Raw genomic sequence first — 57,671 nt, 5'->3', positions numbered from 1 at the left:
TCGGCCGCAGCTCGGTGGTGGGCAAGCCGGCGGCGCTGCTGCTGCTCGCCGAGGACGCGACGGTGACGGTGTGCCATTCGCGGACGAAGGACCTGGCGACGGTGGCGCACGACGCCGACATCGTCGTGGCCGCGGTCGGCCGGCCGAAGATGGTCGGTGCCGGGCATGTCCGGCCCGGGGCGGTCGTCATCGACGTCGGCACGAACTGGACGGACGCCGGCCTGGTCGGTGACGTCGACGCCGACGCGGTGGCCCCGGTCGCGGGCGCGCTGACCCCGGTTCCCGGCGGGGTGGGGCCGGTGACGACGATGCTGCTGCTGCGCAACACGGTGCGCGCGGCCGGCGGCTGAGCAGGTAGACGGGTGAGCAGGTAGCCGCGGGAGTTCGGAAGCTGTTCGGAAGTGTGGGGAGTTCAGCGGGCGGGGCGCGGTGGCGCGCCGCCCGCTGTGGCCGTTCCGGCGGTGCGCACGCGGTTGCGGCCTTCGCGTTTCGCCTGGTAGAGCGCCGCGTCGGCGCGCTCGAGCAGGTCGGTCAGGATGGCGAGGTCGTCGGTGGCCGGCGCCGCGGCGCGTGAGCCGGGGAACGCCGGTTCCGCGGCGGTGCCGGGCGCGCCGCGACGGGCCGCGTCGGTCCCGTCCGCCGGGCCGGCCGGGCTTGCCTGGTGGGTGAGCGGGTCGGGGCGGGCGGGGCTGGTGCAGGCGACGCCGACCGACACCGTGACGGTCACCTCGGCGCGACCGAGGCGGGTGCTGGCCCCCGCGACCTGGTGGCGGACGCGTTCGGCGACGGCCGCCGCCGCGTCGAGGTCGACCTCGGCGAGCAGCACGACGAACTCCTCCCCACCGAACCGGCCGACGAGGTCCTGCGGCCGGGTGGCCAGGCGCAGCGCGTCGGCGACGGCGAGCAGCACCGCGTCACCGTTGAGATGCCCGTGCCGGTCGTTGACCTGTTTGAAGTGGTCGACGTCCACGAGCAGCACCGACAGTGGACGTCCCAGCCGGCGGGTCCGGGCGGTCTCGCGCTGGGCGACCTGCCGCCAGTAGGCCATGGTCGCCAGCCGGGTCTTGGGGTCGGTGCGGGCCGCGGTGAGCAGCTCGGCGTGGGCCAGCCCGCGGCGCAGCAGCAGGACGAGCGGGGCGGCGACGACGAGCAGCAGCGGGCTGGCCGCCCACAGGACGGCGAGGATCAGCGCGGCGCCGGTCTCCACCGCGACCGCGACCGCCTGCTCCCGCCCGCCGGACCAGTGACCGGGACGCAGCAGCCGGTCGACGAGCACGTAGACGCCGACCGCCGCGATCAGCGCGGCGAAGGTGTGCGACGAGCCGGCGAGCCGCTCCGCGGACCGCGGGTCCGTCGTGGGTGCGATCAGGTGGTGGACGGCGGCCGCGGCGGCGCCGGCGAGACCGAGCGCGGCGGTGTCGTGCAGCCGGATGCGCGCCGGCGGCGGGGAGCCGCCCCGGCCCGCCGGCCGGCCGAGCCGCCCCGCTCCCCCGGTCGCCAGCCAGAGCGGGACGTGCGCGAGCAGCGCGTACAGCGGGGGCAGCAGCAGCGCGACCGGCAGCGTCCAGGTGGAGGTCATGGGAGGGCCGCTGTCCTGGGGGGCGGCGGTGGCGCCTTCGGCACGTTGCCCGGCGCCGGCCGCGACGGGGCTGGTGAGCAGCACCCCGGTGACGACGGCCAGCGCGGTGAAGGCGGCGAAGGTCGCGAGCTCGGCGGGCCGTGGCGGGGAGCGGTCGGCGGCGGCGTTCGCGACGAGGACGACGGCGGCGAACAGGAACAGCGCCTCGACCGCGAGGATGCCGATCAGCTCGGCGGGCGGCCGCGGCAGGCCCGCGGCGCCGCCGGGCCGCCGCCACCGCGGCGGGCGCAGGCTCCCGCGCGGTGGCGGTGGCATGGGCAGGCGGGGCAGGAACCGGGGGCGGGCGCGCGGGCGTGGCTCGTTGCGGGAGCGGCGCCCGGCGCCGCCACGGCCGGGGGTACGGCCGGGGGTGTTGTCAGGTCCGGGCAGGGCGGAGGCCGGGCAGGTGGCGTCCCGTAGGAACAGCGAGGCACCATGGCCCGCGGAGGTGCCGTGACCCGGATCGGCGCGGGGGACGCCCGTCATCTCCGGGAACGGGGTGTCGCGGGGCACCGCGGCGGAGGCGATGGCTGTGGGCGGGCCCGCGGGGAGGCTGGGTAGGGCGGGGAAGGGGTGGACCAGGCCCTGGCGGGCCGCCCATCCGCGCGGCCCGGTCGTGGTCGTGGTCGGGGCCACCCGCCCGAAGGCGGGCATCGGCAGCGGCTCGGCCCGCGCGGGCGCGACCCGGGCCGGAGCGGGACGCGTCGGGATCGGGGCTGGAGCCGGGTGGGTGGCGGGAAGCTCGGCGGGGCGTCGGGTCCCGTCCGGAGACGTCCCGATCACCGCGACGAGCCCGGCCGGGCGGCGGGCCGCCGCCCGGCGGACCGCGCGCACCACCGCCCCGAGCCCGGGGGGGACGTGCCCGCGCCCGGGTCGCCATGGCGCCTGTCGTAACGGCATCCGCACGTGGCCCTTCTCGTTCACCGCCGGTGCTGGTGACGCACGCGGCGCCCACCTCGCGGTATCCAGGTCTGTCGGGGCATCCGTTCACGAACCGGGGCGACCCGTGCCCGGCGCCGGCCGGGGGCGGGACCGCCCTCGGTGGGACCGGCGCCGCCGGCGACCACAGCCGCCAGCTGCTACACACAGTGAAGCCCCGTGAACGAAGGGTATGAAGGCTCTTCGGGCATCCGCAACTAGTTCGTGGATGTCGGACATGCAGTACCGGCATCCGCACCAGCGGTCGACGCACCCCCCGGGGGTGTGCTCCCCCTACCTTCGCGCTTCTGACCTGCATCATCAGGCGGCGCACCGGTTCGGACGGCCGGGTCGCAGGCGCCGGAACGGCCGTCCGCACGGCACGGGAAGACCACAGGCGACCCACCTGATGGGGTGGGTCGCCAGGGCGCCGGACGGCCGCCGCGCCGGCCCGACGGCCCCGCGGCCACCGGCCGGCCGGTCAGCCGGTCAGCCGGTCAGCCGGTGGTGGCGGCGACGGCGTCGACCATGGCGGCGGTCAGGGTGGCGACGTCCGCCGGCTCCATCACGAACGGCGGCATCGCGTAGACGAGCCGTCCGAACGGGCGCACCCACACCCCCAGCTCGACGAGCAGCGGCTGGATGACGGCCATGTCGACCGGACGGTGGGTCTCGATCACGCCGATGGCGCCGAGAGTGCGGACGTCCGCGACGCCCGGCAGGTCGGCGGCGGGCGCGAGCCCGGCCGCCAGCGCGTCGTGCACGGCGCGGACCCGCTCCCGCCACGGGGAGGCGAGCAGCAGCTCGACGCTCGCCCGCGAGACCGCCGCGGCCAGCGGGTTGGCCATGAACGTGGGGCCGTGCATGAACGCGCCCGCCTCCGACGCGCAGACGCCGTCGGCCACCTCGGCGGTGCACAGGGTGGCGCCCATCGTCAGGTAGCCGCCGGTCATCGCCTTGCCGACGCACATGATGTCCGGGGTGATCCCGGCGTGATCGCAGCCGAACAGCTCCCCGGTGCGCCCGAAGCCGGTCGCGATCTCGTCGGCGACGAGCAGCACCCGGTGCCGGTCGCACAGCTCGCGGACCCGGGCCAGCCAGCCGGGGGCGTAGAAGCGCATCGCGCCGGCGCCCTGCACGACCGGCTCGAGAACGACCGCGGCGATCTCCCCCTCGTGGGCGGCGAGCAGGCGTTCGACGTCGGCGAGGTCGTCATCGGTGACCGGCTCGTCGAAGCCGGGAGCCGGGGCGGGGGCGAACAGATGCCGGGCCAGCAGGCCGGTGAACAGGTGGTGCATGCCGGTGTCGGGATCGCAGACCGACATCGCGCCGGAGGTGTCACCGTGGTAGCCGCGGCGGATCGTGAGCAGCCTCGTCCGCCCGGGCCGGCCGCGTCCGGCCTGGTACTGCAGCGCCATCTTGATCGCGACCTCGACGGCGACGGAGCCGGAGTCGCAGAAGAACACCCGCTCCAGGCCGGGTGGGGTGACCCGGACAAGCAGCTCGGCCAGCGCGACGGCGGGCTCGTGGGTGAGCCCGCCGAACATGACGTGCGACATCCGGTCCAGCTGGTCGCGGGCGGCCTGGTCCAGGACGGGATGGCGGTATCCGTGGATCGCCGCCCACCACGACGACATCCCGTCGAGCAGCTCGCGGCCGTCGGTGAGGGTCAGGCGCACCCCGGCGGCGGAGGCGACGGCGAACAGCGGCGCCTGGTCGCGCACGGAGGCGTACGGATGCCAGACGACCGCGCGGTCCCGGGTGACCAGGTCGGAGGCGTCCATGGCCCCAGCTTCTCCCACCGGCCGCCGGAGCGGGCCGGCGGCGGCGGGCGCGGGGCTGTGCCGCTGCTCACCCGGCTTCGGCCGGTGGGGCGTGCCACGGCCGAAGCCGGGGGTCGGGCGAGGCGGGGTGTGTCGGAAGGGCCACACGGGGCGCCCACCGGTCCCGGGTGCGGGCGGCGGCGTCGAAGATGGGACGGGCACTGTCCACCCGCTCACACTGTCCACCGCTCGCCGGCCGCCCGCCGGTGCCGGCTGCCCGCCGCCGTGTGGTCGGCCACAGGTCCAGGGAGGAGTCACCTCGCATGCCGCCCGAACCCACCGACCCCGCCGTGCTCGACGGGCCCACCGTGCCGGCCGCGCGTACCGCGGCCGCAGCGCTCGCCGAGCCGGCGGTGCCGGCCGAGCCGGCGGTGCTCGTGCGCCGCGAGGGTGCCCTCGGCCGGATCACGCTGAACCGGCCGAAGGCGATCAACGCGCTGACCACGGGCATGGTGCAGGCCATCGACGCGGCGCTGCGGACCTGGGCGGCCGACGACGGGATCGCCGCGGTGCTCGTCGACGGGGCGGGCGGGCGCGGCCTGTGCGCGGGCGGCGACATCCGCTTCTTCCATGACTGCGCGCGGCGCGGCGACCCGGCACCGAAGGCGTTCTGGGCCGCCGAGTACCGGCTCAACGCGCTGATCAGCACCTACCCGAAGCCGTATGTGGCGCTGATGGACGGGCTCGTCATGGGCGGCGGGATCGGGATCTCGGCGCACGGCGCCACCCGGATCGTCACCGAGCGCTCGGTGCTGTCGATGCCCGAGGTCGGGATCGGCTTCGTCCCCGACGTCGGCGGCACACACCTACTCGCGCGGATACCCGGGGAGATCGGGACGCATCTGGCCCTCACCGGCGCCCGGATCGGCGCCGCCGACGCCATCGCCTGCGGGCTGGCCGACCACCACCTGCCCAGCGACGCGCTGCCGGCGTTCGTCGCCGCGCTGCGCGAGGCCGCCGGGGCCGGCCTCGGCGCGGGCGGCGCGGGCCCACTGGCCCGCCGGTACGCGACGGTCGCCGCGGCGACCGGCCCGTCCTCTCTGGCGGCTGACCGGGCCTGGATCGACCCGTGCTACCGGCACGGCAGCGTCGAGGAGATTCTTGCCGCGCTGACGGCCAGCCCCGCCCCGGCGGCCCGCGCCGCCGCGGAGGAGATCGCCGCGAAGTCACCGACCTCGCTGAAGGTGACCCTGCGCGCGCTGCGTTCGGCGCGGGCGCTGCCCGGGCTGGGAGCCTGCCTGGACCAGGAGTACCGGATCGCCTGCGTGCTGCTGAGCACCCACGACCTCGTGGAGGGCATCCGCGCGGCCGTCGTCGACAAGGACCGCTCCCCCCGCTGGTCCCCGGACCGGCTCGACGACGTCACGGCCGAGGACGTCGACCGGTTCTTCGCCCCGCTGGGCGACGCCGAGCTCGGCCTGGGCGAGGCCGGCGGACTCGGTCCGGCCGACGACTCCGGTCCGGGCGGCGAGCTCGGTCTGCGCGAAAGAGAGGCAGCCCGATGACCGACAGCTGGGGCGCGGCGGCCGGGACGCCGGCAGCGGCCACAGGACCTGTCGAGTCGACCGAGCCGATTGGAGTCACCGCGCCGGTGACGGTGCCGGGTCCGCCCCGGCTCGCCGGCGGCGCGGTCCTGCTGGCCGCGGTGCTGCCGGCGCCCGGCACAGCCTGGTCCCCCGCCGCGGGCCCCGGGACCGGGCCGGCGCTCGCCGCGGTGGAGAAGTTCGACGACGACTTCGGCGGCGCCACGGACGCCCAGCTGTTCCCCGAGGAGGCCGCGACCCTCACCCGCGCGGTCGACAAGCGCCGCCGCGAGTTCACCACCGGACGGATCTGCGCCCACCGGGCGCTGGAGGCCCTCGGCGTGCCCGCGGTGCCCATCCTCCCCGGGGAGCGCCGTGAGCCGCTGTGGCCGACCGGGGTGGTCGGCAGCATCACCCACACCGCCGGTTACCGGGCGGCCGTCGTCGCCCGCGGCGCGGCAGGTTCGGCGGTGAGCGTCGGCATCGACGCCGAGCCGAACGAGCCGACGCCCGGCGGCGTGCTCCGCGAGATCTCGCTGCCCGCGGAGCGGGACATGCTCACCGCGCTGGGCCGGGAGCACCCGGCTGTCTGCTGGGACCGACTGCTGTTCAGCGCCAAGGAGTCGGTGTACAAGGCCTGGTTCCCACTGGCCCAACGCTGGCTGGGCTTCGACGACGCCGAGCTGACGATCACCGTCGACGCCGGGGCCGACGGCGGGGGCGGGGCCGGCAGCGGTCCCGGTGGGAGCAGCCTCAGTGGGGTCAGTCCCAGCTGGAGCCGGCCCGGTGCGAGTGGTGGGGACGGGCCGTCTGTCGAGGGAGCGCCCATCGCGGGGGCACCTGGGATGGATGCGCGGGGGGTGTTCCAGGCGCGTCTGCTGGTGGCGGGGCCTGCGCTGCCCGGCGGGGAGCTGACCGGTTTCAGCGGGCGCTGGGCGGTGGGCCGGGGCCTGATCGTCACCGCGATCGCCTTCACTCCCCCGACCTGAAACCTGCCGCACCCGCAGCGATCCGCCCGGTCGGGCGGCCAGGTCGGGAAGCGCGGTGCGGGTGAAGATTCGCCGGGGTCGGCCTACCGTGGGTGGGTGTGAGCGTGGTGTTCCTGGAGGCCTCCGGGCCTGCACCGCCCGACCTGTGCTGGGAGCGGTACGCCGTCCCGGCGGCCTGGCCGGGCTGGGCGCCGCAGATCCGGGCGGTCGAGATCGAGAGCGCGGGGCGCGCCCCCGCGGGCACCGCGGGCTTGGCGGGCCCGGCGGGTGCCGCGGCCGGAGCGTATGCCGGGCAGGGCCACGGCACCTTCCAAGGGCACAGCCGCGATCAGGATCATTACGGCTGGCGGCCCTGCGGCGAGGAGCCCCCTGGGGCGGACGCGGGCAGGTGGCAGCGGATCGTTCCCGGGCTGCGCGGGCAGGTGCATCCACTCGCCGGACCGGCGGCGCGGTTCCTTGTCACCGCCGTGGACGAGTTCGAGCGCACCTGGAGCTGGCGGGTCGGGATCGGCCCGCTGCGGCTGGACCTCGACCACGGCGTGGACGCCTGCCTCGACGGCGGCACGTCCACCTGGCTGCGGATCACCGGACCGGGCCCGCTGCCCCACGCCTACGCCCCCCTGGCCCGGGTCGCGTTACGCCGCATCGTCCGCTGACCCGGCACGAGGCGTCCCGCACTTCTCCGACGGGTCTCCGGGCACGGTCAGCGGGCGGGCCGATGCAGGAAGACCTCGATGCCGTCGAGGATGCGCGCCAGCCCGAACTCGTAGTCGGTGTCGCCGTAGCCCGGCGGGCTGTCGAGGGACCCGGTCGCGACGATCTCCATGAGCGCCGGGTAGCGCTCGCGGTCGATCAGCTGGCGCAGTAGCGACCCCCAGGACGGCGGCGGCTCGGCGTCCGCGGGCACGGCCTCGGCGGGCACGGCATTGCCTGCCGGCCCGGCCGCCGAGGCGGCGGCCTCCGCGGAGGCCGCGGAGGTTGCCGAGGCGGGAGCCGCGCCGGGGCGGCAGGCGCGGCGCAGCTGCACCCACAGCCGCGTCTCGGCGCGCACGTACCCGTCGAGGAGAAGCATCACGCTCAGCTTCTCCTCGGGGGTGGCCCGTGTCCCGGCGAGGGCCGCCAGCCCGGCGTCGAGCCAGCGCAACTGGTTGGGGCCCAGCGGCGGGCCGCTGATCGGGGCGTCGAGCGCCCACGGGTGGCGCTGGTAGAGCGAGCGGCACTCCCCCGCCCAGCGCTCGAGCACCGCACGCCAGCCCTCCCCCGGCGCGGGGCCCGGCGGCGGGCTGGCCATGACGGCGTCGAGCATGAGCATGAGCAGCTCGTCCTTGCCGGTCATGTACCGGTAGAGCGACATCGCGGTGAAGCCGAGCCGCTGGGCGAGCCGGCTCATCGACAGCGGGCCCAGCCCCTCCTCGTCGGCGATCTCCACCGCGGCGGTGACGATGCGGGCCAGACTCAGCCCGGGGCGCGGCCCGCGCCGGCCCCGCTCGCGCCGGCCCCACAGCAGGTCGACACCCGGCGGCAGGCCATCCCCCGGCCCTGGCGGCACCTGCGGCTGCGGCGACGGCGCGCCGGCCTCGGCCCCTGTGCCGGCCTCGATGTCCATTCAGCTCCCGCTCGGTCGGCGCGTCCCCGCCGCCATCGTAGTCGTGTACGCGCTACACAACTGTCTAGACCATAATCAGTTTCAGTGGTACACAGTAACCGCACACACTTCTGTGTGCGCCGTACACAGTTGGCGGCGCGCAGACGTGCCGACATCCCCGCCGACACCAGAGGACCGCCCGCCATGCCAAGGACGACCACATGACCACGCCAGCCGAGCAGCAGGCCACGCCCACTGTCCGGGTCCGCGGTCTCACCAGGAGCTACCGGCACACGACCGCCCTGGACGGCGTCGACCTCACCGTGGCGCGCGGCGACGTCCACGCGCTGCTGGGGCCGAACGGCGCCGGCAAGACAACCATGATCCGCATCCTGGCCACACTGCTGCGGCCGGATGCCGGGACGGTCCACATCGCCGGGTACGACGCCCTGCGGGCCGCGCGGCAGGTGCGCGGCGCGATCAGCCTGACCGGCCAGTACGCGGCCGTCGACGAGGTCCTCACCGGCGAGGAGAACCTGGTCATGATGGGCCGCCTCGCCCGGCTGGGGCGGGCCGGCGCCCGCGCGCGCGCCGCCGAACTGCTGGCGCGCTTCGACCTGACCGACGCCCGCACCCGGGCGGTGCGCACCTACTCCGGGGGGATGCGCCGCCGTCTGGACCTGGCCCTCGGCCTCGTGTCCCGACCGCAGGTGGTGTTCCTCGACGAGCCGACCACCGGGCTCGACCCGCGCAGCCGCGCCGAGCTGTGGACGGTCATCCGCGAGCTCGCCGTGGACGGCGTGAGCGTCCTGCTCACCACCCAGTACCTGGAGGAGGCCGACCGGCTCGCCGACCGGGTCACCGTGCTCGACCGCGGGCGGGTCGTGGCCGAGGGGACCCCCGAGGAGCTGAAGTCCCGGTTCGCCGGGCAGCGCCTCGAGCTCACGTTCACCGACGACGCCCACTTCGCCGCCGCGCTGCGGCTGCTCGGCCCCACCGCGGGCGAGCGCGACGCCCGGCGCCGGGCGGTGGACGTCCCCACCGACGGCACCGCCACCGACGTGCGCGCCGTCCTCGACCGGATGCGGCACGCCGGGCTGGAGGTCGGCCCGGTCGCGCTGCGCCGGCCGAACCTCGACGACGTGTTCCTCAGCCTCACCACCGCGAGCCGCACCACCGCGCCGTCCACTCGCCCCACGCCGGCGACGGTCACGCCGGCCGGCGCGTCCACCGCCGGGGTCGCCGCGCGCGGCGCCGGCCAGCCCGCGCCGTCCCGCCGTGAGGAGCCCGCGCGATGACCACCGAACCCCTCGCCCCCGCCGGCATCGCCCCGGCCGAGGGATGGGTGTCCACGCTGCGCTGGGCGGCGGCGGACGCCGCCGTGATGGTCGGCCGCGGCATCCGGCACCTGACCCGCGACCCGGAGACGCTGCTGCTGAGCGTGATCCTGCCGATCAACCTGATGCTGCTGTTCGTCTACGTGTTCGGCGGCGCGATCGACACCGAGGGCGACTACGTCGACTATGTCGTGCCGGGCATCATCCTGCTCTGCGCGGGTTACGGGGCGGCCGCGACCGCGGTCGGTGTCGCCCAGGACACCACGGCCGGTGTCATCGACCGGTTCCGCTCACTGCCGATCTCGGCCGGGGCGGTGCTGACCGGGCATGTCGTCGCCAGCGTCGCGCGTAACGCCGTCTCGACCGCGCTGGTCGTCACGGTGGCGCTGGCCACCGGGTTCCGCCCGAACGCCACCGCCGCGGAATGGTGCGCGACCGCCGCGGTGCTGCTGCTGTTCGTCCTCGCCATGACCTGGCTGTCGGTGGCGCTCGGCCTGCTGGCCGGCAGCCCGCAGGCCGCCAGCGGGTTCACCTTCTTCGTGCTGTTCCTGCCGTACCTGAGCAGCGCGTTCGTGCCGACGGGGACGATGCCGGCCCCGCTGCGGGCGGTCGCCGACCACCAGCCGGTCACCCCGGTGATCGAGACGCTGCGCGGCCTGCTGATGGGAACGCCGATCGGGACAGGCGGGTGGCTGGCGCTGGCCTGGTTCGGCCCGGTGCTGGCCGGGTCATACCTGGCGGCGAAGTTCCTGTTCGGACGGCGTGCGTTCACCGGGCGGGCGGGCTGACCGGTGGTCTCGACACACCAGGACGATGCCGCTCTGAGCTAAGCTGGAGCCGCCACAAGGGCGCGCAAAAGCGCGCTATACGCAGCCACAGACTAGCGGAAAGGGTTGGGGATTGTCAAACGAAGCGGTGCCCGCCGCGGCTGTGCCCCCCGCGCCCCCGGTGCCCTCTGAGAGCGCCCCGGCCCCGGCCGGAGACACCTCCGGGGGCGACGAGCACGCTCGGGAGCAGCAGTACCTGACCATGCTGCACGAGCGGCTGGACGGGCTGCGCGCCGCCGCCGCCGCCGGACTCGCCGAAGCCCTGCTGCGCGACGATCCCGAACCCGGCGCGCGCGCCGACCGCGACGCGCTCGCCGCCCGCCACGCCGACCAGGTCGCCCGCTCCGACGCGATGCGCGACCGGCTGCTGTTCGGCCGGCTCGACATGGCCGACGGCGAGCAGCGCTACATCGGCCGGATGGGTGTCCTCGACCCCGAAGCCGACTACCAGCCGCTGCTCATCGACTGGCGGGCCCCGGCCTCCCGCCCGTTCTACCTGGCCACCGGGGCCACCCCGCTGCACGTCGCCCGCCGCCGCCACATCCGCACCGTCGGGCGGCGGGTGACCCACCTCGACGACGAGGTGTTCGGCCCGACGACCCTCGGCGGCGGGGTCCTCGGCCTGCGGACCCTCGACGGGCTCGGCGCCGACGAGGGCGACCCCGACCTCACCGCCGGCCCGCCCACCGCGGCTGGTGAACCGGACGGCACACCGGCGCACGACAGCCTCGTCGGCGAGGCGGCGCTGCTGGCCACCCTCGGCGCGCACCGCACCGGCCGGATGCGCGACATCGTCGCGACCATCCAGGCCGAACAGGATCGGATCATCCGCTCCGAGCAGGACGGCATCCTCGTCGTCGAGGGCGGGCCGGGTACCGGCAAGACCACCGTCGCGCTGCACCGTGCCGCCTACCTGCTGTACTCCCGGCGCGAGCAGCTGTCCAAGCGCGGGGTGCTGATCGTCGGGCCGAACCCGGCCTTCCTGCGCTACATCGAGCAGGTGCTGCCCTCCCTCGGCGAGACCGGGGTGCTGCTGTCGACCGTCGGCGACCTCTTCCCCGGCGTGCGGGCCCGTCGCGCCGAGAGCACGACCGCCGCGGAGGTCAAGGGCCGGCCCGAGATGGTCGACGTTTTGGCCGCCGCCGTCCGCGACCGCCAGCGGCTCCCCGACACGCCCCTGGAGATCACCGTCGCGGACGGGGTCGCCCGCCTCGACGAGACGATCGTCGTGCCGGCCCGGGCCGCCGCCCGGCTCACCGGACGCGCACACAACCACGCCCGGTCGGTGTTCGTCCGCGAGGTGATCACCGCCCTGACCCGCCAGATCGCCGACCGGTACGAGTCGTCGATCGACGAGGTCGACATCCCGGACTTCGTCGACGACTTCATGCTCTGGCCCGACACCGACGCCGCGCGCGACGCCCTCGGCGACGGTACCGAAGGCGGCGAGCCGGGTGGGGGCAGCGCGGCGGCGGACGGCGGCGACTGGCCCAGCGCGGCCCTGGCCGCCGCGGCGGCGGACCGGCCGGTGCTCGACCCCTCCGACCTGGCCGATCTGCGCCGCGATCTGAGGTCCGACCCCAGGCTCGCCGAGGCGATCGACGGCCTGTGGCCGCTGCTGACCCCGCAGGCGCTGCTAAAGGACCTGTTCGCCTCCGCCGACGCACTGTCGCGCGCCGCCCCCGGGCTGACCGACGCCGAGCGGGCGGCGCTACGCCGCGACCCCGGCGGGGGCTGGGCCCCCGGCGACTGGACACCCGCCGACACCCCGCTGCTCGACGAGGCCGCCGAACTGCTCGGCGACGACCCCCGGGCGGCGATCGACGCGGCCGTCGCCGCGCACCTGGAGCGCCAGCAGCGGATCGACTACGCCGGCGGCGTGCTGGACATCCTCTCCCGCGGCGACACCGAGGACCCCGACGGCGAGCTGCTGATGGCCTCCGACCTCATCGACGCCGACCGGTTCGGCGAACGCCAGGAGGAGGTCGACACCCGCAGCACCGCCGAGCGCGCGGCCGCCGACCGCACCTGGGCGTTCGGCCACGTGATCGTCGACGAGGCGCAGGAGCTGTCCCCGATGGCCTGGCGGATGGTGATGCGCCGCTGCCCGACCCGGTCGATGACGCTGGTCGGCGACGTCGCGCAGACCGGCGACGCGGCGGGGAGCTCCTCGTGGGCGCAGGCGCTCGACCCGTTCGTCGGCCCGCGCTTCACCCTCGAGCGGCTCACGGTGAACTACCGCACCGGCGCGGAGATCATGGACATCGCCGGCGACGTGCTCGCCGCTCAGGAGCGTGGGCTGCGCGCGCCGCGGTCGGTGCGCCGGTCGGGCCGCGCGCCGTGGCGGCTCATGGTCGGCGCCCACGAGCTGGCCGAGCATCTGGAGCAGCTGGTACGTGCCGAGCGCGCGGCGGCCGGCGGCGGGCGGCTGGCTGTGATCGTGCCGCGCTCCCGCCGCGACGAGCTGGCGTCCCTCGCCGAAACCGGGTCCACCGGCCCGCGACCGGACCAGGACGTGGAGGTGGGGGCGCCCGCGCAGGCGGCACCGCACGGCCAGGCGGGCACGGCGGACAGCGCGGACGGGGATCCGGAGCGGCCGGTCGTCGTGCTGACGGTCCGTGAGTCCAAGGGGCTGGAGTTCGACGCGGTCATCGTGGTCGAGCCCGAGCGCATTCTGGCCGAGTCGCCGCGGGGCACCGGTGACCTGTACGTCGCGCTGACCCGGCCGACGAACCAGCTCGGGGTCGTGCACGTCGGCGAGCTGCCGGCGGTGCTGAGCCGGCTGCGACCGCGCGAGGCGACCGGTGGGACAGCCGGCGAGGCGACCGGCGGCGTTCCGGCGGCCGGTCCGGCGGCATCCGGTCGCTGAGGCGCCTCGCGCCGCGGCGCGAGGCGCGGCGGGCTGCGGCCCGGGCGGAGGTCGGTCCGTCCCCGGGACGGGGCACACAGCCCCGTCCCGGGGACGGAATGGAGGTTTCAAGATCGAATTTAGTAGCGAACGGTCGTCAACAGCGTTGACTATCTTGTGTCGGGGGTGCACCAGCCGGTAGTCGAACGATCAGCCCACCGCCGGTCACCCGCCCCGCGCGGTAGACGCGAGCAGCCGATGCCACCGGTCAGGCTCGAGGTTCAGCCACCGGTCGACATCCTCGCGCCACCAGATCCGGGTCCCGTTCCAGGCGGACGTCCGGTTCACGACCCCCGCGGCCGCGGGGGCCGCCGGATCACTGCGCAGCCGGTGATCGACAGCCTGCCGGGTGACGCCCAGCGCCCGGGCGATGTCACCAGACCCGACGAGCAGAGGGAGCTCATCCACCCCGCCGACGCTAACCGCAAAAAGGACGGACGGGATGCCCCGCCGCCCCGGTAGGTGGGGCAGCGCACCCCATCACAGGACCAACGGATGACATACGGGAGCACTCGACCCCTGCGTACGGTGCCACCCGGCCTACGGAGCGGTGCGCTGACGACTCCGTCACGGCGCACCGCGCGGCGGGGAGAACGGTCAGGCGGCCGATCAGGCGCCGATCAGGCGGCGCGCTTCGCCGCGATCCGCTCGCTGTCGGGCCAGCGCACGTCGTGGGCCCAGCCGAGGCGCTCGAACACCGCGATCAGCCCGGCGCTGAGGTCGATCTGGCCGCGCAGCACACCGTGCCGCGCGCTGGTGGGGTCCGCGTGGTGCAGGTTGTGCCACGCCTCCCCGAACGACGGGACGGCCAGCCACCACACGTTGCCCGAGTGGTCCCGGGTGGCGAACGGCGTGGCGCCCAGGACGTGGCAGATCGAGTTGATCGAGAAGGTCACGTGGTGCAACAGGAAGACCCGGACCAGCGACGCCCAGAAGAACGCGGTGAGCGCGCCCGTCCACGACCCCGCCCACAGGCCGCCGACCAGCGGCGGGAGAAGCATCGACACGGCGACGAGCCAGCCGAAGCGGTCCGAGATCCGCCGGATGTCCCGGTCGGCGAGCAGGTCCGGGCAGTACCGCTGGGCATTGGTCCGCCGCGGCGCGAACAGCCACCCGACGTGCGCGTGCAGCAGACCGCGCGCCAACGACCGGGTGCCGGGCCCGAAACGCCACGGGGAGTGCGGGTCGCCGTCACGGTCGGAGAAGCGGTGGTGGCGCCGGTGCGCGGCCACCCAGTCGATCACGCTCATCTCGATCGCCATGCTGCCGGCGAGAGCGAGCGCGATCCGCAGGCCCCGGCGCGCCTTGAACGCGCCGTGGGTGAAGTGCCGGTGGTAGCCGACGGTGATCCCGAGACCGCCGATGACGTACATCACCGCGCCGATGACGACGTCGTGCCAGCTCAGACCCCAGCCCCAGGCGAACGGGACGGCGAGGGCGACCGCCAACAGCGGCCCACCCAGGAAGAGCGCGAGCAGGATCTGCTCGGCGCGGGACTTCGGCCGCGGATCCAACTCGGGCGCGGCGCCCGCCGCCCGCGGCGACGCGGCGACGGCGCCCACGGCGACCGTGCCCATGGCAACGGCGGCGCCCGCGGCGCTCTCCTCCGCGGCGGCCGCGCCCACGGCGGCCTTGGCCGAGGTCCGCCTGCCCGCGGTGCTCACCGGCGGTGGGCACGCCGCCGCCGGGCCCGCCGGCGTGGGCGGCCGCACCGCGACGGCCGTCGCGACCGGCCGGGCCGACTCCACCGGCACGGCGGCGACGGCTGGCGGGGCCGGCTCCACCGGCACGGCCGGCAGTGATGCCCGGGACGTGGCTGTGGCCGGACCGACAGTCAGTAGCACGGGCGGACTCACGCCCGTACGGTCATGGGACATATGGACCCTCTCCAGGTGGCCGGCGACGACACCGCCGACTCTGCTGCGAATCATCGTCCTGGTCAGTGGAGGTGGCGCCCCGGCCTAGGGGGGTCTGACCCCACCCGTACCCGCGGGGGGTGAGCCGCGCCGGCGCCGGCCGGCCCTCGGCGAGGGTGCCCGGCGGGCGCCGGCGGACAGGTACTCGGCCCCGCCCGGCAAGGGCGGGGATACCCACGCCGCCGCGGGTCGATGCGCCGCCGCACCCCGGCCGGTGGCGGTTCACCCGGCGCGGTTCACCCGGGTTCACCCGGCGCGGCCGACGAGCCTGCGCGCCACGGACCGGACGGCGCGCGCCGCCACGGGGCGGCCCGTCGCCCGCGCCCGCCGTCCGTGGGGCACGATCGAGAGCACCATGACGCCGCACACCTCCACGCCCGAGAACACCTCACCCGACCTCGCCCCCGGCGGCAGCGCGCCCGGCGGCACACCCGGCAGCGCGCCGGGCCCGGCCGCCGGCTCGCCGTCGCTGGTCGACCGCCTGCCGGCCGGTCCCGAACCCGACGCGGACGCCCTGTTCGACGCGTTCGGCGCCTGGGTGACCGACCAGGGCCTGGAACTGTATCCGGCGCAGACCGAGGCGCTGATCGAGGTGGTGAGCGGAGCGCACGTCATCCTGGCGACACCGACCGGCAGCGGGAAGAGCCTGGTGGCCACCGGCGCCCACTTCGCCGCGCTCGGCTGGGGCCGGCGCACCTTCTACTCCGCGCCCATCAAGGCCCTGGTGTCGGAGAAGTTCTTCGCGCTGTGCGCGGTGTTCGGCCCGGCGCGGGTCGGCATGATGACCGGTGACGCCTCGGTCAACGAGAGCGCGCCGATCATCTGCTGCACCGCCGAGATCCTGGCGAACATCGCGCTGCGTGACGGTGCCACGGCCGACGTCGGCCAGGTCGTCATGGACGAGTTCCACTACTACGCCGACCCGGACCGGGGCTGGGCCTGGCAGGTGCCGCTCATCGAGCTGCCCGACACGCAGTTCCTGCTCATGTCGGCGACGCTGGGCGACGTCACCCGGTTCGAGGAGGACCTGACCCGGCGCACCGGGCGGCCCACGGCGGTGGTGCGCTCGGCGCAGCGGCCCGTCCCGCTGTTCCACCGGTATGTGACCACCCCGCTGCACGAGACGATCGAGGAGCTGCTCGAGACCCGCCAGGCGCCGGTCTACGTCGTGCACTTCACCCAGGCCTCCGCGCTGGAACGGGCCCAGGCGCTGATGAGCGTGAACGTCTCCACCCGGGCGGAGAAGGACGCCATCGCGGAGATGATCGGCGGCTTCCGGTTCACCGCCGGGTTCGGGAAGACGCTGTCCCGTCTGGTCCGGCACGGGATCGGCGTCCACCACGCGGGGATGCTGCCGAAGTACCGCCGGCTGGTCGAGCTGCTCGCGCAGGCCGGCCTGCTCAAGGTCATCTGCGGCACCGACACGCTCGGGGTGGGCATCAACGTCCCGATCCGCACCGTGGTGTTCACCGCGCTGTCGAAGTACGACGGCACCCGCACCCGGATCCTGACCGCGCGGGAGTTCCACCAGATCGCCGGGCGGGCCGGGCGGGCCGGCTACGACACCGTCGGCAACGTCGTCGTGCAGGCCCCCGAGCACGTCGTGGAGAACGAGAAGGCGCTGGCGAAGGCCGGGGACGACCCGAAGAAGCGGCGCAAGGTCGTGCGCCGCAAGCCCCCCGAGGGCTTCGTCTCCTGGGGCGTGCCGACCTTCGAGCGCCTCGTCGCCGCCGAACCCGAGCCGCTGACGTCGCACCTCGCCGTCAGCCACTCGATGCTGCTCAACGTGGTCAACCGGCCGGGGGACGCGTTCAGCGCGATGCGCCATCTACTCACCGACAACCACGAGTCGCCGGCCGCGCAGCGCCGGCTCATCCGCCGGGCGATCGCGATCTACCGGGCGCTGCTCGCCGCCGGGGTGGTGGAGAAGCTCGACACGCCGGACGAGACCGGGCGCACCGTGCGGCTCACCGTCGACCTGCAGCTCGACTTCGCGCTCAACCAGCCGCTGTCCCCGTTCGCGCTGGCCGCGATCGACCTGCTCGACCGCGAGTCCCCCGACTATCCGCTGGACGTCCTGAGCCTGCTCGAGTCGACGCTGGACAACCCGCGGCAGGTGCTGTCCGCGCAGCAGTTCCGCGCCCGCGGGGAGGCGGTGGCGGCGATGAAGGCCGAGGGCGTCGACTACGACCGGCGGATGGAGCTGCTCGACGAGGTCACCTGGCCCAAGCCACTCGACGAGCTGCTGCACGCCGCGCTCGCCACCTACCGGCGCGGCCACCCCTGGGTCGACGACTACGAGCTGTCGCCCAAGTCGGTCGCCCGGGACATGTACGAGCGGGCGATGACCTTCGCCGAGTACGTCGACTTCTACGGCCTGGCCCGCTCGGAGGGGCTGCTGCTGCGCTACCTGGCCGACGCGTTCAAGGCGCTGCGCCAGACGGTGCCCGAGGACGCGCGCACCGAGGAGCTCACCGACCTCACCGAGTGGCTGGGCGAGCTGGTCCGCCAGGTCGACTCCAGCCTGCTCGACGAGTGGGAGGCGCTGCGCGACCCCGCTCCCGAGAGCCACGCCCCGCCGAGCGGGCTGGTCGAGCGGACCTCGGCGGTCACCGCGAACACCCGCGCGTTCCGGGTGCTGGTGCGCAACGCGTTGTTCCGCCGGGTCGAGCTGGCCGCGCTGCGCCGCTACGACCTGCTCGGCGAGCTCGACGCGGCCGTGGGCTTCGACGCGCAGGCCTGGCGCGACGCCCTGGAGCCGTACTTCGACACGCACGCCGAGATCGGCACGGGGCCGAACGCCCGCGGCCCCGGGCTGCTCATCGTGGAGACCGCCGCGGACCGCTGGACGCTGCGCCAGATCTTCGACGACCCGGCCGGGGACCACGACTGGGGAATCAGCGCCGAGGTGGACCTCGCCGCCTCCGACGAGGCCGGCATCGCCATCCTGCGGGTGACGGCCGTCGACCAGCTCTGAGCGGCTTTCCCGCGGTCCGCTTTCCGGCGGTCGGTCGGGCGGCGTATCGGGCGGCGGGCGCGGCGGCGAACCGCCAATGGCACCGAGGTGTTCATACGCGCTCCGGGCGGTGTGCAACCGGCACCATCGGTCCAGCCCTCCCGCGTAGGTCCTGGAAATGCCGCAGGTGCGGTGCGGCGCGATGCGGTAACGGACGGACATGACGGCCGCCGCGGCCGGCCCGCGGCCTTTCCCGTAGCGGCCCGCGCCCGGCCGGGCCGGGCATCGCGCACCGGCGTCCACCCACGACCAGGGGTGACGGCGGCGACTGTGGACACGAGCCCGAAAGACGCCACCGGCCTGGTATTTACCCAACCCCAGCGGCAGACATTCTCATAAACCAACCACCGGATACACAACTGACACCATGCCGGGAATCGGCAAAGAACACCGGACGACGGATCCCGTCGATCCATGTCAACGGAGAACGAACGGTCGATCACCGCACCCCACGCGCCGCCGTGGCACGCCGGCGCGCTCCCCGCGGCGCCGCGCGGCGGTGCGCGGCGGCGGGATCCACGCGCCGCACACGGGGATCCGGCGGCGGTGGCGGGCCCACGCGACCGGGCCACCCCCATACACCTTCGCCGGATCCCAACCCTCACTGCGCGCGTTCGGCACCACAGTGCACAATGCGCTGATTGCCGGGACGAAGATCCCCTTGCTAGTCTCATTTCCCAGCAAGGCGTTTTGTCTGCCGTAAAGGACCGGGCGACCCGGCGACACTCCCCGCCGACCCGGCACCGCATCCGGCGCCGCACGACCTCCGTTTCCGCGACTGACCTCGTCTCACGCCGGCTTAGGCCCGGGAAATAAGTGGCGGGCCGGTGGCACCTTTGCTGAATTTTTCTGTTTTGTTTCGTTCTTAGTCCGCGAGACCCCCGGACGAGAGGAAGACGATGACATCGGGCACTTCCGATGACTGCTCGGTCGAGGCTTTGCTGCCTCGAGCCGTCACCCGGCTGCGCGCCCGTACCGGCGCCGATCTGGCCTATGGCGGATCGGTCGACCCCCGCTCGCGCTACCTGACCATCAGCGCGCTCGACGGGAACCGCACCAACGCGCTGCGCGGCATGTCGCTGCCGCCGGGCCACGGCGTGGGCGGGCGGGTCGTCGCGCTGGGACGGCCCGTCGTGATCGACGCCGGCACCCGCCCGCGCTACACCGAGGACCAGCGTGACTGGGCCGTCCTCGGCGAGGACATCTCCTCGGTGGTGGCCGTGCCGGTACGCACCGGCGGAACCGTCCACGCGGTGCTGTACTGCGGCGTGCGGGCCGACAACCCCGTCCCGCCGGCCGCCGTGGAGACCGCGCTCAGCGTCGCCCGCCGATTCGAGGCGTTCCTGGCCGAACGCACGATGACGGCGCGCGCCGACGCCGGCCCGACCCCGGGCGGCCCGGCGGGCGCGTCCCGGCTGCGGGTGCTGTGCCGGGTCGACGCCGAGCTGGAGGAGCTCAGCTACCAGGCCGGCGACCCGGCCCTGCGGGAACGGATCGTCGCGGTGCGCGACCTGCTCGAGGACCTCTTTCCCGACACCGCGCCGCCGACGCGGGCCCAGCCCTTCGGGCTGTCCCCCCGCGAGCTCGACGTCCTGCGGCTCGTCGCGGAGGGCATGTCCAACGCGGAGACCGCGCGCCGGCTCGCCGTCAGCCCCGAGACGGTGAAGGCGTACCTGCGCAGCATCATGAACAAACTGGGGGTGCACAACCGCACCGCGGCCGTGAACGTCGCGCGCCGTTCCAGCCTTTTGCCGTGAGGCCGGCGCGACGGCGCGCCACCAGAACCGCCGACGGGCGGTGACCCCCCGAGATTCTCGGGGCGGTCACCGCCCGTCGGCTTCGTCCGAGTCGTTCACCCGGCCGGCGGTGCACCCCACCGAAAGTGCTTCCCACCGACCACGCACCCGGCGAGCAGGGCGCCCGACCGGCGTTTCGCCCGCGGCCGGCCGGTGGGAAACATTCCGTTCACGCCCATCGGGAAATGCATTCCAGTCCTGGTGCCCGTAACCCACGGGCCACGAGCGGAACCGGCCGCGGGACGAATCTCACCGGCGCCGCGTCGGCCCGGGGCAGAATCGCCGCGCGCCGGGCGCCGGCGCCGGTCGGGTGGCCGCGGCGCCGGGCGCCGGCAGCGGGAGCGGGCCGGTGGACGCCGGGCCCGACGCGCCGCTCTGATCCCCCGCGGGCGGCTGTTCCGCCCCAGGTGGCGGCGCCGCGCCCGGGCCGCCCGACCGCGGCCGCGCCCCGGGCCGCTGCCCTGTCCCACCGGGCGCGGCGGGACGCTCGTCCCAACCGGAACCCTCCGGCCGGCCCGCGTTGTCAGCCGGAATACCCCCGTGCGGTTGAACCCCGTACCGCGGCCGGGGGCACCTCGCCAGATGCGGCGGTGTTCTGCCGTTGTTGTGCCCTTCGAACTTCTCCCCCACGACGAACTCCCCCTCCTCCGGATACCGACTGGCGCGAGTCACGACGTCATCGCGGTACTCACGCCAACGGCGTGAACATTAAAGAGGGATTCGCGCCTTTGGTACCCCTCTACGGGGGTATCGCCCAATCTTTGCTACTTCTACGTTGAACTCATGTCATTTCCCGTCGAAGTCACGCGGCGGTTCAGGGGCTCGACGGGGCGCCCCGCCAACCACCGGTCACCCGCCCACCCGGGCGCCGTGGCCGGGCCGGCAGAACCGCTCGAGCCGCACCCGCCGGCCCGCACGACGCCACCGCGGCCCGGCACCGTCCACCCAGCCGCGCCACCGCCACCGCCACCGGAGCAGGGGCCACGCCGGCGCCGCTGGCGCGGTCGCGCCGGGCGCTCGCCCGAGCCGCGAGCCGCACAGCCGCGAGCCGCGGCACCGGGAGCTGCCGAGCCGCGAGCCGTGGCACCGCAGCGGCCGGGCGGTCCGGGCCGTCCCGGGCAGCCGGGTGGGCCTGGGGGTTCGGCGGGCGCACCGGCCGGCGGGCGCGGCGGGTTGTTCGCCCTCCTCGCCCGGATCGCGATCACCCGGCCGGGGCGCGTACTGGCCGTCACCGGGCTGCTCGTGCTGCTCCTGCTGCCCTGGGCCGCCGGGGTGTTCGACCGGCTCGCCACCGGCGGCTTCTACGCCCCCGGCGACTCCGCCACCCGCGCCGAGGCGATGCTCGACGCCGAGTTCCCCGGCGCCCCGCCCAACGTCGCGATCATGATCACCGCACCCGGGGACATCGACGGCCCGACCGCCCGCCGGCTGGGCGAGAACCTCACCGAGGAACTTCACCGCGAGCCGGGCGTCAGCGGCGTCACGTCCTACTGGTCGACGGAGTCCCAGCGCGGGCTGCTGCGCTCCCAGGACGGGCGCAGCGCGCTCGTCCTGCTGCGGCTCACCGGCACCGAGGACGCGATCGCGCGCCACGTGGCCGCCCTGCATGACAGGTATGCCCACGACGGGCCCGGCGTCACCGTGCGCCTCGGCGGCGCGCCCGCGGTCATGCTGGACGTCACCGAACAGAGCCGCGCGGACCTCAAGCGCGCCGAGCTGATCACCGCGCCGCTGGTGCTCGGTGTCCTGCTGTATGCGTTCGGCGGAATGGCCGCGGCGCTGCTGCCCATCGTCGTCGGCGGCAGCGCGGTCATCGCCAGCCTCGCCTCGCTGCGGCTGCTCTCCGAGGTCACCCACATTTCGGTGTTCTCGCTGAATCTGACCACCGCGCTCGGTTTCGCCCTCGCCGTGGACTACTGCCTGTTCATCCTGCGGCGTTTCCGCGAGGAGCGGGAGAATGGCCTGGACCGGCCCGCCGCCCTGCACACCAGCCTGCGCACCGCCGGCCGCACGGTGCTTTTCTCCGGTCTGACGGTGGCGCTCTCCCTGACGGGCGCGCTGCTGTTCCCGCTGCCCTACCTGCAGTCGTACGCCTACGCGGGCATCGCGGTGGTGGTGACCTCCGAACTCGCGGCCCTGCTGGTGCTGCCGGCGGCGATCATGCTGCTGGGCGAGCGGGTGGAACGTGGACGTCGCCGCCGGGCCGGGGTGCCTGCGCCCGCCGGCACCGGGGTTGGTGGCGACCGCGAGTCCGGCGCGGTGTGGGGGGCGATCGCCCGCCGGGTGATGGCTCATCCGCTGCTGTTCGGCGGCGCGGCGGTCGCCCTGATGGTGGTGATGGCGCTGCCGCTGGGCAACCTGCGGGTCGCCCTCGCCGACGACACCGTCCTGCCGACCAGCGCGGACTCGCACATCGTCAACGACGCCATGCGTGAGGACTTCACCGTCTGCCTGCCCTGCCAGATCCCGGTCGTCGCGGCCGGGGTGGACGCCCGCGAGCCGCAGGTCGCCGCGCGCCTGGGCGGCTACGCGGCGCGGCTGTCCCAGGTGCCCGGCGTCGCGCGGGTGGAGACTGTGGCCGGCAGCTTCACCGACGGCCGTCTCATCGCCCCACCGCCACCGGACGGCGGGGCGTTCGTCGGCGTGCACGGCGGCGCCTGGCTCTCCCTGTGGCCGACCGAGCCCGACCCGCTCTCGGCGGGCACCCAGCGCACCGTCGACCTCGTCCGCGCCATCCCGGCGCCCTACCCGGTCGAGATCGGTGGCCTGGCCCCGCACCTGGTCGAGACCCGGGACACGGTGATGCGCGGCCTGCCCGGCGCCATCACCGTGGTGATCATAGCGACGTTCGTGCTGCTGTTCCTGTTCACCGGCAGCATCCTGCTGCCGGTGAAGGCGCTGCTGCTCAACGCGCTCAACCTGGCCGCGGTCATGGGCACGATGGTGCTCGTCTTCCAGGAGGGGCACCTCCAGCCCCTGGTCGGGCACTTCCAGGTCTCGGGCACCGTCGAGCTGACCAGCCCGGTGCTGATGTTCTGCGTCGCCTTCGGGCTCAGCATGGACTACGAGATCTTCCTGCTCGCCCGCATCCGCGAGGAGCACCAGCGCGGGGCGGGCAACCGGCGCGCGGTCACCCGTGGCCTGGCCGCGACCGGCCCGCTGCTGACCTGCGCCGCACTCGCCCTGATCGTCGTGATGATCGGCGTCGCGACGTCCCAGATCAGCATCATCAAGATGATCGGGGTCGGCCTGGCGCTGGCCGTGCTCCTGGACGTGACGGTCGTGCGCGCCGTGCTGGTGCCGGCCTTCATGGCCCTCGCCGGCCGGTACAACTGGTGGGCGCCCAGGCCGCTGCGGCTGCTGCACGAGCGGTTCGGCCTGCGTGAGGGCGGCGACGCGTTCGGCGAGGCGCTCACCGCCGCGGCGCTCACTCCCGCGGCCCCGCCGGCCGGCGCCGCGCCGGCCACCGGTCCGTCGGCGACCACCACTCGGGCCACGTCCCGGCCAGCCGGCAGCCCGCCGGCCGGCGCCGGGCCGGGCACGGCGAGCACCCGGCCGACCGCCGTCGCCCGCTCGTGGGCGCCCGCGGGGGCGCCGCGCCGGCGTCCCGGGCTCGGCATCTCCGAGCCGGCCCACCCGGCCCCGCCGAAGGTCCTCTTCTCCGCGAGCGCCTACGGCCGGGCCGAGGACGGCCTGTACGACCCCGACGACCAGGCCGACCACCAGTCCCCCGGCGGGAGCCGCGGCGGCCCTGCGGTCGGCCACGGCGGCGCCGACACCCGGGCGGACGGCACGCTGGCGGACAGCGCACGGCCGGACGGCGATGCCGAGCGTGCCCCGGCGGAGGCCGACCCGGACGAACCGGCACGGGACACCCACGTGCCCACCCTCGGCGAGCGGGAGACCACGGAGGGCTGCTGGTCGGCGGACGCCTGGTTCTCTCCGCACGGCGACGCGCCGGGCGAACCGCCACACGAGAGCTGACCGCCAGCCTCCCGACCAGCGCCCCTGACGGTGGGCTGCGGCACACCTCCTGGTGGTGGGGGTACCCGATGCAGTATCCCGGACTGACGGCACGCTCTCCCGGAGCGGCCCGTCAGCGCGACGTTCCGGCCACCGCGCGAAGGCGCCGCGGGCCGGGACGCCGCGGCGCCGGGGCCGGGACGTGCCGCGCCGACCGACCCAGAAGGTGGATCATGCGACCAGTGACCGTGAACGAGCCGGCGATCCTCGCCCCGACCGAGGGCACGGTCCTGGACCTGCTGGACCTCGAGGAGATCGACCGCGACCTGTTCCGGGTCCGCATGGTGTTCGACGACGTGTACGCGCTCTACGGCGGCCAGGTCGCCGCCCAGGCCCTGCTCGCCGCGGGCCGCACCGTGCCCGAGGGGCGGGTGCCGCATTCGCTGCACGGCTACTACCTGCGCCTGGGGGACGCGTCCCGGCCGACCATCTTCCGGGTCGACCGCGACCGCGACGGCCGCTCGTTCTCGGCCCGCCGGGTGGTCGCCGTGCAGGGCGGCGAGGTCATCTTCAACATGTCGGCGTCGTTCCACGTGCCGGAGAAGGGCACGGACATCGACGCCGAGCCGATGCCGGCGGCGGGCCCCCCGGAGACGATGATCGACTACGTGTTCCCGCGGCTGTTCTCCTTCGAGGGCCGCACCGAGAAGCCGGTCGAGCCCGGCGAGGACTTCCCGACCCGCTGCTGGGCGCGGTGCACCGCGGCGCTGCCGGACGACCCGCTGACCCACGCGGTCATCCTGACCTACCTCTCCGACAGCATGGCCGGCCTCGCCCCGTTCCACACGCCCACGGCCCGCTCCGGGTCAAGCCTGGACCACGCGGTCTGGTTCCACCGGCCGATCCGGCTCGACGAGTGGGTGCTGATGGACCACGTCCCGCGTACGATCGCCGGCGGCCGCGGCTGGTACACCGGCACCATCCACACCCGTGACGGCCGGCTCGGCGCGAGCCTGACCCAGGAGGCCCTCTTCCGCGCACCCCGGGAACGGCCCCGCCGGTAGCGCCGGCCCCCGTGCGGGGGCGGGCCCAGCTCGGCCGAGCCGGTCACTCCCGCACTGGACGCCGGCCGGCCGATCTCACCGTGCCCAGGCAGAACGCCGACCCGGTCTCCGCCCTCGGCCCCGTCCGCAACATACCCACAATTCCCGCCACCTGTCCGGTTGCCATCTTTTCCCGGCAGGCCGGGGATCAGCGTCAATGCCGACCAGCGGCGACCGAAAGACGGGTCGCACCAACAGGCGCGCCAGGCCCCGCACCAGTCCCACACATATAACGCCGCACCATCAGCCGCATGACCGTCACTCGAGGGACCATTGGACTCCGACCGGCAACCGGAAACACGACTCCAGTCATGCCAGGGTGTCACACGGCCCGGCCGTGATCCCGCAGTGCGCGATTTGTGACCGCATCGGAGCTAGAGTGGCATGATGGATCTAGCGGTGGCCCTCGACCTTGCCGTTCGGCTCTCACGCGAGGCCGGCGACCTCGCACGGAGTTCTTTTTCCGCCCGCTTCGCGTATGCCAGCAAAAGTCTGTCACTCGATGTGGTGACAGAGATCGATCGTGCCGCCGAGCGGCTCATAGTCGGCGAGGTACAGAGAACTTTTCCAGGCCATGTGATCATCGGCGAGGAGTCCGGGCTCCACCCCGGCCACGAGGACTGGACCTGGCTGGTCGATCCCCTGGACGGCACGACCAACTTCACCATCGGTCTACCCGTCTACGGAGTCGCCATCGCCATCACGCACCGGGATAACGTTGTGGCCGCCGTGGTCCGCGACTCGCACACCGGGAGGTATCTCGCGGGCAGCGAGGCAACCGGGCTCCTCGCCGGCGACGGCGCGGTGCTGGCCAAGCGGGGCGAGCCTGTCGCTCCGGCCGTTGCTTTGCAGCAGGGCTACGGCGTCGACCGGGACGACCCGGCACTGGACCGGGTTCGTTCGACGCTCGAGGCCCGTTATGGGCGGGTTTTCTACACCTGGTCACCGGCAATCGACACGATGTTGCTGCTCGCCGGCCATCTCTGTGCAACGGTCGCGGTCGACTGCGTCGGCCCGGAACACGTCGCCGCGCAGTTTCTGGCCCGGCAGGCCGGATGCACCGTGCGTGCACTGGGAAGATCCGGGGTGACATCGCCGGATATCGTCGTGACCGCCTGGCCCGAGGCTTTCGACGCGGTCCATAACCATGTGACGGATGCCGTGATCAGGCAGGTCCCATCAGCAAGGCGACAAGACGCCGACATTCCCGCGTGAGGCTTTCACGAGCATCGTCCTTGTGCGTGAAAGCGAATCGGAGAAGCTCGTCGACGGAGGCCCGGATATCCACGGCCCGGTCAAGGTAGGCACGTCGCCCCGGATCCGCGAGTAACACCCGGATAGTGTACAGGGACATCGGCCAGAGCTGCTCGTATGCACTACTCCGAAGCTGACGGAGCGAAGCCAGAAAAAGCCGATCGCAGGGGTCCGTGCCATCATCCCGCCAGCCGCTGTTACTCGCCTCCTGGTCACCGTAGTAGATCCTGTTGTATCCCAGGTGGAAGATCAGCGAGTCGGGGTCATCGTCAAAGTCCGAGACCAGGCGGTCGATCAACGATCCATCGTCCAGATGGAGGGCGAAACCGACCGCGATACCACGTCGGACGAACGGATGCGGCTCGTTGGCGTGGATCTCGCGAAGCCGGTCCTGGCTGCGCTGGTCGCCCCCGAGAACAAGCGGAAGCAGATTTGCCGCCTGCTGCCTTGCCATGATCGCCGAGTGACTACCGGCGGCTGTCGTGGCCGTGACCTCCAACACGTGGAAAAGGTTCCGGCACACCGATCTGGCCTCGATAGCGATCCCCGCGCAACGGTCGAGAAGCTGCCGGGTGAAGTCGATCATCTCGTCCGGCAGCGGCGAGAGCAGGACCGCGAGCAGGACGTCATCGGCGACCTGGTCGTTGATGAGCACCGACTGTATGTAACGCGCCGCAAAGAACTCAAAAAATGACTTGTGGACGAAGCGGTAGTAGTCGTCACCCTCCGAACGAACGAGAAAGGACCGCAGAGTCAGCTCCCGGAACGCCTCGTCCGGCGACTCGTCCGGCCGCCACTGGCGAACGACGTCGTTAAGCGTGCGCCCGCCGATGAGAAGGTCATGGACGTCGAACTGACCGAAGGCCTTACGTCCGTCGAACGCGAGTTGATATATTCGCCAGGCCACTCGCTCGGCCAGCTCCTGCATATCCTGCCAGTGCACTGACATGCCTCGACGCCGCTCCAGGTGGAGCCACTTGGAGACATAAAGGTCATAGACTTCCGCCGCGTTCCATTCATCCGGCTCCGGTGCTCGCCCGGCGTTCTCGGCCGGAACCCCGCCAAGCCGGTTCGCCAGCACGTCGGTTGCCATGAACAGCAACAACGGACGGGAGACCAGGTCGGTCAGTGCCGTCGAACTTTCGATGGTCGCGATGACCGTCTCAGCGGAGTCCAGACCGAACTTGGCACAGTACGCCCGGACGAACGACCGGCCGGCAACCTGGAAGTCGACCCCCCGCAGGTTCGCCCTGGTGACGAACCAGCGGCTCGGCTCGCTCGCGGCCATATAGAGATCGAAGAACGTCTGACGGCAGGTGAGGACGACCCGCCCGCGCAGGACTTCCGCAAGTTCCCGTGGAATCACGTCGCGTGCTGCGCCGCCATGGATGGCAAGCTCGTCGAGGCCATCCAGCAGGAGGATGATTCTGTCGGCGCGAAGCAGCTGATGGATCCGGTCGGCGGACAACGGAACCCCGTCGCCGTCTCCGTCCGCCGGGCGCCCGGCGAGCGCGGTCTCGATCAGCAGATGCGGCGACGTCTCGCTTCCGCTCCGGATCAACTCACCGACCTCGACCAGCCTCAGCAGCCACGGTATTCGCTCCCGTTTCGGGTCTGCTACGAACCGGCGGACGAGCTCGCGATGGGTAAGCTCGCAGACCAGAGTCTTCCCCACCCCCGGATCGCCGAGCAGGAGCACACTGCCGGACGCGGCGACCTCCCTGGCGAGCCAGTCGACGACACCTGCCGAGTTCGTTTCAGTCGCTCCGGTCTGCTCGATCTCAGGCTCAGCAAAAAGACCTCCGGACCCCACGAAATCACCAAGAGTGATCCCTCCATCACTCATGGGTGGAAGCCCGGCGGGAAGCTGCTCCTTCAGCACGACAAGCTGAGCGCGGAAGTAGCGCCGCAGGCGCCGCCGCTCCCATGGACCCAGCCGATCACGGGGGCTCAGAACCCGTCGCCCCAGGAGCAGCACGACCGCGACCACGAGCGCTCCGACGGCGAGGAACACGCGGCCGGACAGTAGACCGGCAAGGCTGATCACCAGGCCACCAAAAGCCGCGAGCTGGTTAAGCTCCTCGACGAGATCAACGAATGGGGCGCCACGGCGCCGACGAGCCATTGCGATTCCCCCGCCCGATCGTCAACGAAGAGCAAAAAGGCCTTCGATGATCTTGTAGACAGCAGGCTACCATCTGCAGAGCTGAACCGAAGGGGTACCCGGCCAGAATGCTCCGCGACCGGACAGGTTTGCCGGCGACATGCCTTGCGTGCTGGCATCCGGCCCGGCGGCCCAGGCAATCCTCCGAGGGCAAGGCGTGTCACCCTCGCTGGTCCGCGGGCATGTTCGGCGGTGGATGCCACCCCTCGCCGCAAGGCGCACCTGCACATGCACGGCGCCGGGCACCCTTATCCCCGCTTATGACGGGTTGCGACGAGACTTTCTGGGCTACCCTTGCCACGTGGGTACTGTTCTGCGGTGGATCGGCCGACTGTGACAACCCCGGGCTACGGGCATGGCCTGCTGCTTCAGCAGGAGCTGCGGCAGGCCGGACTACCCGCCTACCTTATGCGGATGGCTCTCGAGATCCTCCCGTCAGCGATCACGGTAACGACCGTCGATCTGCTTCTGAGCATCCTGCGGTCAAGGACGGGAACGGACGTAGGAGGTTCCGGTACCGGTCCCCCGTCCTCCCGAACGGCCGCCGAACGTTTTCTCGCGGGTGGTCACACAGACCGAACCCGGACCGGCGATCAACCGGAAGATGGGGACGCGCTGTCTTCGCTGTTCGAACTGTGGACAGCGGAAGGCGGCAGCGGTGCCGCCCTCGCCCGCCTCCTGGCCGTGGTCGAGTACCGTAGACGGGCGCTGCCGCTGGAACGGTCGAGAGAGTCCGGCGGGGCGCTGGTCGAGGCCCGCACCGAACTCACCACCTTCTGGATTTCGTCCGGGCATGACCTGAACGAGCTGGGAACATTTAAGCAACACGTTCACCGAGAAGCTTTCGGAGCCCTCCCGAAGTGAATGGTGCGGGCAGTTCGGCACTTGCGGATATTCTGGCCTTCGCGGCCACCACCGTCCCGTATTATCACGACCGTCTGACAGCGCGGGGTGTGTTCCCGGAGGTCGCCGAACAGGTGCTGTTCGATCTCCCGATCCTCGACCGGGAGGAGGTGCGCAGGCACCGGGTCCGGCTACGGTCCGAGGCCGGCGAGTCGTCCGGCTGGCGCACCGTGCGAACTACCGGGACCTCCGGCATACCGGTCGAGATTACGATCGACCAGGAGGCACAGCAGGCTGAGATGGATGCACTGACCCGGCAGATCACGGCGGTTCTTGATCCAGCCGAGTGGCTGGACGACGGGCTTGTTCACCTCACTCTGCATCTCGCCTCCACGACCCGCTCCCAGCGTTCACCGTGGTCGATCCACGGAACAATGACGAAGTGGAGCTTCAACAGGGTCTGGCATCTTCCGCCAGATCTCCTGGGACGCTCCCTGCACCATCTCGATCGGCGTGTCGTGACCGGCATGCCGTCCGTGCTCACGCTTGTGGCCGAACGCGCGAGGGATGTGGGAGCGATCCGCCCACACGCCCTGGTTCTTTCTGGCGAAACGGTACAGATGGCCACCCGCAGGCGCCTGGGCGAAATATTCGACTGTCCGGTGACGTCACTTTACACGCTCGCCGAGTTCGGGGTCGTCGGCAACGGTTGCCTCACCACGGACGACTATCACGTGAACGAGCGTGATGTGGTCGTGGAGATTCTCGAGCCGCGGCTGACCGTCGAACCGGCGGCTGGCCGCGGCGGGGAAATCCTCGTCACCGGTCTGGTCAATCGCGCCATGCCGCTGCTGCGGTACCGGACCGGAGACCGTGGAGTATGGTCGGCGGGCTCCTGCGGGTGCCCCGTGCCCGGCCGTCGATTCAGTATTACGACCGCCCGGTCGTTGCATGTCGTGGCCGACGGGGCGAACGGCCGTCGCATCACCGAGCTCGATCTCTGCAAGTTGTTCACCCAGCTCGATGTCCAGGGCGCCCGAATCGTGCAGACGACACCGACGGATGTGGTCGTCGCATATGAGGCTGATCGGCCGCTTCCCTCGGACGTCCGGGAGATGGCCGAGATGTCGGTGCGGCAGCTGGTCGGCCCGGGAATCACCGTCTCCGTCGCACGGGTCACCGAATCCGCCGTCAGCGGAGCCGCCCCGGTGCCGACCGGGGCCGGCCGGATGGCCGGCGGAGCGACCCCTCCGCGGCAGACGGAGGCCGACGAGGTGGTCGGCTGGGCCCGCCCGCGGCTCGCGCGGGTGCCCGGCCTGCTCGCCGCCGTTCTCACCGGCTCGATTCTCGACCCGGTCGCCCGTAGCAGGTTCAGCGACATAGACATGCACCTGCTCGTCGACGACGCCCGCCCGGAGCTCTGGCTCGACCTGACCCGGGAACTGCACGCGGAGCTTCCCGGCCTGCGCGTGAATGTCACGGACGGTGCGACCCTCGCGGCTTCACCACTGGTCCTGAGCCGGCTGCTCGCGGAGCGGCAGCCGGTCGTCGGAGATCTCTCCGAGCACGGGCTACGGCAGCCTGAGGCCGCCGCCCTCCGGGCGGAAGCCACCTTCTGGGCGCAGGACGCGCAGGCGGTGCTGTGGACCCAGGTCAGCTCTGTGGGCACGGACCGGGATCCGCTGCGCGACGCCTGGCTCGCCGGCCGTTACATGCTCGATGCCTTTCGCTATCACTTTCTCATCCGCGGCAGACGGGAAACGGCTGCCAGTCAGGTGGCGGCGGCCAGCGAAGCCGACCGCCTGCCGTATTACCGCCTGCTCTTCGAAGTCATGGAGGTCAGCCGGGAACACCGCCCACCCCCACCGGCGGAGTCGGACGAATGCCGTGGGTATCTTCTCGGCGCGCTGTCCTGCATCCGATGGTTCACGCAATCCCTGCGTGGCGATGCGGTCCCCGGTCCGGCGGACCGCCAGGAAGGGTCCCCTCCGTCGTAGGCGACCGGCAGAGCGTGAAGGTGCATCCCCGGGGATTCCGGCCCGGCCCGGCCGCGGGCTTCGCCTTCATGGCGGTTCCGACCGGTATACGGCCCGCTTCTCGGCGGCCCCCGCTGCCGGCTCCGGCCTCCCCACCACGTCTGCCGCACTGAATTCCGCGGTCGTTGGGGATCTCGACCACCTGCCGTGCACGGACGTTCGCATCCGAGTCGCTTACCGGTCATGTGCGGCTGCGAGCGTGCGGACCGTCCTTGTGAAGGAGGGTCTTCATGGCAGTCAACCGCCGTCAGGTGGTCGTGGGAACCGGCGCGGCCGGCCTGGGCTTCACCCTGTCGGGTGCGGTGAGCTCGGTGTTCGCCGGTACCGCGTCCGCTGCAACACCGAAGAAGTTCACCGGGTACGGCGAGCTGGTCCCGGATCCGAAGGGCCTGGTCGATCTTCCCCCCGGCTTCCGGTACACCGTGCTGTCCCGAGCCGGGGTCGACTCCCTGACCGGCGGGGGTGCGGTACCCGGCGCGCCCGACGGGACGTACGCGTTCCCGCTCGGCCCGGGCCGCAGCGTTCTCGTCCGCAACCACGAGCTCTCCCCCGGAGGCACGGACCTCGTCCCGCAGCGGCCGGGCATCACCTACGACCCGGCCGCCCCGGGCGGGACGACGACCGTCACCGTCGCCGGTGACCGGCTGCTGTCGGCCGTGCCCAGCCTGGCCGGCACCATCCGCAACTGCGCCGGTGGCAACACCCCGTGGCGCACCTGGCTGTCCTGCGAGGAGACCGAGGACACCCCGGCGACCAACCCCGCGCTCACCAAGCGGCACGGGTACGTCTTCGAGGTCGACCCGTTCGGTCGGCTGCGTGACCGCGAGGCGGTGCCGCTGACCGCGCTCGGCCGGTTCGCGCACGAGGCCGTCGCGGTCGACCCCCAGTCGGGCTGCCTCTACCTGACCGAGGACGCGTCCAAGCCGTACGGCCTGATCTACCGCTTCCTGCCCCGCCGGCCGCTCGGCGGGCCCGGCAGCCTGCGGGCCGGCGGCAAGCTGCAGGCTCTGCAGGTCCCCGGTGTCCCGGACCTGTCCGCCATCAGCGAGCTGCACACCACGGTGCAGCTGTCCTGGGTCGACGTCCCCGACCCGGACGCCGCCACGGTGTCGACCCGCAAGCAGTTCGCCGCCGGCCAGGTCACCCAGGTCCCGAAGGGCGAGGGCATCTTCTGGTCCGGGCGTTCCGCCTACGTGGTCTCCAGCTACGCCAGGACCGCGGACGGCGCCGCCCGTGACCACGCCGGCCAGGTCTGGAAGCTCGACCCGAAGAAGGGCACCCTCGAGCTGGTGCTGCTGATCGAGCCGGGCGGCCGGTTCGACGGCCCCGACAACATCACCGTGTCGCCCAACGGCGGCATCGTGCTGTGCGAGGACGGCGACGGCGAGCAGTACCTGATCGCGCCGTCGGCCGAGGGTGTCCCCTACCCGCTGGCCCGCAACGCCGCCGGCGAGAGCGAGTGGGCCGGCGCCACGTTCTCCGCGGACGGCCGCTGGCTCTACGCCAACATCCAGAGCGACGGCCTCACGGTGGCGATCACCGGCCCGTGGTGGCGCGGCTGAGCCGTCCGCCTCGCGACCGCGAGAACGCGAGCGCGAACGACCCCGGGACGTCGAACGCGGCGTCCTGACGCACCGGTGCGCTGACCGGTGCGCCGGCTACCCGGCCGCGATCGGCCGGGTAGCCGGACCGGGGACCCAGCTGCCGGCCGCCATGACCCGCGTGACCCGCAGATCGGCGTCGAGCACGACGAGGTCGGCGTCCAGCCCGGGGGCGATCGACCCGCAGCGGTGGGCGAGGCCCAGCACCCGGGCGGGGTTCGTCGCCGCGGCGGCGACCGCCACCTCGAGCGCAAGCCCGGCCGCGACGGCGCGGCGCACCGCCAGGTCCATCGTCAGGGTGCTGCCGGCGAGCGCGCCGGTGGCGGCCAGGCGGGCCTGCCCGTCCCGGACCCGGACCGGGTGGCCGCCGAGCAGGTAGTCGCCGTCGCCGACACCCGCCGCGTCGACCGCGTCGGTGACCAGCACCAGGCGCGCCGGCTCGGCGGCGACCAGGCGCAGCAGCGCCGGGTGCACGTGCACACCATCGTTGATCAGTTCGCAGGCCACACCGGCGTCGAGCGCCGCCCCGGCCGGGCCGGGCTCGCGGTGATGCAGCGGGCGCATGCCGTTGAACAGGTGGGTGGCGAGCGTCATGCCAGCCGCGAAACCGGAGGCGGCCTCGTCGTAGGTGGCGTCCGTGTGGCCGGCGGCGGCGATCACCCCCGCCGCGAGCGCGGCCTCGGTCACCGCGCCGGCCCCGGGCAGCTCCGGGGCGAGGGTGATCACCCGCAGCGTGCCCGCGCCCGCCGCGACGAGCTCGGCGAACACCCCGCGGTCAGGCGCGCGCAGATGCTCGCCCGGCTGGGCGCCACGGCGCGCGGGCGCGAGGAACGGCCCCTCCAGATGCGCGCCGACCACATGGCCATCCGGCCCCGGCCCGGCCGCGGTGAGCGCCGCCACCCAGGACAACTGCTCGGCCAGGCGCTCCACCGGCGCCGCCACCAGCGAGACCAGCGTGCGGGTCGTGCCGTGCGCCCGGTGGAAGGCCACCGCCGCGGCCAGATCGGCCGGTGACGCCGTGACGTCGTGCCCGCCCCCGCCGTGGACGTGCAGGTCGACGAACCCGGGCACCAGCCAGGACCCGGCCAGGTCGACGATGTCCGCGCCGCCCGCCCCCGCGCCGCCCGCCTCCCCACCGACAGGCCCGGCCGTGGGGCCGGCCTCGGGGCCGACCTCGGTGATCAGGCCGTTCTCGACGCGCACCCGGCCGGGGTCGAGGACACCGTGCGGCGTCACCACCCGGGCGCCGGCCAGAAGGATCATCCCAACCTCCCCCTCGAGCCTCCCCCCGCGGGCCCGGCGTGCCCCGTGGCGGTGCGCGGGTGTGGCGGCACGCTCACCGTAGCGGCACCGCGCTGCGGGCCGGACGGGCGCCATGACGATGTAACGGACAGATCGCGCGTCCTGAGTTGAAGAAGCCCGGCGCTGGGCGTCCACTCGAAACACGGACTTCTCGCCCGGCGTGCCGCACGGCCCGGTCCCGCTGACCGGCCGCGCACGCCCGGCGGGACGTCACCGGACGACCGCCGACGGGAGCTGAATGCCGGACGGACGGGAAGCGACACCGGGCGGGGCCCGCGGCCGCGCCGAGCCGGACGGGCTGCCCGCGCGTCCGGTGTCGCGCGGCGCGTTCCGCGCGATGGCCGCCATCGGGCTGGCCTTCGTCGTGCTGGCCGCGGCCGTCGCGATGGCGCTGCCCGAACACATCGGTAAACAGGCGGCGCAGGCCGCGGTGACGGCTGCCGCGCTCGCCTCCGCGATCTGCTGCCTCGTCACCGCGCGACGGGTGCCCCGGCACGAGCGCCGGTGGCGGCGCTTCGAGGCGGCGGCGATCACGTCGAGCTTCGTGGCGGGAGTGGCCGTCTCGATGGTGGCCAGCGGGGAGACCGTCCCCGATCTCGCCGCGACCGGGGCCGCGCCGCTGCTCGGCTATGTCCTGGGCCTGGCCGGGCTGCTGACCTTCCCCACCGAGCGGGCCCGCGCCATCCCGATCAGCACGAACAAACGTGGCGGGATGGCCTGGTACCTCGAGGCCGTCCTCGACGGGCTGCTCGTCGTCGGATCGCTGCTGCTGCTCGTCTACGCGATCCTGGTCGTCCCACTCGTGCGGTCGGCGCAGATCAACCAGGCGTCGCTGGCGTTCGGGGTGGCCGGCGGGGCGGGCAAGCTCATCCTGCTCTCCGCCGTCATCTTCATCCTGATCTTCCGACGGCCGACGGGCTCGGGATCGCTCAGCCTGCTCAGCGCGAGCCTGCTCCTGTTCGCCGTGACCGACGGCGCCGCGCTGAACGCCTACGCGAAGGCCACCGACGGCCCGGACGCGGTCGTGCTGGTCGGCTTCGCCGGCGGCAGCGTGCTGACCGCGCTGGCCGCCGCCGCCCCCCACGACGGCATGATCATCCGGACGAGGCGCAGCCCGCGCGGGGTCTGGGCCCGCGTCGCCGTGCCCTACCTGCCCCTCGGCTGCGTCGGCGCCCTGCTCGCGGCCCAGATCATCACGCACGCCGACATTCCGGTCGCGCAGATCATCGGCATGCTCGCGCTGATGCTGCTCGCGCTCGCCCGCCAGCTCGTGACCACGATCGACAACACGCTGCTGCTGGCCCGCTACGAGGACAGCCGGGCCCGGCTGCACCACCATGCCTTCCACGACCCGCTGACCGGCCTGGCGAACCGCACGCTTTTCTTCCGCCGGCTGCGCGCGGCCATCAACCGGCACGAGCGCACCGGCCACCCGGTGGCGCTGCTGTTCTGCGACCTGGACGACTTCAAGGTCGTCAACGACAACCTCGGCCACGCCGCCGGCGACCGGGTCCTGCGCACGGCGGCCCACCGGCTGGCCCAGGCGGCGGGCCCGACCGACACGGTGGCCCGCCTCGGCGGCGACGAGTTCGCCGTCCTGCTCGACACCGGGGCCGCGGACCGGGCGGGCGGGCGCACCGAGGAGCTGCGCGCGGCCGGCGACCGGATCCGCGCGGCGCTGCGGATCGCCGTGGCCATCGAGGACCGCCGGCACCTGGTGCGCGCCAGCCTCGGCCTGGTGATCGTGGGCACGGAGGCGGGACCGGTCTGCCCCGACGAAGTGCTCCAGCACGCCGACCACGCCATGTACGCGGCGAAACGGCTGGGGAAGGGCAGCCTCGTCGTCTACTCCCCGGAGATCGACGACTCCCGGCAGGCCGGGATGGCGGGGCAGGCCGGGATGGCCGGCTGAACGGCAGGCTCAGCCGGCGGGCCGGGCGGCGGGTGCCGCCCGGAGCGTCAGTTCTCCACCCACCCGTACTTGCGGGCGACGTCGGCGAGCTGGCGGCGGATGTGCAGGATCTGCGCGCCGGTCAGCGACGGCTCGGTCTGCAGCAGGACCTCGGTGACCTCCTGCGTGAACTCCTCGGCCGGCAGGACGTCGCACAGCCCGTCGCCGCCGTCGTCGTGGCGGGAGACCACCGGCGCCGGGGCGGTCGTGACGGCCGCCGGCCCGACGACCGAGCCCGCCGCCGGGCCCCGCAGGATCCGGGCCGCCGACGCCTTCCGGCCGCGGTCGCTCTCCTCGACCTCGAACTCCATGACCACGCCCGGCACTACCAGACTCTTCTCGACGAGGAGATCGTTCGCGTGCAGGAAGACATCCTCGCCGCCGTCGCTGGGCGCAAGGAACCCGTAGCCGCGCACATGATCAAAACGAAGTACTTTTCCCGTACTCACAACTCACCCACAGCCCCTGAGAAACCCCATGATCTGGCCCACTGCCGACCGCACCCGCCAGTCACCCCAGACGGAACCGTGGCAGTCGCCAGTCATCTTAGGCAGCTCGCGTCGCCGTGACCCAGGTTTTCGCCGCGCCGGCTTGCCTGGCCGCCGCGGCCGGGTCACACTGCGACCCAGTGGCCACGCCCACACCCCGCGCCGCCCGCTCCCACCCGGCGACACGCGTGGTGATTGGGGAGGGGGAGCATGTTCGGTCGCCGCAGGACCACCGTGGACGAGCATCCATCCGACCACGCGGCGCGCGGGCCGGCACCTGCCGCCCTGGACGGCCCCGGCCCGTACGACGTCTCCGAGCTCGCCTGGCCCGGCGGGGCAGGCGAGGCGGCGCACGAGGCGCCGGCCGACCCGCCCGACGACGAGGCCCGTTCCCGCTCCGGCTCCGGCGACGCCGTCCCGGGTGTCGGAGCTGTACCCGGTGGGGTGGGGCGGCACGCGCCCGAGATTCTCGACCTCGGCGCGCTGCGCGTCGCGGTGCCGCCGGGAGTGACCGCGCGGATCGCCCGCGGCACGCGGACCGGGCCGGGCACCGACCTCGTCCTGACGGCCGCCGGGCTCACCGTGCGGGTGACCGTGTTCGCCGCGCCGACCAGCGGGCGACTGTGGGCCGGAGTACGCGCCGAGCTGGCCGCCGGCCACCCGGAGTCGGAGGTCCGCGACGGCCCCCACGGCCCGGAGCTGCTGCTCCCGGGCTGCCGGGTCGTCGGAGTCGACGGCCCGCGCTGGTTCCTGCGGGCGGTCGTGACCCCGGTCGACGCCGACGGGGCCGACGGGGCCGACGAGATCCTGCGCGGCCTCGTCGTCGTACGCGGCCCCGCCGCCATGCCGGCGGGCACGGCCCTGCCGCTGCTGCCGGTCGGGCCGGCCGGCAGCCGCCCGAACGCCGGAGCCCTCGACGACCTGTGGACCGACGAGCCGCTGACGGCCGGCACCGGAACCCTCGAGGGTCGCCGCGCCGTGCACGAGTACGCGGCGGCCTTCACCGGCGACCTCAGCCGCAACCTGTCGACCTGGGGCTGAAGCCCCACCGGGCTGTGGGGCATGATGCAGCCGGGGGTGGGCCGTGCCATGCCCGTCTCCCCCGTCTCCCGACCCGACTCGACCTTGATGGCGGCGGTGTGCGCACCGAGCAGGACCTGGCCTACGCGACGCTGTCCGACGCGCAGCGTCTCGATCTGTACCTGCCCACGGGCGGCGGCGACCCGCTTCCGGTCGTCGTCGCGATCCACGGCGGCGGGTTCGCCGTCGGCGACAAGCAGGACATGGCCCGCACCGCGCACGCGCTCGCCGACGCGGGCTACGCGGTGGCCAGCGTCAACTACCGGCTCTCCGGTGAGGCGGCGTTCCCGGCGGCGGTCGCCGACGTCCGGGCCGCGGTGCGCTGGCTGCAGGCGAACGCGCACCGCCTCGGGCTGGATCCGGCCCGGATCGGGGTGATCGGCGAGTCGGCCGGCGGCTACCTCGCCGCCATGCTCGGCGCCGCCGGCGACGACCCGCTGTCCGAGGACGTCGACCTGGGTCCTCCCGTGGGCCTGGCCCCTGTCGTGGACCTCAGCCCCGCCGGAGCGCGGCCGTCCAGCGCGGTGCGGGCGGTGGTCGACCTGTACGGCCCGGTGGACTTCTCGACCATGGACGCCCAGCTGCGCGCGAATCCGCGCTGCCCGGCCCGGGCCGCCTCGCACGACCGCGCGGACTCCCCCGAGTCGCGTTTCCTCGGCGCGCAGATCACCGCCGCGCCGGAGCTGGTGCGTCTGGCCAGCCCGCTGTCCCACCTGCGCCGTGACCGCCCGCCGCCGCCGTTCCTGATCGAGCACGGCGACACCGACTGCACCGTCCCCTACCAGCAGTCGCAGCAGCTCGCGGACGGCCTGTACGCCGCCGGCGGGTCGGTCGAGCTCACCCTGCTGCGGGGGGTGGGCCACGGCGGGGCCTTCCCGCTCGCCGAGCGCCTGGCGGGCATCATCCGGTTTTTGGACCGCGCTCTGGACCACGCCCCGCGCTGATCTTGGCCGCTACTGACGGGGTCGCTGCTGACAGGGTCTCAGGGACGGAAGCTGTCGGGGTCGGCGGCGGCCCAGTCGGCCGCCCACGAACGCGGCGCCTCGGCGAGCAGCTCACCGGGTTCGAGCCACTCGTACAGCTCGGCGTAGCTGCGGGTGTCGGTGTGGGTGATGCGCCGCATGAGCATCCCCGGGTGGAGCTGCTCGGGCCCGGTGCAGCCGAGCGAGGCCATCACCTGCACCGCCTGGGCAACGGTCGCCGCCTGGTAGCGGCGGACCCGTTCGCTCTTGTCGGCGACGTCGAGGGCGCGGGCGCGGCGCGGGTCCTGGGTGGCGACCCCCACCGGGCAGGTGTTGGTGTGGCAGCGCTGGGCCTGGATGCAGCCGACCGCCATCATCATCGCCCGGGCCGCGTTCGTGTAGTCCGCGCCCTGCGCGAGCCGCTTGACGACGTCCACCCCGCTGGCGACCTTGCCGGCGGCCCCGATCCGGACCCGGTCCCGCAGGCCCACCCCGACCAGCGCGTTGTGCACGGTGATCAGGCCCTCCGTCAGCGGGGTGCCCACATGATCCTCGTACTCCAGCGGTGCGGCGCCGGTGCCGCCCTCCGAACCGTCCACCACGATGAAGTCCGGGGTGATCCCCTCCTCCACCATCGCCCGGCAGATCGCGAGCAGCTCGCGGCGCGACCCGACGCACAGTTTGAACCCGGCCGGTTTGCCGCCGGCGAGCTCGCGCATCCGCCCGACGAACAGGACGAGCTCGCGCGGGGTGGCGAAGACCCGGTGGAACGACGGGCTGATGCACGCGACCCCCTCGGGGACCCCGCGGGCCCGGGCGATCGACGCGGTGACCTTCGCCGCCGGCAGCACGCCGCCGAGGCCGGGCTTGGCGCCCTGACTCAGCTTGAGCTCGACCATCCGCACCGTGGGCAGCGCGGCGACGTCCTTGAAGCGGGCCGGGTCGAAGTCACCGTCGGGGGTGCGGGTACCGAAGTAGCCGCTGCCGATCTCCCAGACCAGGTCGGCGCCGTGGCGCAGGTGGTACTCGGTGAGCCCGCCCTCGCCGGTGTCGTGCGCGAAGCCGCCGGCCGCGGCGCCACGGTTCATCGCCAGCACCGCGTTGGCCGACAGCGACCCGAAGCTCATCGCCGAGACGTTGAGCAGCGCCATGTCGTAGGGCTGGGTGCAGTCCGGCCCGCCGACGCGCACCCGCGGCGGCGCGGAGCCGGGGGCGACCGGCACGGGCGCCGTGGAGTGCGGGAGGTACTCGTAGCCGACCTCGTTGACGTCGCGCTCGGTACCGAAGGCCTGGTCCCCATGGGTGCCCTTGGCCCGCTGGTAGATCATCGTCCGGGTGGCACGGTCGAACGGGCGGCCGTCGTAGTTGCGCTCGACGAAGTACTGCTGGACCTCCGGGCGGATGGTCTCGAGCAGGAACCGGGCATGCCCGAGCACCGGGTGGTACCGCAGGATGGCGTGCTGGCGCTGGACGACGTCGTGCACGGCCACGGCCAGCAGCGCGCCGGCCACCGCGGCGGCGGCCCACCAGCCGGCCGCGGCCAGCAGCGCCCCGCCGACCGCCACTGCCGTCAGCACGGCCAGGACCAGCACGGTGACGAGCGGCAGCATGGCGATCGCGTCCTTCCCCGCCCCGATGCGTCGGGTCACGGCAGCTGTTCGCACCGCCCCGATCGGCCCGGACCGGGATCCGAGGCGGGTCCGGATCCGACCGTATCCCGCGCTTCGTCCCGGTGGCGCCACCGCCGCCATCCCAAGATCAGATTGGACGTCCACACACGGCCGCACGATCCGGGTCCGGATCGTGCGACCGGCCGGCGGCTGTCAGCTGTAGCGGAGGTTGTCAGCTCTGCTGGAGCTGCGCGCGCGGTCGGCCCGTCTCACGCGGGGCCGCGGCAGCCGGGATGGGCACATCCCGCGCCCCCCGGCCGGGGATGAACAGGCCGATCAGTACGGCGGCCGCCGCCGCGCCCGCGCCGAGCGCGAACACCGCGTGGAAGCCCGCCAGCGACGGAACCTCCCGGCCGTCGAACGTGATGGTCATGTTGGCCAGCATCACCCCGACGATGGCAGCCGACGAGGAGGTGCCCAGCGAGCGCATCAGGGTGTTCAGACCGTTGGCCGCCGCGGTCTCGGTCGCCGGCACCGCGGCCATGATCAGCGACGGCATCGACGCGTAGGCCAGCGCCACCCCGACCCCGCCGATCACCGCGAGGAGCACGACCTGCCAGACCGAGTGCATCACGAACAGGCCGATCAGGTAGCTGACCCCGATGATCGCGGAACCGAGCACCAGCGTCGTCTTCGGCCCCCACATCGCCGACACCCGGGCGGTGAGCGGCGAGGCGAGCATCATGACCACCCCGAACGGGGCGAAGCACAGCCCGGCGACGACCATCGACTTGCCCAGCCCGTAGCCGGTGCCCGCGGACAGCTGCAGGAACTGCGGGATGACCAGCCCCATCCCGTACATCGCGAAGCCGACGACGACCGAGGTCAGGTTGGTCATCAGCACCTGGCGGCGGGCACTGACCCGCAGGTCGACCACCGGGGAGGCGTGGCGCAGCTCCCACGGGCCCCACATGGCCAGCACCGCGAGCGCGGCGAGCACCGTCCCCAGGGTGGTGGTGGACGTCCAGCCCCAGGTGCTGCCCTTGGAGATCGCCAGCAGCAGGCAGGTGATCCCGGCGCCGAGCCCGAGCGCCCCGACGACGTCGAAGCGGCCGCGGACGTCGCGCACCGGCGACTCGGGGACGACCCGCCACAGCATGGCGAGCACCAGCACGCTCAGGACGGTGGCCGTCCAGAAGAGCACGTGCCAGCTGAAGTTCTGAGCGATCAGCGCCGAGGTCGGGACACCCAGCGCGCCGCCGATGCCGAGCGAGGAGCTCATCAGCCCGAGCGCGGAGCCGAGCCGCTCGGGCGGCAGCTCGTCGCGCATGAGGCTGATCCCGAGCGGGATCAGCCCGGTGGCCAGCCCCTGCAGCCCGCGGCCGACAACCATCTGTGGCAACGACGTGCTCAGCGCGCAGACCAGCGAGCCGGCGCCGAGCAGCCCCACGCTGCCGAGCATGATCCGGCGCTTGCCGTACATGTCACCGAGCCGCCCGGCGACGGGCGTCGCGACGGCACCGGCCAGCAAGGTGATCGTGACGACCCAGGTCGTGTTGGACGCCGAGGAGTCCAACAGGTGCGGGAGCTGCGGAATGATCGGCACGACCAGGGTGTGCATGAACGACGCCACGATGCCCGCCACGGCCAGCGCCGCGGTCAACAGGCTCGGGCGCGGCGCGGTCGGTCCCATCGGCGCCGTCGACGCCGGGCCCGCCCCCGGTTCGGCCGGGTCCGTGCGAGCTCGCGCCATGGCGGTACTCCGATTCGACGAAGGTGGTGCGGGCTCGACGAAGGTGGTGCGCGGCGGCGACGCCGGGACAGACTGCCAGGCCGAACGCCAGCTCAGGCGTTTCCTATATGCATGCTACACGCAATATGGTTTATACACATCCTGTCGTCACACCGTTAGACTGGGAGAAAGGTCACGGTCCGCCGCCGCTGGTGCGCGCGGACGTCCAGCGGAGGCCCGGGTGCACGACAGTCTGCGCGACCTGGAGCGGGAGCTGATGCTGCTCGCCAGGCACCACATCGCGCCCAACGCCGCGAGGCGCGGGCGAACGCGTCACCTCGACCGCTCCGCCTATCTCCTCCTCAGCCGCCTCGAGGCCCAGGGCCCGATGACCATCGGCCAGCTCGCCGAGGCCTTCTCCCTCGACGTCTCCACGGTCAACCGCCAGACCGCCGCGGTCCTCCAGGCCGGCCTGGCCGAGCGCATCCCCGACCCCGACGGCGGCCTCGCCCGCAAGCTGAGCATCACCCCCGCGGGAGCCCGCCGCGTCGCCGACGACCGCGCCTTCGTCATCGGCGAGCTGAGCGGCCTGGTCTCCACCTGGTCGGAGGACGAGTTACGCCTGTTCGCCAGCATGCTCGAGCGCTTCAACGCAAGCATCGAAGCCAAGGACGGCCAGCGCCCCTGGCCACGCTCCGCTTCCGTCCCCGGCCGCTGACCGCAGGGGCGCGCCGGCGGCGGCACCCCCTCGAAACACCAGCGCGGCGCGCCGTGGCAGCGTCTGGTCCGCCGCCACCGCCGCACCGGCGAGTACGCCTTCTACCGCTCCCACGCGCCAGGCCCGGTCCCGCTGTCCGCGCTGGTCAGGGTCGCTGGACGCCGCTGGGTCGGCGAAGAAACGATCCAGACCTGTCTCGCGATGCTCGCCCATGCTTTCCTCGCCCGGCTGTTCACCGCTCTCGTCGTCCAGACGACCGAGACTGTTGCCCACGTCCTGCACTGGTCACAGTGGCGGCGCCGCCATCAGGCCACCGCCCGCGCCAGCCACTACCGACGACGACGGGTTCTCCGGGAGGTAGGCGCAGCGTCGCGGCCTCGTCCGGGGTGGGCATTGCGTCTGATCGTCGGGCTTCCAGGTTCGGCCGGAGGCGACGCGGTCAGCGGCGAACGCGACCAGGTCGGTGTCCCGCCACTTCGCCCTGTCGTACCGGCCAGGTCCTGACCTTCCTGGACGAACCCAATCCCGTGGCTGCCCCAGGCCGGCCCCGGCTGTCGCGGGACCGGGGTGGGCGGAAGGCTCGGGTTGGCTCGGGCGAGCCGCGGGGCGGGACCGAACGTCCGTCCGGCCGGGACCTTCGTCGTTGCTCCGGCGACAAACGATTCGGGCCTGGCGGGTTCCGTACCGACCAGACTCGAGATGCGCAGGCCTGACGGCACCATCGACCGTCCAACTGTCACCGACAGTGTGCGCCCACGACCCCCAGCCGCCCTTGGCCGCCACGGGGGGTTGTGCCGTCCGGCGACTGCGCGGCCGCCCGAACAGGCGAATGCATCGGACCATGGAGGACGACACGGTGAGCGAAGACAGCACGGCTGGTACGACTCCGCTGCACCTGCGCGGCCGCGACGCGGTCATCGCCGCCTCCACCGACGCACGGTGGCGCGACGGGGCCCCGCCGGACTACCGCTTCTCCCGCGAGGTGATGCCCGGGGAGCGCACCGTCCACCACACGCCCGGCTCCCTCGCCGACGTCGTCGAGCAGCTCGTGCAGGTGTTCGAGATGGAGCTCTCCTACAAGAGCGACCCCGCCCAGTGGGTCAGCATGGTCAGCGACCGGATCCGGGTCAGCATGAACGGAGGACCGGCGGCGGACAGCGCCGAGCTCGCCGAGCGGGGCAGCTACAACGTCCTGATCGGCGAGAACCCCTACTACTCGGCCGCCGCGGAGACCTTCGAGTCCTCCCATGAGACCTTCCACCGGGCGTTCCCGGGCGGGTTCTTCTGGGAGGTCCTCGAGGTGTACTCACCGCCGCCCGTGATCGCCTTCAAGTGGCGGCACTGGGGTACCTTCGACGGCCCCTACCAGGGGCACCAGCCGACCGGGGAGCGGATGGAGCTGTTCGGCGTCACGGTCGCCCGCTGCGCGCCGGACCTGCGCCTACTCGCGGTGGAGAACTTCTACGACAACACCACGTTCCTGGGACGTCTCGCCGGTGCCGACGGACCGGGGACGGGCGGTCACCCGGGAAGCGCCTGACAAGCCCGTTTCGCAACGAGATCGACGACGGTGGATCCGTCCGGGCCGGGCGTCGGGTGCCCTGCGAAGCGCCGCGACCGGCTGTGGTTCGTGGTGGCCGCGGGCGTGTGGTGGGCGCGGGAGCGGGGACTCCGGTGGTGGCCTACGCGAGAAGTATTCATGTCGGCCCAGCCGTTATGCACGGCGGGGGGAACCGCGGCGGTTCAGTGAGAGCCTGGACTCACTGGCCGGCCACGCATCGCCCGGCGGCGGAGCCTGCCGTGCATAACAGCTCGTTTCCGCGTGATCCGCGGCTGCCGCAGGATCCCTCGTGGGGTTGGACGATCGGCCCCGGGCAGTTGGGGCGGGGAGTGGAACGAGCCGTAAGGGACGAGAATGTTCGCGCCGGACCGATCCGCGAGGTCCGCGGCGACGAACCCCGGTCGAGTCATTGGTGACGACGCGATGGGGAGTCATGGAAGCCGACCAGATCCAGGCGGCGGCGCTGCGCGCCCTGCCCGGTACCGGGGACGGCGTTTGCGGGCCGACCCCGGAGACGCTACTGGCCCGCACGGGCCGCGGGGACACCGACGCGTTCGGTGCCCTCTACGACCAGCTCGCCGCACGCGTGTACGGACTCGTGCGCCGGGTCGTGCGCGACCCGGCGCAGGCCGAGGAGGTCACCCAGGAGGTCTTCGTCGGGGTGTGGCAGGAGGCGCCGCGGTTCGACCCCGCCCGCGGCAGTGTCACCGGGTGGGTCTCGACGATGGCGCACCGCCGCGCGGTCGACCGGGTCCGCTCCGTCGAGGCCCAGCGGGCGCGGGACGTCCGGGTCGCGGCCCGGTCCACCGCGCGGCCGCACGACCAGGTCGCCGAGCAGGTCGAGACCAGGCTGGAGCACGAGCGGATCCGCGGCTGCCTGGGCGACCTGACGGCCACCCAGCGCGAGTCGATCACACTCGCCTACTACTCCGGTTACACCTACCGCGAAGTCGCCGAACTGCTCGAACTACCCGTCGGCACGGTCAAGACCCGGATGCGTGACGGGCTGAGCCGGCTGTCGGACTGCATGGGGGGCCGGTCTTGACCGCCAACGCACACTCTCTCGTCGCTGCCCGGGCGCTCGACGCCGTCGACCAGGCCGACGCCGCGCTCGTCGACGCCCACCTGGAGCAGTGCGAGTTCTGCGCCGACGAGCTCGTCCGCCTCTCGGCGGCTACGGAGCATCTCGCGGCGATCGCCGCCGAGCAGCCACCGCCGGGCCTGCGGGCGGACATCCTCGCCGTGATCGGGATGACGCCGCAGTTCCGCCCGCGCGTTCCCACGGACCGGGCCGCGCCACCCACCGGCCGACCTGATCAGACCGGTCAGCACGACGGATCCGCCCGGCTCGGCCAGGCCGGGCTCGGCCGTGCTCGGCCCACCCCCGGTCTGCCCGGCCGGGGTCGGCAGGGCGGCCCCGCCGGGCGGCGCCGACGTCCGGGCGCACGTCACGCGCTGGTCGGGGTCGCCGCCGCCGCCGTCCTCGCGGCGGGAGCCGCCCTGGGGACCGTCACCATCAACCAGCGGGCCGAGCTCGCCGACACACGCGCCCAGGTCACCGACGCCCAGGCCCTCGCGGCCTCCGCGCTCACCGTGGCCGACTCTGCACCGGTCGCCGGGGGCGGCCAGCTGACCATGGCGAACGCCGGCAACCTGGCGGTCGTCTCCGCGCGCGACCTGCCGCCGCTCGATGCCGGGAAGGTCTACCAACTGTGGCTGCTCGGGCCGGCGGGAGCGCGCTCCGCCGGGCTGACGGTCGGTAACTCCAGGTCCGCCGACTGGGTCGTCGGCAACGTGGGCGACGCGGAGAAGGTCGCGCTCACCGTCGAACCCGCCGGCGGGTCAGCGCAGCCCACCACGGATCCCGTCGGCGCCGTCGCGCTCAAGGCCCACCAGAGCGCTGGACGCAAACAGGGCTAGGCAGCCGGGCCGACAGGCCGGGACGGGATCAGGCGCCTACCGGTGTCGGCTGGAGTTTGAAGATCGTGCGACGGATGTCGTCGATGGTGGAGTCGAGTCCGGTGATGGCCGCGTTCAGGCGGGCCGCGGTCACGTCGCCGACGGCCCGCGTGAGCGACTGCAGGTGCAGGCCGATCGCGAAGAGCCGTTGGATGACGAGATCGTGCAGGTCCCGGGCGATGCGCTCGCGGTCCTCGAAGACCGCGAACCGGGCGCGCTCGCGGTGTGCCTCGGCCAGTTGGAGGGCCAGGGCGGCGTCGTTCGCGAATGCTCCGGCCAGCTCGGGGTCGTTCCCGGCGAACGGGACGCCCTCGGTGCTGTTGCCCAGGACCAGCGCGCCGAGGGGCTTGTCCGCGACGACCAGCGGGATGACCAGCGCCTCGCGAAGCCGCGGATCCGGCGGGATCGGCGGCGCCACCGCCATCGGGCCGTCCGGTCCCTTCGCCGCGGACCCGTCCGGCGGGCCCGCGGCCGCCCGCCCCGACCCCGACCCCGACGCGGGGGCGGGGGCGGGGGCGGGGGCGGTCGGCGATGCTGCCGCGGGGACGTTTCCGCGTGGTTCCGGCCGGGCTTCGGTGGGTCCGGTCAGGGCGACCGGGCCGCTCCAGGCGTCGGTCGCGTCGAGATCACCCACGTGCACGGGACGTCCGGCCAGGAACTCGGGACGGTTCTCGGCCGCGTCGAGTGCGAGCGCGAGGCTGTGCAGGGTTTCCGGGTCGGAGTGGCGGTGGGGGGCCGAGTCGACCTCGGTGGCGACCAGGTTGCCCGCCTCGTCGGGTAGTGCCACGGCGCCGACGTCCGCCGAGGTGACGCCGCGGGCGAGCGAGGCGAGCAGCATGAGGGCCTGCTGGGACTGGCCGGCCACCAGCGCGCCGGCGGTGATCTCCGCGCTGGCCGCCAGCCACGCGCGGCCGCGCTGGGCCTCCTCGTAGAGCTGCCGCGACCGGCGCTCGGCGCGGTCCCGGTCGATCGCCGCGCCGAGGATGTTCGCCACGGACTGGAGGAAGCGTGCCTCCTCCCCGGTGAAGCGGCGCGAACGCGTGCTGGCCGCGGCCAGCACGCCGAACGGTGACCGGGCCGAGCCGATCCGGGCCGCGAGCGCCGCCTGCGCGCCTCCGGCGTCGGACCACCCGCTGCGCAGGTGTGGACGGGTTCCGAGGTCGTTCGCCACGACGGGCTCGTCGACGCCGAGCGCGAGGTGGACGAGTGAGCTCGCTTCGGCCGCCAGCGTGCCGGTCAGGTAGATCGGGCCGGTGCCGAGCTGCGTGGACGCGGTCGGCACCGGCGGGTCGGTCAGGCGCGCGAGGTGCCCGGGATCGGACGCACCGGCACCCGGCCCGCCAGCACCACCGGCGGCGCTGGTGGATGAACCGTTGGCGGATCCGTCGGGCAGACCGGCGCGCTCGGGACCGTCGGCCAGGCTCGCCCGGTCGCCGGCGGGTTCGCGGCGGATCACGTCGCAGACGGCGACGTCCAGGGTGGTGGTGACCAGACCGACCGCCTCGACGAGCAGGGTCGGGATGTCGAGATCTGCCAGCGCGCGCTGCCCGAGCCGGGCGAGCCCGGCCTGCTGGCGCTCGGCCCGGCGCAGGTCGGTGATGTCGGACAGGACGAGCGCGGCCATCTCCTCACCGCCCTGGTCGAACGGGATCACCGAGGCGCGCAGCGCCCGGCCGGTGCCCCGCTCGCCCGCCAGCTCGAGGTCGCCGAGCTGTGCCCGGCGGGTGCGCAGGGCGAGCGCGACCAGGCCCCAGTCGCCACCGAGGGAGCGTGTCTGCCAGTCAGCGGGGTGCAGCAGCTCGACCAGCCGGTCGAGCGGGTCCCCGGGAAGCAGCTGCGCGCCGACCAGGCGGTCGACGACCGGCGAGCCGCGGCGCAGCCGCAGGTCGCGGTCGTAGACGGCGACGCCCGTCGGCAGCTCTTCGGGATCGGTGCCTGCGGTGATCAGTTCCAGCAGCGTGGCGTGCTCCCCGACCGCCTCGGCGCCGAGCCGGGAGTCGGTGACGTCGAGGATCGTGCCGGTGTTGCCGAGCACCTCACCGGACGGGCCGCGCAGCACGTTCGCGCGGATCTGTACCTGCCGGTAGCCGCCGTGGCGGGTGCGGTAGCGGGTCTCGTGGTGGCAGTGGTCGGCGCCGCCGCGCACCACGCCCATGAACAGCGCGGTCGTGTACTCGACCTCGTCGGGGTGGACGTAGTCGAGGAAGCGGGCGCCCAGGCTCGGGCCGACGTCGTAGCCGGTGAGGGTGGTCCAGGCCCGGTTCAGGTAGGTCCAGCGGCCCTCCGCGTCGGTGCGGAACACCACCTCGCTCAGACTGTCGAGGAGGTTCGCCGCGGACGTCTCCGCGGCCGCCGCCCGGCCCGGACCGCTGCGTGACCAGGGCCGGGTCGTCGGGTCGGCATGGCTTGTCTCGGACGTCACCGGGCCCCCATCCATCACGGCTGCGATCATCACCCGCGCCCCGGCCGGGGGCACGGGCGATCTTCCTAGGACTGACACCGTACGCGGTGCGGGTGACCGCCGCTGCTGGAACAACATCCTCCCCGGAGCGCTTCGCCGGCCCTCATCCGGGGACCGTTCCCCCAGCCGCAACCTTGTATCCGCAACGACTTCGGCAGCTGCCGGCGCAATCCTCGCGCCCGGGCGGGGGACCGCCGGCGGATCCCGGCGGCGCCCGCCGAAAGCCCGATCCGGCGCGGAGAGATCGCTACCGTGGGTTCCGTGGACATGACACCGCTGACGCACGTCGAGGTCGACGGCCACCCCGCGGGCGTGGACGACCTGCGCCACCTCGCCCTGGCCAACGACGGCCACCTCACGACGATGCAGGTCCGGGCCGGCCGGGTCCGGGGGCTGGCACTGCACCTGCGTCGGCTGGACCGCGCCAACCAGGAGCTCTACGGCACCTACCTGGACGGCGGCCTGGTCCGCGACCGGATCCGGCACGCGCTGGCGACCACCCCGGCCCCGCACGGCCCGGCGGAGAGCGGCGACGCGACCGTGCGGACGGTGGTCTTTCCCACCGGAACGGGGTCGGTCTCGATTCTGGTCTCGATCGGCCCGCCGGCCGAGCCCGCCGCCGGCCCGCTGCGGCTGTGCTCGCTGCGCTACCAGCGGCCGTTCCCGCACATCAAGCACGTCGGCAGCTTCGGGCAGATCCACTTCGGCCGGCTGGCCCGCGGGCGCGGCTTCGACGACGCGCTGCTCGTCACCGGGGAGGGCCTGGTCTGCGAGACCACCGTCGCCAACATCGGTTTCGTCACCGCGGCGCCGGCCAGGGTGATCTGGCCGGACGGCCCGTCGCTGGTCGGCGTCACCATGGCGCTACTCGACGAGCGGCTGCGCCCCGGGGCCACCGCCGAGCCTGTCGCACATCAAGTCCCCGCCGCCGCGGCCGCGGCCGCGGTGACGGCGCCCGACACCGCCACCATCGTGCCCGCCGCCGCGGCCGGAGAGGAGCGCGGCCCGCTCCTCGAGTCCCGACGGGAGCCGGTACGGCTGGCGGACGTCGGCCACTTCCGGGCCGCCTTCGTCGCCAACGCGCGGGGGATCGTGCCCGTCGACCGGATCGACACCACACCGGTCCCGGTGAACGAGACGGCGCTGGCCGCACTGCGCCGCGCCTACGCCTCGGTGCCCTGGGACGAGATCTGACCGTCGGCCGCCGGGCGATGATGGGGGCATGACAGGCAACACGTCCACCGGGGTCGTCGGCTGGCTCGACGCGACCGGCGGGATCAGCGGCGACATGCTCCTCGGTGCCTGCCTGGACGCCGGGGTCGACCTGGCCGTGCTGCGGGCCGCCGTCGCGGCGCTGCGCCTGCCCGACGAGGTGCGGCTGGACGCGCGGACCGTGCAGCGCGGAGGGCTGCGGGCGTCCCAGGTTCTGGTGCGGTGCGCGCCGAGCCCGCACGCGCGCGGGCTCGCCGACATCCTCGGGCTGCTGGATGCCGCCGACCTCGACCCGGTCGTACGGGCCCGGGCCGCGGACGTCTTCCGCGCGCTGGGGACCGCCGAGGCGCGGGTGCACGGTCGTCCCATCGAGCAGGTGCACTTCCACGAGGTCGGCGCGCTCGACAGCCTGGCGGACGTCGTCGGCGCCGTCGCCGGCCTGCACGCGCTCGGGATCGACCGGCTCGTGTGCAGCCCGATCTCGCTGGGCGGCGGGCGGATCAGCGCGGCGCACGGGGCCATCCCGTTGCCCGGGCCGGCCGTCCTGGAGCTGCTGCGGGCGGCCGGGGCGCCGGCGTCGGGCGGCCCGGTGGAGACCGAGCTGGCGACGCCGACCGGGGTGGCGCTCGCCGTCACGCTCGCCGAGGAGTTCGGTCCGATGCCGCTCATGCGCACCACGTCGATCGGGCTGGGCGCCGGCGGGCGGGATCTCGACGGGCATCCGAACGTGACCCGGCTGGTCGTCGGCCGGGCCGATCTGGCGGGGCCGGCGGCGGCGCACGGGGCCCGCCACGGCGACAGCGTCGTGCTGGAGACGAACGTCGACGACCTGGACCCGCGGCTGTGGCCGTCGACGCTGCGGGCGCTGCTCGCCGGCGGCGCGGCGGACGCCTGGCTGACCCCGATCCTGATGAAGAAGGGCCGGCCCGCGCACGTCCTGTCGGTGCTGTGCGAGCCCGTCGCGGCCGACCGGCTGCGGCAGGTGATCTTCAGCCACACGACGTCGATCGGGGTCCGCGAGCACACGGTGACGAAGTCCGCGCTGGCCCGCCGCGAGCTGCGGGTGGCGGTGGCGGGCGGGGAGGTGCGGGTGAAGATCGCCTCGTCTCGCGGTGCCGTCGTCAACGCCTCGGTGGAGTACGACGACGTGGTCGCGGTGGCGGCGACGGCCGGGCTACCCCCGAAGGTGGTCCTGGACCTGGCCCGGGCGGAGGCCGTGCGGGCCCACTCCCCCGCAGCCCCTGGGAACGAGTTTCCGACGGTCGAGCACCCCGGGGCCCACGGGCACGGCCGGCCGGGTCAGCCGGGCTGACGTCCCGGCGGCTCGCCCGGCCCTGTTGATCCGTCCGAACTGATCACCCGGCCCGGCGGATCGCCGATCGCGAGGTCGGCGATCCGCCGCGGGGTGCCAGGTCAGACGGGGCTCAGCGGTGCTGGCCCGAGGTTCCGTGCTGGCGGGGCTGCGTGGGCCGGCGGCGGGCCGGCCGGGTGCGCGGGCCGTCGTGGGGCCGCGTCCGCACGGCGGCTGCGGGGACGGGAGCGGGAGCCGCGGGCTCCAGATCATCCATGTCCTCCGGCGCCGCCGGCGCGAGGCGCCCGAAGTCCGGCGCGTGGAAGGGGTGGTTCGTCGGCGGCGGAGGCGCCTGCCGACGCAGCGGCCGTACCGGCTCCGCTGCCGAGAAGAGAGGGAGCGAGATCGTGTCGATGAGAGGTCACGCTTTCGGATGGGGTCGCCGTGACGAACGGCGAGACGGGCAGAAAAAGATCATGAAGTGCACCGTCGGGCGGACACGCCCTCCGGTGGCGACGCGCCTCTTCGGGGCCGCCTGTGTTCCCGCGCGCGGGAACCGTCCCGCGGCGTGCAGGCGCCTGTTCGCGCCCGCACGGCCTCAGAGGTGGGACATCCCCTCGAACGGGCTCGGTATGCGTTCCTGCCGGGACCCGAAGTCGACGAGGACGGCGGCCGTACCCTCGACCCGGGTTACCCGGCCGAGCCCGTACGCGTCGTGTACGACCCGGTCGCCCTCAGCGAACTGAGGACACGGCGGGATCACGGGAGCCTTGAACGGACTGGTGGGCAGATGGCGTCTGGGCACCGCTGACTGGCTCATCACCGCAAGTATGCAACGGCAGGGCGAGGCAGGCAGCTCGCAGGGTCCGCCACGCGGGCGGTTGACGCTCCGCCGGGGCCATGCCCGGGCCTGACCTGGGGGTACATTGCCGCACCATCCGTCCATTAGCCCCGGCTTACCCGGGATGTACTGACACCGGACGTGATCGTGCAGGCAGTCCGCTGTACTCAACGGTACGCCCCCGCGGGCCGGAGCGTCGAGGACGGGCAGCCGGCCGGGATGCGAGTTGTCACGTCAGCGCATGGACCGGCTGACGCAACTCACTGGCCCCGCCCCCAGCAGGGAGGACTGCGCGGGGGCACCAGCCCGACGCTGCCCACCCGACCCTCCACCCATCACGATCAGTCAATTGCGGTGTGTTGGCGACGGGCCGCCTACCTGCCGCGCGGCGGCCGGTCCCACCACGTTTCGCACGCTCGTGAGCGGCGATCCTGGCGGTGCGGCCAATCCGAGCGAGGTTCCGCCGCATGCCCCAGGGCGGTGGGACACGTCGTCCTGCGCCGAGGAGTCCGCCTGTGAGCACATCCCCATCCACCACCGGAACGTCCGCCACCGGGCGCGGCGCCGTCGTCGTCGTGGTGGGCGCGTCGGGCAACGTCGGGACGAGCGTCCTGACGGCCCTGGCCCGCTCGCCCGCGATCGCCCGTATCACCGGTGTCGCCCGCAGACCACCTCGCTGGACTGCGGAGAAGACCACCTGGGTGCCGGCCGACGTTGCCCGCGACGACCTGCTCCCCGTGTTCGCCGGCGCCGACGTGGTCATCCATCTCGCGTGGCTGTTCCAACCCACACACGATCCGACGGCGACCTGGCAGGCCAACGTCCTCGGCGGCATCCGGGTGTTCGACGCGGCGGCGCGGGCGGGTGTGCCGGCTCTCGTGTGTGCCTCGTCGGTCGGCGCGTACTCCCCCGGACCGAAGGATCGCACCGTCGACGAGACCTGGCCGACCCACGGCTGGCCAGGCGCGGCCTACACCCGGGAGAAGGCCTACGTCGAGCGTGTCCTCGACGCCTTCGAGCTCGATCATCCGGCGATGCGGGTGGTCCGGCTCCGGCCGGGGTTCGTCTTCAAACGGCGGGCGGCCAGCCAGCAACGCCGCCCGTTCGCGGGGCCGCTCCTGCCCGGCGGGCTGGTTCGGGCCGCCACGGTACCCGTGGTTCCCGATCTCGCCGGGCTGAGATTCCAGGTCGTCCATTCCGAGAACGTGGGCGAGGCCTACCGGCTCGCCGCCGAGCGGACCGTTCGCGGGGCCTTCAACATCGCGGCCGAGCCCGTGGTCGACAGCCGGACCCTCGCCGAGGCCCTCAGCGCCCGCGCCGTACGGGTACCGGCGGGGGCGGCCCGCGCCGCGCTCGCGGCGGCCTGGCGCCTGCATCTGGTGCCTGCCACCCCAGGGCTTCTCGACGCCGTCCTGCACCTGCCCCTCATGGACACCACCCGCGCCAGGACGGAACTGGGCTGGACGCCCCGGCACGACTCCCACGCCGCCCTCCGCAGCCTCCTCACGGGGCTGCGGGAAGGCGCCGGAGGGGACACCGCCGCCCTCGCACCAGACACCCCCGCGGGCCGTCTGCGGGAGATCCGCACCGGCGTGGGCAGGCATGCCTGACAAGCCGACCACGCGCCGGGAGGGCTGGATACCGGCACGGAGGAGAGGATTTGCGGGCGCCGCAGCGGCTAAGCATCGGTCATGGCTGCGATCTGGAGACGGCACCGGCGGGATGAGGAGCCGGACCGGCTTCACGAGCTGCGTCCGCGTTCCTGGTTCGCGGTGCTGCGGCGCACGGTCAAGGAGTTCAAGGACGACGAGCTGCCGGACCGGGCGGCCGCGCTCACCTACTACGGTGTTCTGGCGATCTTCCCGGCGCTGCTGGTCCTGGTGTCGCTGCTCGGCGTGGTCGGGAGGTCCGCGACCGACAGCATCCTGACCAACATGGAACAGCTCACTCCCGGGTCCGCCAGGGACATCCTGCGGAACGCGGTGAACGGCATTCGCGACACGGCCGGCGCCGGTGGGATCCTGGCCGTCGTCGGCCTGGCCGGTGCCCTGTGGTCCGCCTCCGGTTACATCGCCGCGTTCATCCGCGCCGCGAACGTCGTCTACGACATTCCCGAAGGGCGTCCGGCGTGGAAGGTCCTGCCGTTGAGACTGGCCGTGACGGTGATGCTCATGGTGCTGCTCGCGGCGAGCGCGGTCATCGTCGTGTTCTCCGGCGGCCTCGCCGACCAGGCGGGGAAGGCGCTCGCCCTGGGCAGCGCGGCACTGACGGCCTGGTCCTACGCGAAGTGGCCGGTACTCGTCCTGCTCGTGATCCTCATGATCGCCCTGCTGTACTGGTCCGCGCCCAACGTGCGGGTGCGCGGCTTCCGCTGGCTGACGCCGGGCAGTGCCCTGGCCGTCGTCATCTGGCTCGCGGCGTCCGGGGGCTTCGCGTTGTACGTCGCGAACTTCGGCTCCTACAACAAGACCTACGGAACCCTCGCCGGAGTCATCATCTTCCTGGTCTGGCTATGGCTGTCCAACCTGGCGATCCTGCTCGGCCTGGAGTTCGACGCCGAGATCGCCCGGGAACGCGCCGTCGCCGGTGGCCTGCCCGCGGACGAGGAGCCGTACGCCGAACCCCGCGACACCCACACCTGGCCCCACCGGCCACGCCGCTCCCGCCGACACGTCGGTCAGCGAACCACCTGACGGAGCCGACGGCGACGAGTGCCACGCCGCGACCCGGTAGCAATGCCCACCCGGCCAGGGCAGGCCGAGCGCGAGGGTGCCGCCCAGCCCTGATCCTCGGGAGCCCGCCATCGAGGTGATCCCGAGCCCGGCCGCGAGCTGGGTGTGGTGAGCCCGAAGCGCAGGTGCGCCGGCACCAGCAGGGCCTGTCGATCTGCCTGTCAGGGGGTCTCGGCGGGCGGTGGCTAGCTGGTTGTCAGTTGGCGTGATTGCTGGTTGAGCCGCTGGGCTTCGGCGAGTTGGTCTTCGAGGATGACGATGCGGCAGGCGGCGTCGATCGCGGTGCCCTGATCGACGAGTTCACGGACGCGGGCGGCGATCCGCAGCTGATAGCGGGAGTAGCGGCGGTGGCCGCCCTCGGAGCGCAGCGGCGTGATCAGACGGGCTTCGCCGAGGGCCCGCAGGAAGGCAGGCGTGGTGCCGAGCATCTCGGCTGCGCGGCCCATGGTGTAGGCGGGGTAGTCGTCGTCGTCGAGACTGTGGGCCGGTTTGCGTGTGCGTTCAGGGGTCATCGCGCCTCTCGGGACACATCGAGGGGCCCTGGTGCCATACAGCACCAGGGCCCCGGGGGGTTCAACACCATCTACCGGCCAAGACGCGCCGGGTTCTGGAACCCGCATGCCCACCCGAGAGGGCGGGGGTGCGGGGATCGCGTATGCGTGACCGGGGACCACCTTCCAATCCGGGGCCTGCGGTAACCGAGCGAGCTAGACCATCGCTCGGGCGATCCTGATGGCGTCTACTCCCCTCTCCACACAGGTCAACTACTGGGTACTGCCGAACCTTTCGCGGTGGTACTCGGCGGCCCGCCCTGGCCACCGCCCTGCTCGCGCCAGTTCATGTCTGCCGCGACCATGTGACTTCCTTCGCTACGACAGGAACTCTACCCACAGCCGCGCCCAGATGTCTACTACGGCGGGGACAGATTTTTGGCTCCCAGGAGACAGCTACCCTGCCGCGCACGACGGGGCCCGTCGGCGGCGGCGCCTGCTCGGAAAGGCAGGACAGGGCAGGGCGTCGGCTCCGGTGGAGGAACACACTCGGCCTGCACGACCAGGAAGCAGCCGCGATCTGCCGCAGCCAGATCGCGGCCGGGTCGCGGGATGGTGTGACCGCGACGGCGGGCACACAGGGGATGTGCGGCCGATCCAGCAGACTGGCACGCGCACAAGCCGCGGGGCACGTCGTACTCCACGATGTGGGCCCGGTCCTGTCGAAGGGGCGGTCGGCGCGGGCGTCGGCCAGCCGCTGTTCCTGGTGGGCGCCGCGGACCTTCGGGTCGACGAGCAGGGTCAGATAGATGCCGCCGGCCAAGCACCCACGACTGGCAGGTCGAACACTGTCAGGAACCCAGCCCGGCGAGCGCAGGGCGCCACACACCGCGCCGCACAGGACCCCGCCCCGAGCCGCCGCGCCCCCGAGGCCATTGACACCCAAGGCGCGTCGGACCGGTCGCTCGTTCGGCGCGTCGCTTCTATCTGTAGGCCACCAGGAACCGGGCCGCGGGACCGTTGATCGCCTCCGCTGGACGGCTACGTGGGGGTCGCCCCAGAACCGGGGCACGTCGAAGGGCCCTGGTGCCAATGGCACCAGGGCCCCACAAACTCAACACCATCTACTAGGTACGTCAAGTTCCCTGAGTCCGCGTAGCCGGCCCCGGAGGGCGGGCGTGCGGAGATCGCGATGCGTGACCGGGGACCACCTTCCAATCTGGGGCCTGCGGTAGCCGAGCGAGCTAGACCATCGCTCGGGCGATCCTGATGGCGTCTACTCCTCTGCTCGTCGTCTGGTCGGGTACTGCTGAACTTCTGTCGTGGTGCTCGGCGGCCTGCCCTGGCCACCGCCCTGCCCGCGCCAGTTCATGTCTGCCGCGACCATGTGACTTCCTTGGCTACGACAGGAACCCTACCCAGGGAAGCGCTCGATGTCTACTGCGGCGGGAGTAGATTTTCCGGAATCGAGGAGGCAGCTACCCTGCGGCGGCCGATCGTGCCAGGCATCGCCGGCACCGGCCCGGGAAGGCAGGGATACGCGTCAGCTCCGCTGGATGGAACGCCCCCGACCTGGCCGACCTGCTCGACGGCCTAGCCGAGTCAGACTGGGACGCTGCGTCGCTGTGCGCCAGATGGCGGGTACGCGACGTGACGGTGTTGCGTTCTGAGGAGGCGAGGCATGCCAGCGGCCATGGTGACCTTCGGTCAGACGGCAGCAGCGAGTTCGGTGAACGCGGCGGCCAGCCGCAGCCTCGGGTCGATGTCGACGGCGAGCTCGTAGTGGCCGCGGCGGATGTTGCGGAACGACCGCACCTCGACCCATCACTTGATCACGCCCGACAATCAGCGCGAAGGCCTGCCCTGGCCGGACGCATTGGAGCCGTACATCACGCCCTGGTCAGAGGTTCACCGCGACTGGCGGGGGAGCGTCGGCGTCCAGCGTCGGGGAGAGGCCGAGCTTCTCCTTGATCCGCTTTTCGATCTCGTTGGTCAGGTCCGGGTTGTCGCGGAGGAATGACCGTGCGTTTTCCTTGCCCTGGCCGAGCTGGTCGCCTTCG

General features: G+C 73.4%; 39 protein-coding genes and 2 pseudogenes (1 of these 41 running past the window's edge). 26 read left to right on the top strand and 15 right to left on the bottom strand.

Going from position 1 to position 57,671, the window contains the following annotated elements; all coding sequences use genetic code 11:
• On the top strand, positions 1–350 hold the 3' portion of the coding sequence (locus AC559T_RS21555) for a bifunctional 5,10-methylenetetrahydrofolate dehydrogenase/5,10-methenyltetrahydrofolate cyclohydrolase (RefSeq protein ID WP_112104877.1). The gene continues 478 nt to the left of window position 1, outside the view; 350 of the gene's 828 nt are visible here — the last part of the coding sequence; its start codon lies off the left edge, out of view; its stop codon occupies positions 348–350.
• 62 nt (positions 351–412) lie between these two features.
• Here AC559T_RS21555 and AC559T_RS21550 read toward each other — a convergent pair whose 3' ends face one another.
• Together AC559T_RS21550 and bioA are read right to left on the bottom strand one after the other, a co-directional pair.
• Entirely contained in the window at positions 413–2,542 is a 2,130-nt protein-coding gene (locus tag AC559T_RS21550) for a diguanylate cyclase (RefSeq protein ID WP_498869877.1), read from the bottom strand.
• 491 nt (positions 2,543–3,033) lie between these two features.
• Complete coding sequence (bioA, locus tag AC559T_RS21545) at positions 3,034–4,320, bottom strand: adenosylmethionine--8-amino-7-oxononanoate transaminase (RefSeq protein WP_071064345.1); 1,287 nt, start codon at positions 4,318–4,320, stop codon at positions 3,034–3,036.
• Positions 4,321–4,622: 302 nt separating this feature from the next.
• On the opposite strand from bioA, the gene AC559T_RS21540 reads away from it, so the two are divergent.
• From AC559T_RS21540 to AC559T_RS21530, 3 genes are all read left to right on the top strand, one after another.
• Positions 4,623–5,864, top strand: a complete 1,242-nt coding sequence (locus AC559T_RS21540) for an enoyl-CoA hydratase/isomerase family protein (RefSeq protein WP_498869876.1) — start codon at positions 4,623–4,625, stop codon at positions 5,862–5,864.
• Positions 5,865–5,950: 86 nt separating this feature from the next.
• Positions 5,951–6,871, top strand: coding sequence for a 4'-phosphopantetheinyl transferase family protein (locus AC559T_RS21535; RefSeq protein ID WP_498869886.1), 921 nt, complete (start codon positions 5,951–5,953; stop codon positions 6,869–6,871).
• 98 nt (positions 6,872–6,969) lie between these two features.
• Positions 6,970–7,527 carry an SRPBCC family protein gene (locus AC559T_RS21530; RefSeq protein ID WP_498869875.1) on the top strand — a complete coding sequence of 186 codons (558 nt, stop codon included), beginning with the start codon at positions 6,970–6,972 and terminating at the stop codon, positions 7,525–7,527.
• A gap of 47 nt (positions 7,528–7,574) precedes the next feature.
• Here the strand turns inward: AC559T_RS21530 and AC559T_RS21525 are convergent, their stop codons facing one another.
• Positions 7,575–8,477 (bottom strand): TetR/AcrR family transcriptional regulator, encoded by a 903-nt coding sequence (locus AC559T_RS21525; protein WP_498869874.1) that lies wholly within the window; start codon positions 8,475–8,477, stop codon positions 7,575–7,577.
• A gap of 200 nt (positions 8,478–8,677) precedes the next feature.
• Between AC559T_RS21525 and AC559T_RS21520 the strand changes: the two genes are divergently transcribed.
• The 3 genes from AC559T_RS21520 to AC559T_RS21510 all read left to right on the top strand — a co-directional run bounded on the left by AC559T_RS21520 (position 8,678) and on the right by AC559T_RS21510 (position 13,489).
• The gene (locus AC559T_RS21520; protein ID WP_498869873.1) at positions 8,678–9,754 is read left to right on the top strand and encodes an ATP-binding cassette domain-containing protein; all 1,077 of its coding nucleotides are present in this window, start codon (positions 8,678–8,680) and stop codon (positions 9,752–9,754) included.
• Positions 9,751–10,581, top strand: a complete 831-nt coding sequence (locus AC559T_RS21515) for an ABC transporter permease (RefSeq protein WP_112109142.1) — start codon at positions 9,751–9,753, stop codon at positions 10,579–10,581. The genes AC559T_RS21520 and AC559T_RS21515 overlap by 4 nt, the downstream gene beginning before the upstream one ends.
• Before the next feature lie 241 nt (positions 10,582–10,822).
• On the top strand, positions 10,823–13,489 hold the full coding sequence (locus AC559T_RS21510; RefSeq protein WP_498869885.1) for a HelD family protein: 2,667 nt from the start codon (positions 10,823–10,825) through the stop codon (positions 13,487–13,489).
• Between the two features lie 204 nt (positions 13,490–13,693).
• On the opposite strand, the gene AC559T_RS21505 is transcribed toward AC559T_RS21510, so the two are convergent.
• Positions 13,694–13,936: a hypothetical protein gene (locus AC559T_RS21505; protein ID WP_006539918.1), complete on the bottom strand. Its 243-nt coding sequence runs from the start codon at positions 13,934–13,936 to the stop codon at positions 13,694–13,696.
• A 212-nt stretch (positions 13,937–14,148) separates the two neighbouring features.
• Positions 14,149–15,384 (bottom strand): acyl-CoA desaturase, encoded by a 1,236-nt coding sequence (locus tag AC559T_RS21500; RefSeq protein WP_235015130.1) that lies wholly within the window; start codon positions 15,382–15,384, stop codon positions 14,149–14,151.
• A gap of 415 nt (positions 15,385–15,799) precedes the next feature.
• Between AC559T_RS21500 and AC559T_RS21495 the strand changes: the two genes are divergently transcribed.
• The 5 genes from AC559T_RS21495 (at position 15,800) to AC559T_RS21475 (ending at position 26,537) form a co-directional block, all read left to right on the top strand.
• The gene (locus tag AC559T_RS21495) at positions 15,800–18,421 is read left to right on the top strand and encodes a DEAD/DEAH box helicase (protein WP_498869884.1); all 2,622 of its coding nucleotides are present in this window, start codon (positions 15,800–15,802) and stop codon (positions 18,419–18,421) included.
• 938 nt (positions 18,422–19,359) lie between these two features.
• Positions 19,360–20,217 carry a helix-turn-helix transcriptional regulator gene (locus tag AC559T_RS21490; protein ID WP_020461711.1) on the top strand — a complete coding sequence of 286 codons (858 nt, stop codon included), beginning with the start codon at positions 19,360–19,362 and terminating at the stop codon, positions 20,215–20,217.
• Between the two features lie 1,212 nt (positions 20,218–21,429).
• Positions 21,430–24,240 carry an MMPL family transporter gene (locus AC559T_RS21485; RefSeq protein WP_498869872.1) on the top strand — a complete coding sequence of 937 codons (2,811 nt, stop codon included), beginning with the start codon at positions 21,430–21,432 and terminating at the stop codon, positions 24,238–24,240.
• A 212-nt stretch (positions 24,241–24,452) separates the two neighbouring features.
• The gene (locus tag AC559T_RS21480; protein ID WP_112108019.1) at positions 24,453–25,283 is read left to right on the top strand and encodes an acyl-CoA thioesterase; all 831 of its coding nucleotides are present in this window, start codon (positions 24,453–24,455) and stop codon (positions 25,281–25,283) included.
• A 438-nt stretch (positions 25,284–25,721) separates the two neighbouring features.
• On the top strand, positions 25,722–26,537 hold the full coding sequence (locus AC559T_RS21475; protein ID WP_160144320.1) for an inositol monophosphatase family protein: 816 nt from the start codon (positions 25,722–25,724) through the stop codon (positions 26,535–26,537).
• On the opposite strand, the gene AC559T_RS21470 is transcribed toward AC559T_RS21475, so the two are convergent.
• Positions 26,488–28,701: an NACHT domain-containing protein gene (locus AC559T_RS21470; RefSeq protein ID WP_112108021.1), complete on the bottom strand. Its 2,214-nt coding sequence runs from the start codon at positions 28,699–28,701 to the stop codon at positions 26,488–26,490. The two genes, AC559T_RS21475 and AC559T_RS21470, sit on opposite strands and share 50 nt — an antisense overlap.
• Before the next feature lie 453 nt (positions 28,702–29,154).
• On the opposite strand from AC559T_RS21470, the gene AC559T_RS21465 reads away from it, so the two are divergent.
• From AC559T_RS21465 to AC559T_RS21455, 3 genes are all read left to right on the top strand, one after another.
• Complete coding sequence (locus AC559T_RS21465) at positions 29,155–29,604, top strand: hypothetical protein (RefSeq protein WP_498869871.1); 450 nt, start codon at positions 29,155–29,157, stop codon at positions 29,602–29,604.
• An 89-nt stretch (positions 29,605–29,693) separates the two neighbouring features.
• A complete protein-coding gene (locus AC559T_RS21460; protein WP_498869870.1) occupies positions 29,694–31,580 on the top strand; it encodes a hypothetical protein in 1,887 nt (628 codons plus the stop codon).
• 269 nt (positions 31,581–31,849) lie between these two features.
• Positions 31,850–33,181, top strand: a complete 1,332-nt coding sequence (locus tag AC559T_RS21455) for an alkaline phosphatase PhoX (protein ID WP_112108024.1) — start codon at positions 31,850–31,852, stop codon at positions 33,179–33,181.
• Between the two features lie 96 nt (positions 33,182–33,277).
• On the opposite strand, the gene nagA is transcribed toward AC559T_RS21455, so the two are convergent.
• Positions 33,278–34,483 (bottom strand): N-acetylglucosamine-6-phosphate deacetylase, encoded by a 1,206-nt coding sequence (gene nagA, locus AC559T_RS21450; RefSeq protein ID WP_498869869.1) that lies wholly within the window; start codon positions 34,481–34,483, stop codon positions 33,278–33,280.
• Between the two features lie 277 nt (positions 34,484–34,760).
• On the opposite strand from nagA, the gene AC559T_RS21445 reads away from it, so the two are divergent.
• A complete protein-coding gene (locus tag AC559T_RS21445) occupies positions 34,761–36,434 on the top strand; it encodes a diguanylate cyclase domain-containing protein (protein ID WP_498869868.1) in 1,674 nt (557 codons plus the stop codon).
• 47 nt (positions 36,435–36,481) lie between these two features.
• On the opposite strand, the gene AC559T_RS21440 is transcribed toward AC559T_RS21445, so the two are convergent.
• Positions 36,482–36,922 (bottom strand): cold-shock protein, encoded by a 441-nt coding sequence (locus AC559T_RS21440; protein WP_071064367.1) that lies wholly within the window; start codon positions 36,920–36,922, stop codon positions 36,482–36,484.
• Positions 36,923–37,195: 273 nt separating this feature from the next.
• On the opposite strand from AC559T_RS21440, the gene AC559T_RS21435 reads away from it, so the two are divergent.
• Together AC559T_RS21435 and AC559T_RS21430 are read left to right on the top strand one after the other, a co-directional pair.
• The gene (locus AC559T_RS21435; RefSeq protein WP_498869867.1) at positions 37,196–38,002 is read left to right on the top strand and encodes a DUF3710 domain-containing protein; all 807 of its coding nucleotides are present in this window, start codon (positions 37,196–37,198) and stop codon (positions 38,000–38,002) included.
• Positions 38,003–38,100: 98 nt separating this feature from the next.
• A complete protein-coding gene (locus tag AC559T_RS21430) occupies positions 38,101–38,985 on the top strand; it encodes an alpha/beta hydrolase fold domain-containing protein (RefSeq protein ID WP_498869866.1) in 885 nt (294 codons plus the stop codon).
• Positions 38,986–39,023: 38 nt separating this feature from the next.
• Here AC559T_RS21430 and AC559T_RS21425 read toward each other — a convergent pair whose 3' ends face one another.
• The gene (locus AC559T_RS21425; protein WP_498869883.1) at positions 39,024–40,613 is read right to left on the bottom strand and encodes an FMN-binding glutamate synthase family protein; all 1,590 of its coding nucleotides are present in this window, start codon (positions 40,611–40,613) and stop codon (positions 39,024–39,026) included.
• A 232-nt stretch (positions 40,614–40,845) separates the two neighbouring features.
• Positions 40,846–42,366 carry an MFS transporter gene (locus AC559T_RS21420; RefSeq protein ID WP_235014434.1) on the bottom strand — a complete coding sequence of 507 codons (1,521 nt, stop codon included), beginning with the start codon at positions 42,364–42,366 and terminating at the stop codon, positions 40,846–40,848.
• A gap of 220 nt (positions 42,367–42,586) precedes the next feature.
• On the opposite strand from AC559T_RS21420, the gene AC559T_RS21415 reads away from it, so the two are divergent.
• From AC559T_RS21415 to AC559T_RS21400, 4 genes are all read left to right on the top strand, one after another.
• Complete coding sequence (locus tag AC559T_RS21415; protein WP_498869865.1) at positions 42,587–43,063, top strand: MarR family winged helix-turn-helix transcriptional regulator; 477 nt, start codon at positions 42,587–42,589, stop codon at positions 43,061–43,063.
• A gap of 856 nt (positions 43,064–43,919) precedes the next feature.
• Positions 43,920–44,603, top strand: coding sequence for a SnoaL-like polyketide cyclase (locus tag AC559T_RS21410; RefSeq protein WP_071064404.1), 684 nt, complete (start codon positions 43,920–43,922; stop codon positions 44,601–44,603).
• 454 nt (positions 44,604–45,057) lie between these two features.
• The gene (locus AC559T_RS21405; RefSeq protein WP_020461724.1) at positions 45,058–45,669 is read left to right on the top strand and encodes a sigma-70 family RNA polymerase sigma factor; all 612 of its coding nucleotides are present in this window, start codon (positions 45,058–45,060) and stop codon (positions 45,667–45,669) included.
• Positions 45,666–46,544 carry an anti-sigma factor gene (locus tag AC559T_RS21400; protein WP_498869864.1) on the top strand — a complete coding sequence of 293 codons (879 nt, stop codon included), beginning with the start codon at positions 45,666–45,668 and terminating at the stop codon, positions 46,542–46,544. Before AC559T_RS21405 ends, AC559T_RS21400 begins: the two co-directional genes overlap by 4 nt.
• 28 nt (positions 46,545–46,572) lie before the next feature.
• Here AC559T_RS21400 and AC559T_RS21395 read toward each other — a convergent pair whose 3' ends face one another.
• Positions 46,573–49,005, bottom strand: coding sequence for a PAS domain-containing protein (locus AC559T_RS21395; RefSeq protein ID WP_498869863.1), 2,433 nt, complete (start codon positions 49,003–49,005; stop codon positions 46,573–46,575).
• Between the two features lie 306 nt (positions 49,006–49,311).
• On the opposite strand from AC559T_RS21395, the gene AC559T_RS21390 reads away from it, so the two are divergent.
• Positions 49,312–50,238 carry an aminotransferase class IV gene (locus AC559T_RS21390; protein WP_498869882.1) on the top strand — a complete coding sequence of 309 codons (927 nt, stop codon included), beginning with the start codon at positions 49,312–49,314 and terminating at the stop codon, positions 50,236–50,238.
• A gap of 28 nt (positions 50,239–50,266) precedes the next feature.
• The gene (larC, locus tag AC559T_RS21385; RefSeq protein ID WP_498869862.1) at positions 50,267–51,568 is read left to right on the top strand and encodes a nickel pincer cofactor biosynthesis protein LarC; all 1,302 of its coding nucleotides are present in this window, start codon (positions 50,267–50,269) and stop codon (positions 51,566–51,568) included.
• A 577-nt stretch (positions 51,569–52,145) separates the two neighbouring features.
• Here larC and AC559T_RS21380 read toward each other — a convergent pair.
• Positions 52,146–52,367: a hypothetical protein gene (locus tag AC559T_RS21380; RefSeq protein WP_195905826.1), complete on the bottom strand. Its 222-nt coding sequence runs from the start codon at positions 52,365–52,367 to the stop codon at positions 52,146–52,148.
• Between the two features lie 536 nt (positions 52,368–52,903).
• On the opposite strand from AC559T_RS21380, the gene AC559T_RS21375 reads away from it, so the two are divergent.
• Positions 52,904–53,998, top strand: a complete 1,095-nt coding sequence (locus AC559T_RS21375) for an NAD-dependent epimerase/dehydratase family protein (RefSeq protein WP_498869861.1) — start codon at positions 52,904–52,906, stop codon at positions 53,996–53,998.
• Between the two features lie 81 nt (positions 53,999–54,079).
• On the top strand, positions 54,080–55,081 hold the full coding sequence (locus AC559T_RS21370) for a YihY/virulence factor BrkB family protein (RefSeq protein WP_112108032.1): 1,002 nt from the start codon (positions 54,080–54,082) through the stop codon (positions 55,079–55,081).
• A gap of 224 nt (positions 55,082–55,305) precedes the next feature.
• On the opposite strand, the gene AC559T_RS21365 is transcribed toward AC559T_RS21370, so the two are convergent.
• The 3 genes and pseudogenes from AC559T_RS21365 to AC559T_RS21355 form a co-directional block, all read right to left on the bottom strand.
• The gene (locus AC559T_RS21365; RefSeq protein ID WP_131627306.1) at positions 55,306–55,632 is read right to left on the bottom strand and encodes a helix-turn-helix domain-containing protein; all 327 of its coding nucleotides are present in this window, start codon (positions 55,630–55,632) and stop codon (positions 55,306–55,308) included.
• Positions 55,633–57,318: 1,686 nt separating this feature from the next.
• Positions 57,319–57,414, bottom strand: a pseudogene (locus tag AC559T_RS21360) (IS6 family transposase); the annotation flags it as partial.
• Positions 57,415–57,511: 97 nt separating this feature from the next.
• A pseudogene (locus tag AC559T_RS21355) lies at positions 57,512–57,671 on the bottom strand (recombinase RecA); the annotation flags it as partial.

It is taken from the genome of Frankia sp. Hr75.2 (genome assembly GCF_949319125.1).
Lineage (GTDB): Bacteria > Actinomycetota > Actinomycetes > Frankiales > Frankiaceae > Parafrankia > Parafrankia soli.
The sequence above is the reverse complement of the archived record's forward strand: the minus strand, read 5'-3'. Positions and strand labels throughout refer to the sequence as shown.

Excerpts from the sequence above, each read along its gene's own strand:
- AC559T_RS21490 (WP_020461711.1), top strand. The coding sequence starts at position 19,360 with ATGACATCGGGCACTTCCGATGACTGCTCGGTCGAGGCTTTGCTGCCT.
- AC559T_RS21515 (WP_112109142.1), top strand. The coding sequence starts at position 9,751 with ATGACCACCGAACCCCTCGCCCCCGCCGGCATCGCCCCGGCCGAGGGA.
- AC559T_RS21520 (WP_498869873.1), top strand. The coding sequence starts at position 8,678 with ATGACCACGCCAGCCGAGCAGCAGGCCACGCCCACTGTCCGGGTCCGC.
- AC559T_RS21495 (WP_498869884.1), top strand. The coding sequence starts at position 15,800 with ATGACGCCGCACACCTCCACGCCCGAGAACACCTCACCCGACCTCGCC.
- AC559T_RS21380 (WP_195905826.1), bottom strand. The coding sequence starts at position 52,367 with ATGAGCCAGTCAGCGGTGCCCAGACGCCATCTGCCCACCAGTCCGTTC.
- bioA (WP_071064345.1), bottom strand. The coding sequence starts at position 4,320 with ATGGACGCCTCCGACCTGGTCACCCGGGACCGCGCGGTCGTCTGGCAT.
- AC559T_RS21540 (WP_498869876.1), top strand. The coding sequence starts at position 4,623 with ATGCCGCCCGAACCCACCGACCCCGCCGTGCTCGACGGGCCCACCGTG.
- nagA (WP_498869869.1), bottom strand. The coding sequence starts at position 34,483 with ATGATCCTTCTGGCCGGCGCCCGGGTGGTGACGCCGCACGGTGTCCTC.
- AC559T_RS21365 (WP_131627306.1), bottom strand. The coding sequence starts at position 55,632 with ATGACCCCTGAACGCACACGCAAACCGGCCCACAGTCTCGACGACGAC.
- AC559T_RS21525 (WP_498869874.1), bottom strand. The coding sequence starts at position 8,477 with ATGGACATCGAGGCCGGCACAGGGGCCGAGGCCGGCGCGCCGTCGCCG.
- AC559T_RS21470 (WP_112108021.1), bottom strand. The coding sequence starts at position 28,701 with ATGGCTCGTCGGCGCCGTGGCGCCCCATTCGTTGATCTCGTCGAGGAG.
- AC559T_RS21480 (WP_112108019.1), top strand. The coding sequence starts at position 24,453 with ATGCGACCAGTGACCGTGAACGAGCCGGCGATCCTCGCCCCGACCGAG.
- AC559T_RS21370 (WP_112108032.1), top strand. The coding sequence starts at position 54,080 with ATGGCTGCGATCTGGAGACGGCACCGGCGGGATGAGGAGCCGGACCGG.
- AC559T_RS21405 (WP_020461724.1), top strand. The coding sequence starts at position 45,058 with ATGGAAGCCGACCAGATCCAGGCGGCGGCGCTGCGCGCCCTGCCCGGT.
- AC559T_RS21390 (WP_498869882.1), top strand. The coding sequence starts at position 49,312 with ATGACACCGCTGACGCACGTCGAGGTCGACGGCCACCCCGCGGGCGTG.
- AC559T_RS21465 (WP_498869871.1), top strand. The coding sequence starts at position 29,155 with ATGGCTCTCGAGATCCTCCCGTCAGCGATCACGGTAACGACCGTCGAT.
- AC559T_RS21445 (WP_498869868.1), top strand. The coding sequence starts at position 34,761 with ATGCCGGACGGACGGGAAGCGACACCGGGCGGGGCCCGCGGCCGCGCC.
- AC559T_RS21510 (WP_498869885.1), top strand. The coding sequence starts at position 10,823 with ATGCTGCACGAGCGGCTGGACGGGCTGCGCGCCGCCGCCGCCGCCGGA.
- AC559T_RS21455 (WP_112108024.1), top strand. The coding sequence starts at position 31,850 with ATGGCAGTCAACCGCCGTCAGGTGGTCGTGGGAACCGGCGCGGCCGGC.
- AC559T_RS21420 (WP_235014434.1), bottom strand. The coding sequence starts at position 42,366 with ATGGCGCGAGCTCGCACGGACCCGGCCGAACCGGGGGCGGGCCCGGCG.
- AC559T_RS21425 (WP_498869883.1), bottom strand. The coding sequence starts at position 40,613 with ATGCTGCCGCTCGTCACCGTGCTGGTCCTGGCCGTGCTGACGGCAGTG.
- larC (WP_498869862.1), top strand. The coding sequence starts at position 50,267 with ATGACAGGCAACACGTCCACCGGGGTCGTCGGCTGGCTCGACGCGACC.